The sequence below is a fragment of the Paenibacillus dendritiformis genome (assembly GCF_015845845.1).
In the GTDB taxonomy this organism is placed as follows: Bacteria; Bacillota; Bacilli; order Paenibacillales; family Paenibacillaceae; genus Paenibacillus_B; species Paenibacillus_B dendritiformis_C.
The window spans coordinates 114,061-154,632 of the sequence record NZ_LDIG01000274.1 but is presented as its reverse complement, the minus strand read 5'-3'; the positions used below and the strand labels follow the sequence as shown (position 1 = coordinate 154,632).

36 protein-coding genes and 1 riboswitch (1 of these 37 only partly in view) are annotated in these 40,572 nt (G+C 56.2%); of the genes, 12 read left to right on the top strand and 24 right to left on the bottom strand.

The window, feature by feature from the left end; all coding sequences use genetic code 11:
• Window positions 1–665 precede the first annotated feature (665 nt).
• From sdhB to ABD76_RS27430, 3 genes are read right to left on the bottom strand one after another with little or no spacing between them, the layout of a single operon-like run.
• Window positions 666–1,430 (bottom strand): succinate dehydrogenase iron-sulfur subunit, encoded by a 765-nt coding sequence (gene sdhB, locus ABD76_RS27440; protein WP_197260071.1) that lies wholly within the window; start codon window positions 1,428–1,430, stop codon window positions 666–668.
• 2 nt (window positions 1,431–1,432) lie between these two features.
• A complete protein-coding gene (gene sdhA / locus ABD76_RS27435) occupies window positions 1,433–3,199 on the bottom strand; it encodes a succinate dehydrogenase flavoprotein subunit (RefSeq protein WP_197260070.1) in 1,767 nt (588 codons plus the stop codon).
• Between the two features lie 15 nt (window positions 3,200–3,214).
• The gene (locus tag ABD76_RS27430) at window positions 3,215–3,889 is read right to left on the bottom strand and encodes a succinate dehydrogenase cytochrome b558 subunit (protein ID WP_197260069.1); all 675 of its coding nucleotides are present in this window, start codon (window positions 3,887–3,889) and stop codon (window positions 3,215–3,217) included.
• Between the two features lie 331 nt (window positions 3,890–4,220).
• On the opposite strand from ABD76_RS27430, the gene ABD76_RS27425 reads away from it, so the two are divergent.
• Window positions 4,221–5,135, top strand: coding sequence for a LysR substrate-binding domain-containing protein (locus tag ABD76_RS27425; protein ID WP_197260068.1), 915 nt, complete (start codon window positions 4,221–4,223; stop codon window positions 5,133–5,135).
• Window positions 5,136–5,229: 94 nt separating this feature from the next.
• Complete coding sequence (locus ABD76_RS27420) at window positions 5,230–6,021, top strand: hypothetical protein (RefSeq protein WP_197260067.1); 792 nt, start codon at window positions 5,230–5,232, stop codon at window positions 6,019–6,021.
• Between the two features lie 57 nt (window positions 6,022–6,078).
• Here ABD76_RS27420 and ABD76_RS27415 read toward each other — a convergent pair whose 3' ends face one another.
• Both ABD76_RS27415 and ABD76_RS27410 read right to left on the bottom strand, forming a co-directional pair.
• Window positions 6,079–6,747 (bottom strand): potassium channel family protein, encoded by a 669-nt coding sequence (locus ABD76_RS27415; RefSeq protein ID WP_197260066.1) that lies wholly within the window; start codon window positions 6,745–6,747, stop codon window positions 6,079–6,081.
• A gap of 63 nt (window positions 6,748–6,810) precedes the next feature.
• A complete protein-coding gene (locus ABD76_RS27410) occupies window positions 6,811–8,169 on the bottom strand; it encodes a TrkH family potassium uptake protein (RefSeq protein WP_197260065.1) in 1,359 nt (452 codons plus the stop codon).
• Between the two features lie 58 nt (window positions 8,170–8,227).
• A riboswitch (cyclic di-AMP (ydaO/yuaA leader) is annotated at window positions 8,228–8,383 on the bottom strand.
• 244 nt (window positions 8,384–8,627) lie between these two features.
• Between ABD76_RS27410 and ABD76_RS27405 the strand changes: the two genes are divergently transcribed.
• Window positions 8,628–10,268, top strand: coding sequence for a CPBP family intramembrane glutamic endopeptidase (locus ABD76_RS27405; protein ID WP_197260064.1), 1,641 nt, complete (start codon window positions 8,628–8,630; stop codon window positions 10,266–10,268).
• Between the two features lie 63 nt (window positions 10,269–10,331).
• On the opposite strand, the gene ABD76_RS27400 is transcribed toward ABD76_RS27405, so the two are convergent.
• The 5 genes from ABD76_RS27400 to trxA all read right to left on the bottom strand — a co-directional run bounded on the left by ABD76_RS27400 (window position 10,332) and on the right by trxA (window position 16,964).
• Window positions 10,332–11,165, bottom strand: a complete 834-nt coding sequence (locus ABD76_RS27400) for a phosphoenolpyruvate hydrolase family protein (protein ID WP_197260063.1) — start codon at window positions 11,163–11,165, stop codon at window positions 10,332–10,334.
• The gene (locus ABD76_RS27395) at window positions 11,162–12,394 is read right to left on the bottom strand and encodes a Tm-1-like ATP-binding domain-containing protein (RefSeq protein ID WP_197260062.1); all 1,233 of its coding nucleotides are present in this window, start codon (window positions 12,392–12,394) and stop codon (window positions 11,162–11,164) included. The genes ABD76_RS27400 and ABD76_RS27395 overlap by 4 nt, the downstream gene beginning before the upstream one ends.
• Before the next feature lie 108 nt (window positions 12,395–12,502).
• Entirely contained in the window at window positions 12,503–13,702 is a 1,200-nt protein-coding gene (locus ABD76_RS27390; protein WP_197260061.1) for a phosphoenolpyruvate hydrolase family protein, read from the bottom strand.
• Between the two features lie 584 nt (window positions 13,703–14,286).
• Window positions 14,287–16,458: an excinuclease ABC subunit UvrC gene (gene uvrC, locus ABD76_RS27385; RefSeq protein ID WP_197260060.1), complete on the bottom strand. Its 2,172-nt coding sequence runs from the start codon at window positions 16,456–16,458 to the stop codon at window positions 14,287–14,289.
• Window positions 16,459–16,643: 185 nt separating this feature from the next.
• Window positions 16,644–16,964, bottom strand: coding sequence for a thioredoxin (trxA, locus tag ABD76_RS27380; protein ID WP_197260059.1), 321 nt, complete (start codon window positions 16,962–16,964; stop codon window positions 16,644–16,646).
• Window positions 16,965–17,214: 250 nt separating this feature from the next.
• On the opposite strand from trxA, the gene ABD76_RS27375 reads away from it, so the two are divergent.
• A complete protein-coding gene (locus ABD76_RS27375; RefSeq protein ID WP_197260058.1) occupies window positions 17,215–17,364 on the top strand; it encodes a YqzM family protein in 150 nt (49 codons plus the stop codon).
• 210 nt (window positions 17,365–17,574) lie between these two features.
• Here the strand turns inward: ABD76_RS27375 and ABD76_RS27370 are convergent, their stop codons facing one another.
• From ABD76_RS27370 to abc-f, 4 genes are all read right to left on the bottom strand, one after another.
• Entirely contained in the window at window positions 17,575–18,096 is a 522-nt protein-coding gene (locus ABD76_RS27370; protein ID WP_242069844.1) for an MFS transporter, read from the bottom strand.
• 8 nt (window positions 18,097–18,104) lie between these two features.
• Window positions 18,105–19,052, bottom strand: a complete 948-nt coding sequence (gene dnaI, locus ABD76_RS27365; protein ID WP_197260057.1) for a primosomal protein DnaI — start codon at window positions 19,050–19,052, stop codon at window positions 18,105–18,107.
• 68 nt (window positions 19,053–19,120) lie between these two features.
• A complete protein-coding gene (locus tag ABD76_RS27360; RefSeq protein ID WP_197260056.1) occupies window positions 19,121–20,632 on the bottom strand; it encodes a replication initiation and membrane attachment family protein in 1,512 nt (503 codons plus the stop codon).
• Window positions 20,633–20,793: 161 nt separating this feature from the next.
• A complete protein-coding gene (gene abc-f / locus ABD76_RS27355; RefSeq protein WP_197260055.1) occupies window positions 20,794–22,518 on the bottom strand; it encodes a ribosomal protection-like ABC-F family protein in 1,725 nt (574 codons plus the stop codon).
• Between the two features lie 69 nt (window positions 22,519–22,587).
• Here abc-f and ABD76_RS27350 point away from each other — a divergent pair, with 69 nt between their 5' ends.
• Window positions 22,588–22,782 carry a hypothetical protein gene (locus tag ABD76_RS27350; RefSeq protein WP_197260054.1) on the top strand — a complete coding sequence of 65 codons (195 nt, stop codon included), beginning with the start codon at window positions 22,588–22,590 and terminating at the stop codon, window positions 22,780–22,782.
• A gap of 231 nt (window positions 22,783–23,013) precedes the next feature.
• Here the strand turns inward: ABD76_RS27350 and ABD76_RS31125 are convergent, their stop codons facing one another.
• The 3 genes from ABD76_RS31125 to ABD76_RS27330 all read right to left on the bottom strand — a co-directional run bounded on the left by ABD76_RS31125 (window position 23,014) and on the right by ABD76_RS27330 (window position 27,513).
• The gene (locus tag ABD76_RS31125; protein ID WP_420901979.1) at window positions 23,014–25,530 is read right to left on the bottom strand and encodes a chitinase; all 2,517 of its coding nucleotides are present in this window, start codon (window positions 25,528–25,530) and stop codon (window positions 23,014–23,016) included.
• Between the two features lie 44 nt (window positions 25,531–25,574).
• Window positions 25,575–26,150: a carbohydrate-binding protein gene (locus tag ABD76_RS31120; protein WP_197260053.1), complete on the bottom strand. Its 576-nt coding sequence runs from the start codon at window positions 26,148–26,150 to the stop codon at window positions 25,575–25,577.
• Between the two features lie 1,069 nt (window positions 26,151–27,219).
• Window positions 27,220–27,513, bottom strand: a complete 294-nt coding sequence (locus ABD76_RS27330; RefSeq protein WP_197260076.1) for a YuiB family protein — start codon at window positions 27,511–27,513, stop codon at window positions 27,220–27,222.
• Window positions 27,514–27,762: 249 nt separating this feature from the next.
• On the opposite strand from ABD76_RS27330, the gene hemQ reads away from it, so the two are divergent.
• Complete coding sequence (gene hemQ, locus ABD76_RS27325) at window positions 27,763–28,515, top strand: hydrogen peroxide-dependent heme synthase (protein WP_197260052.1); 753 nt, start codon at window positions 27,763–27,765, stop codon at window positions 28,513–28,515.
• 79 nt (window positions 28,516–28,594) lie between these two features.
• Here hemQ and ABD76_RS27320 read toward each other — a convergent pair whose 3' ends face one another.
• Complete coding sequence (locus ABD76_RS27320) at window positions 28,595–29,764, bottom strand: 2-methylaconitate cis-trans isomerase PrpF family protein (protein ID WP_197260051.1); 1,170 nt, start codon at window positions 29,762–29,764, stop codon at window positions 28,595–28,597.
• Between the two features lie 140 nt (window positions 29,765–29,904).
• Here ABD76_RS27320 and ABD76_RS27315 point away from each other — a divergent pair, with 140 nt between their 5' ends.
• On the top strand, window positions 29,905–30,783 hold the full coding sequence (locus ABD76_RS27315; protein ID WP_197260050.1) for a LysR family transcriptional regulator: 879 nt from the start codon (window positions 29,905–29,907) through the stop codon (window positions 30,781–30,783).
• 45 nt (window positions 30,784–30,828) lie between these two features.
• On the opposite strand, the gene ABD76_RS27310 is transcribed toward ABD76_RS27315, so the two are convergent.
• The 3 genes from ABD76_RS27310 to ABD76_RS27300 all read right to left on the bottom strand — a co-directional run bounded on the left by ABD76_RS27310 (window position 30,829) and on the right by ABD76_RS27300 (window position 33,904).
• Window positions 30,829–32,253, bottom strand: a complete 1,425-nt coding sequence (locus ABD76_RS27310; protein ID WP_197260049.1) for an MFS transporter — start codon at window positions 32,251–32,253, stop codon at window positions 30,829–30,831.
• Between the two features lie 205 nt (window positions 32,254–32,458).
• Window positions 32,459–32,704: a hypothetical protein gene (locus tag ABD76_RS27305; protein WP_197260048.1), complete on the bottom strand. Its 246-nt coding sequence runs from the start codon at window positions 32,702–32,704 to the stop codon at window positions 32,459–32,461.
• 3 nt (window positions 32,705–32,707) lie between these two features.
• Window positions 32,708–33,904, bottom strand: coding sequence for an NAD(P)/FAD-dependent oxidoreductase (locus ABD76_RS27300; RefSeq protein WP_197260047.1), 1,197 nt, complete (start codon window positions 33,902–33,904; stop codon window positions 32,708–32,710).
• 520 nt (window positions 33,905–34,424) lie between these two features.
• Between ABD76_RS27300 and ABD76_RS27295 the strand changes: the two genes are divergently transcribed.
• The gene (locus ABD76_RS27295; RefSeq protein WP_168179786.1) at window positions 34,425–35,432 is read left to right on the top strand and encodes an NAD(P)/FAD-dependent oxidoreductase; all 1,008 of its coding nucleotides are present in this window, start codon (window positions 34,425–34,427) and stop codon (window positions 35,430–35,432) included.
• A gap of 399 nt (window positions 35,433–35,831) precedes the next feature.
• Here ABD76_RS27295 and sda read toward each other — a convergent pair whose 3' ends face one another.
• Both sda and ABD76_RS27285 read right to left on the bottom strand, forming a co-directional pair.
• Window positions 35,832–35,981 (bottom strand): sporulation histidine kinase inhibitor Sda, encoded by a 150-nt coding sequence (gene sda, locus ABD76_RS27290; RefSeq protein WP_006676062.1) that lies wholly within the window; start codon window positions 35,979–35,981, stop codon window positions 35,832–35,834.
• 293 nt (window positions 35,982–36,274) lie between these two features.
• Window positions 36,275–36,937 (bottom strand): YheC/YheD family protein, encoded by a 663-nt coding sequence (locus ABD76_RS27285; RefSeq protein WP_197260046.1) that lies wholly within the window; start codon window positions 36,935–36,937, stop codon window positions 36,275–36,277.
• 251 nt (window positions 36,938–37,188) lie between these two features.
• On the opposite strand from ABD76_RS27285, the gene ABD76_RS27280 reads away from it, so the two are divergent.
• From ABD76_RS27280 to ABD76_RS27265, 4 genes are all read left to right on the top strand, one after another.
• Window positions 37,189–37,395: a hypothetical protein gene (locus ABD76_RS27280; protein WP_197260045.1), complete on the top strand. Its 207-nt coding sequence runs from the start codon at window positions 37,189–37,191 to the stop codon at window positions 37,393–37,395.
• Window positions 37,396–37,508: 113 nt separating this feature from the next.
• On the top strand, window positions 37,509–38,189 hold the full coding sequence (locus ABD76_RS27275) for a response regulator transcription factor (RefSeq protein ID WP_197260044.1): 681 nt from the start codon (window positions 37,509–37,511) through the stop codon (window positions 38,187–38,189).
• Window positions 38,186–39,586: a sensor histidine kinase gene (locus ABD76_RS27270; RefSeq protein ID WP_197260043.1), complete on the top strand. Its 1,401-nt coding sequence runs from the start codon at window positions 38,186–38,188 to the stop codon at window positions 39,584–39,586. Before ABD76_RS27275 ends, ABD76_RS27270 begins: the two co-directional genes overlap by 4 nt.
• Window positions 39,587–39,835: 249 nt before the next feature.
• Window positions 39,836–40,240 (top strand): DUF2871 domain-containing protein, encoded by a 405-nt coding sequence (locus ABD76_RS27265; RefSeq protein WP_197260042.1) that lies wholly within the window; start codon window positions 39,836–39,838, stop codon window positions 40,238–40,240.
• 302 nt (window positions 40,241–40,542) lie between these two features.
• Here the strand turns inward: ABD76_RS27265 and ABD76_RS31115 are convergent, their stop codons facing one another.
• On the bottom strand, window positions 40,543–40,572 hold the 3' end of the coding sequence (locus ABD76_RS31115) for a putative holin-like toxin (protein ID WP_197260041.1). It continues 84 nt past the right edge of the window; only the last 30 of its 114 coding nucleotides appear in the window; its start codon lies beyond the right edge, outside the window; its stop codon occupies window positions 40,543–40,545.

Here is a 40,572-nt window from a genome sequence, read left to right as displayed (position 1 = left end):
TAATTAAACTAACATTGGACTGTAATAAGTCGACATGGGATCTCCTTCAGTTGATTCGCATCTATGCGGAAAAACCATGGGAAAATTTGATCGCTGCACTCAACCGCAAGCCGACCCGAACATCTAGGGGACGACCAAAGCGAAATGGGAGACGTCCGAAAAAGGCAACGAAGTCGATGAAACCGAAACTGATTGTGAGGTAATGACAAACGAAAAATGATTTTACATATAATGGATAACGCGCAGGGTCTATTTCCAGCTCGACTTTTTTAGACTTAGCGCGGACATTGCAGATGTAAATATATATCATATATAGATGTTAATTGAAATTAGATTATGAACTAACCGCTCGATGCAACGCTAGTGATCATTTTTACGCTAATAGGCTTGGATTTCAGATGAGACGGGCGGAATGATGTATATTTGCAGGAATTCCATCAAAAACAGCCTCCAAAGAAGTAAAATACTGCAGTTTTGCAGGATTGATCCGTCCACTTCTTATCCGCAGGGGCTTTATAGGGCGACATGGGAGTCTGCATTTCGCATTGGCCCTCTATAACGACCCGCATTTCCGCGTTGGCCGCCTACCATGGCCCGCATACCGAGGCGATGATCAAAAAGAGCGCCCCGCTCCCGGGGCGCTCCGTGGCTTGACGCAGCTATGGTTACATTTTGAACCAACGCTTGAACATCAGTTTGGTCGTGTCTTTATTCATTTCCGCGATGGAGGTCGTCAATGGAATCTCCTTCGGACAGGAGCGGACGCAGTTCTGCGAGTTGCCGCAGCCTTCAATGCCGCCATCGTCCAGGAGGGCCTCCAGCCGCTCTTCCTTGTTCATCTCGCCCGTCGGATGCGCGTTGAACAGACGGACCTGCGAGATCGGCGCCGGTCCGATGAAGCTTGTCTTGTCATTCACGTTCGGGCAAGCTTCGAGACATACGCCGCAGGTCATGCACTTCGACAGCTCATACGCCCACTGCCGCTTCGTCTCCGCCATGCGCGGTCCCGGCCCCAGATCATATGTCCCGTCAATCGGAATCCAGGCTTTGACGCGCTTGAGCGCATTGAACATCCGCTCCCGATTGATGACCAGGTCGCGCACGACCGGGAATGTCTTCATCGGAGCGAGGCGAATCGGCTGCTCCAGCTTGTCGATCAGGGCCGAGCAGGCTTGGCGCGGCTTGCCGTTGATGACCATCGAGCAGGCGCCGCATACTTCTTCCAGGCAGTTCGACTCCCAGCAGACCGGAGCCGTCGCTTTGCCCGATGCGTTGACCGGATTTCGCTGGATCTCCATCAGGGCGCTGATGACGTTCATGTTCGGGCGATACGGAATTTCGAACTCTTCGGTATAAGGAGCCGCATCAGGCGAATCCTGACGCGTCACAATGAACTTGATCTTCTTGGATGATGCCACTGCTTCCGCCATCGTTATTCTCCTTTCTTTTTACTTTTCTTATCCGTCGTATAATCGCGCTTCCGCGGCGCAATCAGCGATACGTCTACCTCTTCGTAGCTGATCTCCGGTCCTTCCGGCGTCCAGGCGGCAATCGTCGTCTTGAGGAAATCCTGGTCGTTCCGCTCCGGAAATTCCGGCTTGTAGTGCGCGCCGCGGCTTTCGTTGCGAAGCAAGGCGCTCTTCGTCATCGCTTCGGCCAGCTCGAGCATGTTCCACAGTTGGCGCGTAAAGCTGGCGGCCTGATTGTTCCAGCGTGCCGTATCCGACATATTGATGTTCGCATAACGCTGCTTCAGCTCTTTGATCTTCACAATGGTGTCTTCCAGCTTCGAATTGTAGCGGACGACCGTCATATTGTTCGTCATCCATTCGCCCAGCTCTTTATGGAGAACATAGGCATTCTCGCTGCCGTCCATCTTGAGCAGATTATCGTAGCGCTCCGCTCTCAGCTTGACTTCACGGTCGAATATGCTGGAGGAAACATCCTCGACGGTCTTATCCAGTCCGCGAATATATTCCACGGCCTTCGGCCCTGCAACCATGCCGCCGAAAATGGCCGACAGGAGGGAATTGGCGCCGAGACGGTTCGCCCCGTGATACTGGTATTCGCATTCCCCTGCGGCGAACAGGCCCTTGATATTCGTCATCTGATTGTAGTCGACCCACATGCCGCCCATCGAATAGTGGACAGCCGGGAAGATCTTCATCGGAATTTTGCGCGGGTCGTCGCCCATGAACTTCTCGTAAATCTCGATAATGCCGCCGAGCTTGACGTCAAGTTCCTTCGGATCCTTGTGCGACAGATCGAGATAGACCATGTTCTCGCCGTTGATGCCGAGCTTCAAATCGACGCAGACATGGAAAATTTCCCGAGTCGCGATGTCACGCGGCACGAGGTTCCCGTAGGCCGGATACTTCTCTTCGAGGAAGTACCATGGCTTCCCGTCCTTATAGGTCCAGATCCGTCCGCCTTCGCCGCGCGCCGACTCGGACATGAGGCGCAGCTTGTCGTCTCCCGGAATGGCGGTCGGGTGAATCTGGATGAATTCCCCGTTCGCATAGCGGACGCCCTGCTGATAGACGGCGCTGGCTGCCGTTCCGGTATTGATGACCGAGTTCGTCGTCTTGCCGAAAATAATGCCGGGACCGCCCGTCGCGAGGATGACCGCATCGGCTGCAAATGACTTGATCTCCATGGAGCGGAGATCCTGCGCCGTGATGCCGCGGCACACTTGATCCTCGTCGATAACGGCAGAGAGGAATTCCCAATGCTCATATTTGGTGACGAGGCCGGCGGTTTCCCAACGGCGCACCTGCTCATCAAGCGCATACAGCAGCTGTTGGCCGGTGGTCGCTCCGGCGAATGCCGTCCGGTGATACTGCGTGCCGCCGAAGCGGCGGAAATCAAGCAGGCCTTCCGGCGTGCGGCTGAACATAACGCCCATCCGGTCCATCAAATGGATGATGCCGGGCGCCGCTTCGCACATTGCCTTGACCGGAGGCTGGTTCGCGAGGAAGTCCCCGCCGTATACCGTGTCGTCAAAATGCTCCCATGGCGAGTCGCCTTCCCCCTTCGTGTTGACCGCCCCGTTGATTCCGCCCTGGGCGCATACGGAGTGGGACCGCTTGACGGGAACCAGAGAGAACAGGTCCACGTGCACGCCTGCCTCCGCCGCTTTTACGACAGCCATCAGACCGGCGAGACCGCCGCCGACGACGATGATTTTCTGTTTAGCCATTATGCGTCCTCCCCCTTAACCAATAACCGATTTCACTGTATCCATCATAACGGAAGCCGCCTGGAACTCTTCGCTGCGGAAGCCGATCAGCGACAATACGAACAAGACGGACATGATAACGAACAAGCCCATGCAAACCTTGGCCGACACCCGCTGAGCGCGCGGGCCGATCGTGATGCCCCAGCTGACGAGGAAAGCCCACAGACCGTTCGTGAAATGGTACGACGCGGCGATGACCCCGATGATATAGACGGCGAACATGAGCGGCTGGGACACGATGCCGTTCATATGGGTGCCCAGTTCTTCATGGGTTACATTGCCGAGCGTAATCTGGAAGCGCGTCTCGAACACATGCCATGTGACGAAAATAAACGTGATGACTCCCGTAATCCGCTGCCATAAAAATGCCACGTTGCGTCCGTAGTTGAAGTTCCCTACGTTGTTCTTCGCCGTATAGGCGATATAGAGTCCATACACTCCGTGATACAGAAGCGGAAGCCAGATGCCGAACAGCTCGAGAAAGAATATGAGCGGCAGATCATTCAACATCTTGACGCTGCTCTGAAACGCTTCCTTCCCGCCGTCAAATGCCGAGAAGTTGGTCAGCATATGCTCCACAAGAAAGAAGCCGAGCGGGATAATCCCGAGAAGCGAATGCAACTTCCGCGAGTAAAAATAACCTCGTTTCATAAGCGTGCCGTTTCCCCTTTCCATGTACGTACCAGTAGATTTTGGTAATTGAAACAACCCTCATTTTACCCGTGCCTGTCGAAAGCGTCAACATTTTGTCATTTTTGCGAAATCAGAGGCGATCCACATTATGCCATGACGACGGATCTCTTGGGTCATGCCGATGTAACCGCTCTCCATACTTGTGACTAAGTTGTGACACTTCTCATGTTACCTCTTTTTCTCTTATAATGGTATTGCAATGTTTTTATAATTTTAATAACTTTTATGCATATCAATTCATTTATCTGAAATCCTATCTTTTTATTCCGTGACATGAGGAGGAATCGCGGTGCTCGATTTGCTGGAATCATTCGCTACCGTCGTTGAATTGTCCACCTTGAATCAGGCGTCCAAGCGTCTCAATCTGTCCCAGCCGGCGCTCTCCCGCCAGATCGCGAAGCTGGAAAGCGAGCTCGGCGTCGATCTGTTCATCCGGAACGGCAAGCGGCTGGAGCTGACCCGGGTCGGTCAGATTACGTATGAGTTCGCGCTCGACATCCGCAACCGTCAGCTCGACTTCTTGAAGTCAATCGCGGATTACAAGATCGAAGGCCATGCCTCCGTGACGATCGGAGCGAGCCTGACGACGCTCCAGACGACGCTGCCGCTGTTTGTTTCTTTATTTGTAGAAAAATATCCGGAAGCGCAATTGAAAACCGTAACCGGCAAGACGCACGAGATCATTTCCTTTATCCGCGATCAAAAGGTCGATGTCGGATTGGTCGCCGACGCGATCCGCGACCCGAGCCTCGTCTGCCTTCCTCTGTTCTCCGACCATTTGGAGCTGGTCGTGCCGCGGGAGCATGAGCTGGCCTCCGGCAACCCAGGCTCGATCACTTGGCTGAACGGGCTTCCGATGCTGCTGTTCTCCAAAGGGACCTGGTACCGCAAGCTGATCGACGATCTGTTCCGGCGCCACCGCATCGTGCCGGACATCCGGATGGAGATCGACTCCTTCGAGGCGATCGTCCGCCTGCTGTCCCCCTGCCATGCCGCGGCGCTGCTCCCCCAATCCTACTTGCGCTCGGAATGGCTGGACGACAACGGGCTTGTCGCCATTCATCTGAAAGAGCTGGTGCAGACCGAGCGGATCACGTCGCTTGTCTATGCGAAGCAGGCCGCCCTCAGTCTGACCGCTAGGCGGTTCATTGAGGAGACGGCCCGGGCCGCCTCTGGATGGAATGTGCAATCGAAGCAGGAATAGGAGTGGATGTGTCGAATCTAATTTTGTTACAAAAAGAGAGAATAGAGACCCGATATGTTCATGCATGATGGGGGAAATCTAGGAGGTAGATAAGATGAAAGTATGCAATCGATGCGGCGAACCGCTGCAGGAGCACGAGGTACATACGTGCCGGGTTCATGACGGGCGGCCGGCAGATGAAGGCCTGGCATCCTCGCCGGATCGGCGGGAGACCGCCGCCGCGGCGGAGCAGACGATGTCCGCCCGCCACGCGCAGGAGCCTGTCCAGCCGCCGGCTCCGGGTTATGGCTCGCCGAAGACGTCCGCGCCGAATATCGATATGGGGCGCGTCCTCCGTCTCATGAAGGAGCCGCAAGCCGCAAGCTATATGACGACGGGAGCCGATTATTGGTACGGCGTGATCGGGGCTTTCGGGTCTGCGGTCGGATTTGCGCTCTTCGGCTATCTGTTCCTCAGCCAATTTGCGAGGTATTTGTTCGGCTCCCTGCCGCTCGGGCTTGGCAGCACCGTTCCGCCGTTTTCGTATTTTCTGCAGTTGATGCTGCTTCATCTCGTTGCCTTGGCCGCCCTCTTCGGCTCGCTCTACGTCGTGAACCGCTGGAAAGGCGGGCGGGAGCTTGACGCCAAGACCTTTTTCGTACAGTTAGCCGCGATGCAGATGCCTTACGGGCCTATCTATGCAGCAGCCGGAATCATCACCCTGCTGACATTCTATTCCTTGGCGCTCTCCATCGCCGGCCTGGCCTGGCTCGTATCGGTCATGATGACCCTCTATGAATCGCTGGAACAAGCCCAAGTGTCGCGGAACAACCGCTTCGTCTATGTGCTGGCCGGCCTCAGCGGCTACTTCCTGCTGTTATTGATTATGACCAAAATTCTGTTCTAATCCCGTCCCGCATGCATCAAAGCCCTCCTGCCGGAATGGCACGAGGGCTTTGTTGATCTACTTGCGCTTCCCGATCTGATCCTCGAATTGATCAATCTGGGCATTCGTCCCGATGACGACCATGACGTCCTCGTCCTGGAGGACATCCTCGGCCGATGGAGCAATAATGACGCCGTTCGGCTTATGCAGAGCCACGATGCTGCAGCCGTACCGGGCTCTCGGGTTGACATCCTTGAGCGTTTTGCCGCATAAGCTGCCGGGAACGCTCAGCTCCGCAATCGTGTAGTCCTTGGACAGCTCGATATAATCCAGAAGGTTCGGCGACACCAGCTGGTGGGCGACCCGGATCCCCATATCCCGTTCCGGGTAGATGACCCGATCGACGCCGATTCGTTCCAGCACGCGCCCGTGCAGCTCTGAGACGGCTTTGGCCACCACTTTTTTCACGCCAAGCTCCTTCATTTGGATGCTGACGAGAATGCTCGTCTGCAGATCATTCCCGATCGCGACAATCGCGCAATCGAAATTACGGATCCCGAGCGAACGAAGCACATCCTCATCCGACGCATCGGCAACGACGGCGTGCGTCAAGACATTGTTCATCTCCGACACAACCTCTTCATCCTTGTCGATCCCCAGCACCTGATGGCCAAGCTCGACCAGCTCCTGCGCCAGACTCGACCCGAATCTGCCCATCCCCACGACCGCAAATTGCTGTAACTCCATGTTCGTATTGCTCCTTCGCCCATTACTCTTCTTTTACATAGATAACCCCGGATTGAAGACCGATTATCCAATCGTAATTTTGCCTTCCGGGTGCTTGTATAGCTCACGTTCGCTCTTCGGGCCTAAAGCATAGGCCAGCGTAATCGGACCGAGACGCCCCGCGAACATCATCAGACAAATCAATAATTTGCCGATCACGGTCAAATCGGTCGTCAACCCCGCCGTCAAACCGACGGTGCCAAAGGCCGAGGTAGTCTCGAACAATATCATCAAAAAGGGATGATCCTCGGTCGTGGACAAGACCATCGTTACTCCGATCACCATGAACAATGCCATCAATGTGATCGTGACCGCCTTAAAGATCCGGTCTTTGCCCAGCCGATGACGGAAGATGACGATGTCCTCCTTCCCCCGAATCATCGTGATGACGGCGCCGATCAAAATAGCGAACGTGGTCGTCTTGATTCCGCCCCCCGTCGACCCGGGAGACGCCCCGATGAACATCAGCACGACGAGGAAGAACTGCGTCGCCTGCCGCATCGCCCCGATATCGACCGTATTCGCCCCGGCGGTCCGCGGACTCACCGATTGGAAAAAGGCCGCCCACATCTTCTGCCAGCCATTCAGACTGCCCAGCGTCGCCGGGTTCGTGAACTCGAAGACGAAAATGACGATGGCGCCCAATGCGATGAGCAAGCCCGTCATCGTCAGCACGACCTTGGAATGCAGCGCCAGCCTGCGGGTGCGCCGGTACTCCGTCACATCGGACAGGACGATGAAGCCGAGTCCGCCCAGAACGATCAGCAGCATCGCGACAATATTGACGATCGGGTCGCCCACATACAGGGTCAGGCTGGTGAACGGTCCCGATACGGAGCCGAACAGATCGAACCCGGCGTTATTGAACAGCGATACCGCGTGAAAAATGCCGAAGTACAACGCCTTGCCGAACGGCAGGTCCAAGGCCCAGCGCAGCGTGAACAGAACCGCCGCCGCCCCTTCGATGCTGAAGGCGTACAGCAGCACCTTGCGAATCAGGCGAACGATGCCCTCCATGCTGCCTTGATTCAGCGCTTCCTGCAAAATGAGCCGTTCCTTCAACGAAATACGCTTGCGGAAGGCAAGGGCGAACAGCGTCGCCATCGTCATGAAGCCGAGTCCGCCGACCTGAATCAGCGTAATAATGACGATTTGCCCGAACATGGTGAAGTGCGTGCCCGTATCCACCACGACAAGCCCCGTCACGCAAGTGGCCGACGTGGCTGTGAACAGCGCATCGATGAAGGGAAGTGGCTGGCCGTCCGCATTGGCTATCGGAAGCATCAGCAGCAGCGCCCCGATAAGAATAATCATCCCGAACCCCATCACCAGAATTCGTGGCGGGGTAAGCTGCCACCGGGATGCTTTTTTAATGGATTTCATCGAATTCACCTCATTTTCAGCACGAAAAAAAGCACTGGAGATCCAATGCTAACGCTGGTATCCTGACGTTCAATGCCTACGAGGTTAGCTGACGGATTCGGGCGCGTTCAGGCCGCCCTATTTGCGTTCGATCCATGACGCGGATCGGCGCAAAATTCACCCCAATGATCGGGTCCCCCGCTTTCGTCTTCACGAAATTCGGCCGTATTGAATTCATAACGAGATTATATACGTTTCATGACAGGGGCACAAAGTCCATGCAGGCACAAAATGAACAAAAAATACAGGAAAAAGTCTTCAAATAGCGCTTACATCCTATCCCAATCTCCCACTGCGTCTTTCGCGCTTGCTATTTCAGCGTGTAGCTGATTTCTTCCACAATTTGCATGCCTGGACTTTCCGGCAAGAGAGTGGATACAATAATGAAAAGCACCGGAATTGTGAACGGAGGTCGCGCTATGCCTGTGTCCCATCACGTAACGAAACGACTATTGCTGGCTTCGATCATTGGATTTATAGTGTTTGTGCTCCTGCAGGTTGTTATTCCTTCGCTTCAGGAAGCGAGCCGGACCGGGCCAGAGCAAGAACGAGCGCTTCTGACGAAGCGCCAGGCTGCCGAGCGGGCGCTAGAATATGTGAAGGGCGAGCCGTGGAGAAGCCGGATCGTCCTGTCGGAACAAGAGCCTACCGTCGTCTACAAGACCGACAGACTCGCCTCCGGCTATATCAACCGGGAAAGGCTGGCGGACAGCTATGCTCCTTGGGACAGCCAGGCCCCGATAGACATTTATCAAGTCCTGATGGAAGTCGCGACCCCGGACGGGAACGACATTTTGAAGGTTGACGTACATATGACGAGCGGCAGCGTGGTGGGATATGAATTGGCCGCCGTACCGGGAAGTCTGCAGCCGGAGGCTCCGGCGCTCGACGAAAAGACGGCGCGGCCGCTTGCCGTTCGCGAGCTGAACGCGCTTGGCTGGGACGCATCCAAGCTGGTGCCGCAGAGCGTCGACCCCTCTCGGCCGGATGAGCTTCGATATACCGTCAAGGAGGGCGAGATCGGCGCGGCCCGGCTCGAGCTGGCCGTTCGCATGCTCGGAGATCGCGTCGTGGCGCTGCATCCCGTCTGGATCGTTCCGGCCGACTATGAGGCCCTTGATCAGGCTCAGACCGAGACAGCCGGCTCGGTGTACCGCTTCGGCTACCGATGGATCTCGTTCTTGTTCAGCATACTCGCCCTCTGGGCCTGCATCTACTACCGGCGGCGGATCCGCTTCCGCTCGGGCACGCTGATTGCGCTGTCGCTCCTGTCGTGCGCCATCTCTGTGCTTCATCTATGGAATATGATGCCCGGACTGGCCGTCCTGCAGTTCGGAGTGCCCCGCACGGAACTGAACCTTACTGCCGCGCTCGTAGTACAAGGGGCCATTATGGTCATTCAAGGACTGTTCCTTTATTTTTCGCTTGTGTCAGGCTCCTATATGTGGAGGCAGGAGAGACGGGACGAGCTGCTGCCCACTTGGCGCGATCGGTCATTCGGCGCCGCCTTGACCGGCTCCTTCCGTCTCGGAACGCTGTATGCGGGCGTACTGCTCGGCGTTCAGAGCGTCATCTTCCTGACGCTGGAGACCGGCTTCGGCGCCTGGGCGGCGACCGATGCCTCCCTATCGCCGCTCAATCTGACCGTGCCGGCCCTCTATCCGCTTCTCGCCTGGATGGCGGCGATCTCAGAGGAGGGCGTTTTCCGCTGGTTCGGGACCAGCCTGCTGAACCGTTGGCTTCGCAACCCGTGGGCAGCCGGCGTCATCCCGACCTTGGTGTGGGCCTTCGGCCATGTGACGTACCCGATTTACCCGTACTATTCACGGCCGGTGGAGCTGCTCATTATCGGCTTCCTGTTCCTCGCGATCATGCTGCGCCATGGCTTCTGGACCTCCATGTTCGCCCATCTCATGCTCGACGACGTGCTGATGAGCATCTCTTACCTGCTGGAGGGAACGGCAGCCGGCCTCGGGCTCGGCGTATTCTATCTGGCGCTGCCGGCGTTGATCGTGTACGGCGTGCGCCATCTCCATCGGTATAGCGCAAGGTTGCAATAAAAAAGACGTGTGCGGCTTGAAACGGCCTTGCGGCGGTTCAACCGTACACGTCTATTTCACACGTTACTTGTTCAATTTTACATTTTTGAACGCTTCGGCTTGCTGGCGGATGCCAACCTCGGCGGCGAACCGCTCGATGCTCGAAGCGCCGAAAAATCCGTCGATGCCGGTCGTATGCTCGAAAATATAGCGGGCATCCTCCGGCTCCGCAATCGGACCGCCGTGGCAAATAACCAAAATATCCGGATTGACCGAACGGCCCGCGTCAGCGATAGCCTGGATTTTCTTGGCGCAATCGTCAAGGGAGAGCGCGGTCTTCGCGCCGATCGTCCCTTTGGTCGTCAAGCCCATATGCGCAACCAATATATCCGCGCCCGCCTTGGCCATCTTGATCGCCTGCTCCTCGTCGAATACATACGGCGTCGTGAGCATATCCAGCTCATGGGCCTTGCGAATCATGTCCACTTCCAGATCGTAGCCCATGCCCGTCTCTTCCAGATTGGCCCGGAAGACGCCGTCGATCAGACCGACGGTCGGGAAGTTCTGCACGCCCGCGAAGCCTTGCTCCTTCAACTGCTTCAGGAACACGTCCATGATGCGGAACGGATCGGTGCCGCATACGCCCGCCAGCACCGGAGCGCGCTTCACGACCGGCAATACTTCCGCCCCCATATCGACAACAATCTGGTTCGCGTCACCGTAAGGCATCAATCCTGCCAGCGAGCCCCGGCCGGCCATCCGATATCTTCCCGAGTTGTAAATGATAATCAAATCGACGCCGCCCGCTTCGCCGCTCTTGGCGGAGATCCCGGTTCCCGCTCCGGCGCCCAAGATCATGTCGCCTTTGACGACTTGCGCTTTCAGTTGGCTGATGATTTCCTGACGAGTTCGTTTCATTTTGTATCCTCCTCTTGTGTGTGCTTCCGCATCAGTTCGACCAGCTTCCGGGCTGCGGACAGCGCAAAGCTCTTGTCATTGATGTCCGCATCCACTTCGATGAGCTCGACGGCATTGCGGTCAATCTCCTGTCTCAGCGTATCGAACAACGCCCGATCCTCTTCCGGTCCGTAGAATGGCTGCCCTTCCATATCCAGACCGGATACGCCCTTCAATGGCAGCATGAGCGCGGTCGGGGCGGTCGCCTTATTCAACTTCCCGGCGATAATCTTGCCCAGCTCTTTATTTTCCTCCACGGTCGTTCTCATCAACGTCACGGTCGGGTTATGCTTGTAGAACTTCCGATTCGCGAACTTCTCCGGCACCGTCTCGAACGGGCCAAAGTTCACCATGTCCAATGCTCCTGTCGAGACCACCTGGGGCACGCGCGCCCGCGCGGCCGCTTCAAGCCGGTGCGGTCCCGCATTGAGCACGCCGCCGACCAGCTCGTCGCACCACTCCGTAGTGGTGATATCGAGAACGCCATCGAAGAATCCGGATTCGATCAACCGTTCCATCGTCTTGCCGCCTGCGCCGGTCGCATGGAACACGACCACTTCATAGCCTTGTTGCTCCAGATACTCGCGGGCTTGATTGACGCAAGGCGTCGTCAGCCCGAACATCGTCGCGGCGATGAGCGGTTTTTTCTCCACGGCATGCTCCACCTCGAACTTCAGCATGCCGGCTATCGCCAAGGCCGCGTTCGTAAATATTTTGGTCGAAATCGAGTTCAGGCCCGACACGTCGACGATAGATGGATACATCATAATATCGCTTGTTCCGACATATTGCGACACATTCCCGGACGCGACGGTCGACACCATTATCTTCGGCACGCCGATTGGGAGCGCTCTCATTCCGGGCGTGACGATAGATGTGCCGCCGCTGCCGCCAAAGGAGATGATTCCATCGAATTTACCTTCCGCATACAGTCTCGGAATCAGCTTTTCCATGCCCTTCGCAAGTACTTCCGTTGCTAACGAGCGGTCACGTTTGGAGGCGATTTCACGAATATCCGTTCCAGCTTCCCGCGCCACTTCTTCATTCGAGACATCCGGGACGAACATAGGCTCGAACACCCCGCTATGAATCGTAAGCGTATTCAGCCCAAGACCTTGAAGCATATCTCTGACAAAAGAAAACTCGGTTCCTTTCGAATCAAACGTTCCGACTATCGCGACTGTTTTCAATGGCATAACCTCCTCGGAAAAGTGGAAGTGTTTCAAGAATTGCTGAACTTGCTTACACTTCAAGTATAGAGCTTTCAAAGGGGCAATTCATGTGAATTTGTACGGCGTTTATGTGTTTTTGTACTGACGTCGAAATTCTCGCGGGGACAGTCCCGTCAGTTTTTTGAAGGTTTTGCTGAAATGGGCGTAGTCATTGTATCCGGCGAGCGCCGACACCTCGGACAGCTCGATATGGTCCTGCTTTATGAACTCCATGGCCTTGTTGATTCGGAATCTCGTCACGTATTCGGGGAATGTGCACCCGACCTCTTTTTTGAACAAATAGCTTAAATGCGTCCGCGAAATATGGGCTACCAAAGCGAGTTCCGCAAACGAAATCTCATTCATGTAATTCGCGGCCACATACTCCTTCACGAACTGCACATAATCATAATGCTTGGCCACGCCCTCCAGCATATGGCGAAGGAGCTTGTCCTGCTCGGTCAGCCCCGCCTCCTTGAACTCGCTGGCCGTCTGCGTAATCGCCGCTTCGGATGGAATTCGCTCGAAGGACGATCCGCCCAAATAACCCACGGCTCCGGTATTGTCGTACATATACTCCACGTCGGAAGGCGTGTTGACCGGCCCCCCGTAGACCATTTTCATAACGCCGGGATTGACCTCATCGCAAGCCTTAAAAATAGCTCTTGCCAACTCCGCCGCCGCTTTGAGCGACAATACTTTTTTCGCGCCGAGAACGCCGCCCTTCGTGAAGCCCAAATGCGCGCACACGATATCCGCTCCGGCATCGGCCATGCGCCGCGCCTGATCCTCTTCGAACACAAACGCGATCGTAAACAAGCCTTTCCTATGCGCTATCCGAATCGCCTCGATTTCAGCGTCGAAGCTAGTCCCGTCTTCCTTCAAAGCCTCACCAAAAAGACCGCCCATTAATCCGACGGTCGGATAGTTATTTATGCCAGAAAAGCCCTGTTCCCGAATCCATTCGATATATTGCTCCAATTCAATGGTCGGATCCGTCGCGCAAAGTCCAAAGATAACAGGAACCTCTCTGACGATAGGAATAATTTCCCTGGACCCGAATTCCATCACGAGATCGTTACTGTTCGAAAAGGGAAGCAGCCCTCCGAGCGAGCTCAATCCCATCTGCCGGAACCGGCCTGAATTTAGGGCCAAAATGAAATCCGCTCCGCCCTTTACCGCATATTTCGCGGTGATGCCCGCTCCGGCCGCTACGCCTATAATATGCCCGTTCGCTTGAATCTGCGCTTGCAGCTTCGTTCTAATCTTATCGCGGTCGAAAGACACGTCAACACACCCTTTACCGGCTCAATGCTTATTCCTTGACCAACATCATAACATTCCCCGGAAGACCGGTCTATAAACGTGACAGCCCGCGCTGGCCGCTGGAGAGAAGTACCCCCTCTCCGCCTTCCTTACTCTTGCCAGGTTCAGGAGGCATCCTTTGCACTCAGAAGGCTTCGTCCTCCGCATCTCTTTCGGCGGTGATCCCATACCGTCAGGACCGCTTATCGCTTTGCATTTGTACTTCTGCTATGCCATCTAATCAGGAACATGTTCTATAGTGGTTTCTTCAAGTCTCCGTCCAGCGTATTCAGATCGTTGCGGTCAGCTATTCCCCACGGCTGCACTGCGCAATCCGGAACTTATAGTGAGCCGGCCTTCGATTCTGAGCGGAGGGGAGATTGCTTATAAGGAGCTGCCAACCCTGCCCAGAAGGGTCCGGCCCACGATTCTAAGCCCAAGCAAGGGCCGAGCCGCCCCGGCCCACGGTTCTACGCCAAGCGGAAGCAAGTACGCTGTAGCCCGCAAACATCCAAATCAAAAGAAGCTTTGCAGGAACGTGCCTGCAAAGCTTCGCTTGTTTCATTTTATTCATCATTGCCCGCATCGGCAGCCTCTATGTCCGGGGTACCCGGCTCCGCTTCGTGCGGTTCCTTCTCTTGCCGGAGCGAGGCCAATATCGTGTTCGCCAGCTTCTCGCCGATCCCGATTTCCCGGAAATCCTCGACCGAAGCTTCCCGTATTTTCTTCAAGGAGCCGAAGTGCTTCAGCAGCCGTTTCCGCCGCTTCTCGCCAATGCCCGGAATGGAATCGAGCGCCGAAGTGACCATCGACTTGGCCCGCCGCTCCCGGTGGAACGAGATCGCGAAGCGGTGAACCTCCTCCTGGATGCGCTGCAGCAGGTAGAACTCCTGGCTGTCCCGCGCCAGCGGCACGATGGCGGGCGGGAATCCGGCCATCAGCTGCGCCGTCTTATGCTTGTTGTCCTTGACAAGACCGCATACCGGGATATCGAGGCCAAGCTCATTCTCAAGCACATCAAGCGCCGCCGACATCTGACCGCGGCCGCCGTCCACGATAATGAGATCCGGCATGTCGAGTTGCTCCTTAAGCACCCGTTCATAACGTCGGCGGATCACTTCGCGCATCGTCTCGTAATCATCCGGACCGACGACGGTGCGCACTTTGTATTTCCGGTATTCCTTCTTGTCCGGCTTGCCGTCGGTGAAGACGACCATCGCGGAGACCGGGTCGGCCCCCTGGATATTGGAGTTGTCGAAGGCTTCGATCCGGCGAAGGGCGCCGATCCCGAGCGCATCCCCCAGCCGTTGGGCGGCTCGCTGGGTCCGCTCCTCGTTCCGCTCCACCAGTTTGAACTTCTCGTCCAGGGCGACGCGCGCATTTTCCATCGCCATCGAGACCATCTGCTTCTTCAACCCCCGCTTCGGCAAAATCACCTTCACCTTCAGCCATTGCTGCAGCGCTTCCGTCGTCGCCAAGCTTTCTTCGGCATGCGGAACGGTATCCATCCCCTTCGGATTGGCCCCGTTTTCCTCGTCTTCTCCGTCTGCTATGTCCGCCGCTCGGCCCGCATCCGCGCCGCGGGAGGATTCACCGGCATCTCCGTCCGGCTCTTGCCCGGCCTTGGCCGCTGCCGGAGCGACTTCGTCGGCCGCATCGGCCCCCAGGCCAGCCAGCCCGTCCGGATCCGGAAGCAGAATCTCCTTCGGCACCGCCGGATTCTCGCTGTAATATTGCGACACGAAGGACATGAAGTCGGCGTAAGGCTCTCCGTAGAACGGGAATTGAGTCGTATGCCGTTCGATCATTTTTCCTTGACGGATATAAAGAATCTGTACGCACATCCAGCCTTTGTCCACCGCGAACCCGAACACATCCCGATCGACCTGATCGGACGTATTGATGTTCTGCTTCTCCATAATCGCCGCGATCGCCATCAGTTGATCGCGGTATTCCTTGGCCCGCTCGAACTGCAGCTCCTCGGCCGCCTCCTCCATCTTCCGCTGCAGCTCGCGTTTAATTTCTTCATGTCCCCCGCTGAGAAACTTCGTGATCTCCTGCACCATGTTTTCATATTCGGACTCGGTCACCTCGTACTCGCACGGCGCCAAGCATTGGCCGATGTGATAGTACAAGCAGACCCGGTCCGGCATCGTGGAGCATTTGCGCAGCGGGTAGAGGCGATCGAGCAGCTTCTTCGTCTGCTGGGCGGCGAAGCCGTTCGGATAAGGACCGAAATATTTCGCCTTATCCTTCAGCACCCGGCGCGTCACCTCAAGCCGCGGGTGGCGTTCATTCGTTATTTTAATATAAGGGAACGTCTTGTCATCCTTCAGCAGCACGTTGTAACGCGGGTGATGCTTCTTAATAAGATTGCATTCCAAGATGAGGGCTTCCATATTGCTGCCGGTGACGATATATTCGAAATCGCGGATTTCCGCTACGAGTCGTTGGGTTTTGCCGTCATGGCTGCCCGAGAAATAAGAGCGGACACGGTTCTTGAGCACCTTCGCCTTGCCGACGTAAATAATCGTGCCCTCTCTGTTCTTCATCAAATAGCAGCCTGGCGCATCGGGCAGCAAGGCGAGCTTATGGTGAATCTGCTCCAGCGCCTGGGCGCGTTCAGCCAACGCTTCGGCATCCAGCTCGTCTTCCTGTTCCGGGGCATAGCGTTCATTCCAGCGTGCCTTCCACCGCTCTGCGCGCCAGTTCGGGCGGTTCTTGTCCGAGTCGCTCACGCGAGCTCCCTCCTTACGATCATTGTTCCTGCACTGCCCCCTGCACGCGGGCTCGTGGCGTTGCGCAAGGTGCATGACTTCTCTATTTTATCAAAAAAGAGGACGACGCGCTCCTGCCTAACGCAAAGAAGCCTTCCTGATTCAGGAAGGCTTCTCTTCTATCGTATGTTCGCCCGGACGGATGCTTATTGATGCTTGCCAATCAAGCCTTTGAGCGCATCCTTGGAGTTCAGGCCGACCACTTTGTCCACTGGCTGGCCATCCTTGAAGACGACGATCGTTGGAATGCTCATTACGCCGAAGCGGGAAGCGGATTCCGGATTTTCATCGACGTTCACCTTCGCGATCGTAGCTTGACCGCTCACTTCTCCGTCCAATTCTTCGAGAATCGGAGCCAATCTCTTGCAAGGGCCGCACCAAGGCGCCCAAAAATCGACCAAAACGACGCCCTGCTGACCTTCTACCTCGGTCTTGAACGTCTGGTCGGACACATTTACGATAGCCATATTAGAGAACCTCCTTTATCGTGAAAAACAGAATAGCTGAGTCAACAAGTAAAGTATACCACAAGTCACACTTTTATGTGAAATCGGAGGGCGGTGCATTTTGTTAGGAATTTGTCACACGATAAGAAGGCCCGGACTTTACAGTTCCGCCGCCGTTAGATATACTAGAGGCGTAAAAATGGGTTTTACTACCTGTCTATGTTGTGATCTGAATCATTGCAACTTGACGGACAGATGGGAGGACGCGCCAATGGAAGCCAATACGATGGATCCTCGCGAACATGTCAACGAAGAGCCGAGAAACGATTTTTCAGACGTGTTGTTCGGGTTCAACGCCATGTTCGGGTTTATGTTCGTCGTCTTCTTCGGCATGGTGATTGTGAAGTTCATGCTCTCGTAACATCCAATCGCCACACGACGTTCCGCGGGCAGGCCCGGATTGCTTCCGCCTGCCGGGAACCGCGTCAAGCGGAAGCGCCCGAACGTTCAATCGTTCCTGCGCGAGCCATAATGCGGATAAAGCATGCAGCGGTGCATGCTTTTTTTGCTGCCTTCGAAGCCTTGCCGGTACCGGAGCGATGCCGGCGGGCGAGGGCGGTTGAGCCGTCCTTCAACGTTCGACCGCAATGCGGCAGGCGGCGGCCAAGCTGATTACAATGAACAATAACTGGGCTGCCAAGACCAGCGTGATGCCCGCAAAGATGCCCCAGTCAAGCGAATCGCCGATGGCAATAAGCGCCCCGCCAATGCCTGCGCTTAATCCGGGCCCGAACGAATCGACGAATTGGAGCTGGGACGACACCTCGCCTTCCTGGCCGGGCGCTGCATGCTGCAGCGCAATCGCTCCCGTCGTCGGGTTGGCCAGCCCGATGCCGAATCCGGTGCATATTTGGGACAGAATCGCCAAGGCAATGCGGCCAGGCAGCCCGATTACCGCCATGACGCAAATGACTCCGATGACCATCATGGCCACTCCGATCACCAATACAAATCTCCACGAAGCGAGCTCGGCGAAGACTCCTGCCAGATAAGGACCGATTAATGCGGGAAGGATATAGGCTCCGGAAAAGGCCGCAAGTATTTTGGTCCGCAGGGCATCGGGATAGCGGAGCGTAAAAAAAGACACGCTCATCACGTGTCTTACATTCCCCGTTTGTTGCGTCCATTCACATGGACAATGTCCGCAAACGGCTTAATCCGGTCCATGAGGCGCTCGGCCTTATAAATATCTTCCCCGTCGCGCGTGTAGCTGAAATGCTTCAGCAGCGAGTTGGTGTCATAATTCGACGTATAGAAGGTCGGCTTCCGGTTCATTCGGTAGTTCAAGATCGAGCCAAGCACATGATCCCGGACCCAGGCCGACATATTCTCCGCTCCGATATCGTCAAAGACGAGCAGATCGGTCTCCTTCATCAGCTCGATCGTTTCCCGCAGCTTCTGCGGCTCCTGGAACATCGACTTGAGCTCCTCGACGAATTCCGGCATGTAGACGATGACCCCGGTATAACCGGCGCGGGCCAGCTCGTACAGCACATAGCTCATCAGGAAGGTCTTCCCGGTCCCGAACGGTCCGACCAGATATAAGCCGTGCGGGGTCAGCCCGGATTCCTTCGCCTGCATCACATATTCCATCACCTTTTTGACCGCGGGCACCCGCTCCATATCGATCTCCAGCATCTCCCGGGCAGAATATCCCTGCTTGAGGGCCGTCTCATCCACATAAAAGGAACGGACGCGGTTATGGATCGACTGCTGGCGCTCATGCGCAAGCCACTTCTGGCACGGGACCTTGCGGTCATAGATGAACGCCTGGCCGTTGACCGTCTCGGCGCTCAGCCGGGTGTAATGTCCGTGGAAATCGTTCGGGCACTGCTCCAGGCCCGGGCATTGGCTGCAATGTCCCGCCTCCTTCACGTATTGGTACAATTTATTCATATTCATGCGAAGGCTGCGCTCGTCCAGCTCGGGATGAGAGCTGCGGAATTCGGCGACGAGCGGATGGTTCATCAGCTCGGCCATCTTCTGCTCCGCTTGCGCGCGCCGGCTGCCAAGCGGCAGCTGCTTCAACAGTTCGCCTATCGATTCCATGCGGGAGCCCTCCTTATCTTCTGTCTTCGATATTCATCGTGCAAAAGCCTGCAAGCACGCCTGCCGGCCTAGGCTTGTCCGTCCAATCTGCGGGCGAGCGCCCGTGCGGCATCGATCTCCTCCTGGGACAGCGACGATGGCGCTTCCTGCGAGCGGCTAACAATCGGAATCGCCGGCTTCGCCGTTTTCCCGTAGCGGCTGCGCGTCCGCTGCGAAGCGGCCTTCCCGCCTGAACGGGCCGCGCCCGCCTCCTGCATCTGCGCCTGCTGGCGGATATACATTACCGCTTGCTCGTAGGTGCCGACCTGCTTCACCAGCATATTGGACACAATCGCCTCGACGAAGTTGCGGTTCAACCGCTGCTCGGCCCCCTGCGCGAGCATGGTCATCAAATAATGAATGAGTACGTTAATGACTTCATCCGGCAGCTTATAATTAATATCCATCTTGGTGAACATATCCAAAAATGAGTCCGGCACCGCCCCCGGGAAAAACCGCTCCAGCAGTTGGGTGTACGGCGTGTTGCGAAGCATCATGTTGTATTGGTGAATATCGCATTTGCCGCTGAATTGCGGCGGCACGTCGACATAGAACTCCATCTCGACCGCGACTTCCTCTTGGGGGGCCGCGGCTTCCTCCGCGAGATGGCCGATGCGCTGCTGCTCCCGCTCCTGCCATTCCCCGCGGCGCTTGTTCTGCCGGAAATGCAGATGCGCCCGGTGCTGCAGCTCATCGATGACGATGCGGCCGTCTTCCGCAAAAATGCCGTCTTCATCGAGAAGCCGGACCGTCTCCTGCAGCGTGAGCCCGAACTTGCGGACGACATAATTGATGACGCCGAGCCCTTCCCGGTCATAGCGCAGCCGTTCGACAAAGCTGCGGTTCACCGACTGCTTCGGGAAGCGGATAATAATGTCGGCATAGTTCAAGGCCGGCGCCTCCGCTTCCTCGGTGACCGCCGAAGGGCGGACGGACGCACGGCTCGGCGCCACTTCATCCAGCGCCTGCTCCAGCTCGACGTCAATCACCTGCGTATTCAGGCGGAACAGTTCATAGAACGGAATCGAAATATTTTCGCGCTCCGCCTCCTTCACCGTCGCATCGAACGGCTCGCCGGTACTGAATTGTTCCCTCAGATTGAGCACGGCGTACTTGCCGACGAAGTCGCGCAGCAGCAGGGTCAGATGCTGAGTCCGGAAAAATTCATGAGGCGACAGCGGAGGCTGAAGCTCGTACTCGTACATATACTCCTCCATGTCCGGAAGCAGCATCCGCGACGTTTGCAGCAATCCGACCGCCTCGAGCTTCGAGGTCTGTTCGACGAAGTAGGTCCGCCCCTTCTCGCTCGGCTCAAGACCGAGCAGCAGGAACAGGCGGCGCTGCGCATCTACGCCCGAATAGCCGACGCGGTCCGCAGGGGCATGCTGATACAATAAATGATATAACCCAATCGCGAATGCTCCGACCATCGGCTGATAGACGTGGGACAGCATCTTCCGATCCAATTCGCTGAGGCTGAATTCCCGGTAAGTCACATACCGATGGTGCTCTGTAAAATGATGCATGTTGGACATTCGCATGACACTCTCTCCTTTTCATCCGTGCACGTCACGTTCACCTATTGTAACATACTTGGAGACGAGCCGTCCGGGGAAAAATCCGGTGATCGGCTATGGCGAACGCCCCATGCACAAGTCCGGTCCGGCCGCCGAAGCAGCGGCAGCCGGTTCGGATGTCCCTTTCATCGCATCGCCCGGCGCAGCTCGATCAGTTCGGCATATCGCCGCTCCAGCCGCTCCTTCTCCGCCTCGTCAAGGCGAAGCGGCTGGGAGAGCCTGGACAGCAGCTCGGACCATTCCAATTCGACCTTCATCCGCTGCTCTTCCGTCCAGGCCGCTTCCTCCCGGGCAGGGCCATCGGGCTGTGAGTCTTGCGGCGGCGCCTTGTCAGCATGCAGCGCCTCGATCGGCAGCAGCTCCAGCGATTGATTGCTGAAGCGGAGGACATGCGTCGCCGTCCGTTCCAGCAGCATCCGGTCATGGGTCGCGAACAGAAGCGTCCCCGGATAGGCGGCCAGCACCCGCTCCAGTTCCTCCCGCGCCTCGATATCGAGGTAATTCGTCGGCTCATCCAGCAGCAGCACGTTGGCTTCGCTCAGGAACAGCTTGACAAGCTGCGTCTTGACCTTCTCTCCGCCGCTTAGCTGCCAGACCGGCTTCAGCGCCTCGTCCCGGCGCAGCCGCAGCCGGGCCAGCGCCGTGCGAATGGCGGTCTGGTCGTAGGCGCTCGACTTCTGCACGTTCGCCAAGGCGCTTTCCTCCAGGTCAAGCGAGTACAGCTTCTGATCGAAATAGGCGACACGCGCGTTCGGCGCGAACCGGATCACCGCGGAAGAAGCTCCCTCTTCCGGTCCCCCGTCCGGCGCTTCGCTCCTCTGCTTCAGCAGCCGCAGCAGCGTCGTCTTGCCCGATCCGTTCGGCCCGAGCAAGGCCACCTTCATCTGCGGACGGATGCGGAAGCTGCCCTCCGACACCAGTTCCCGCTCCCCGGCGCACAGCCGCAGTTCCTTCACCTCAATCGCGGTCTTGCTTCGGAGCGGCCGGTGGCACTCCGCATCGAAGGCGACAGGCGGAAGCTCGAACGGGCGCTCCACCTGCGGCAGCTTCTCGAGCCGCGTTTCCATCGCCTTGACCCGCTTATCCATTTTCCCTTGCTTGCGGTTGAAATGAGGCCGGGCAGAGCGAATCTCCTTGCTGGTCAATCCTTTGCGCGGCCGCGGGGTACCGACGCTCTGCGCATGGATCCTCGTCTGGACGATCATCTCTTGCAGCCGGTCCCGCTCCGCGATGTACTGGTCATACTCGCGCTGGCGCTCCGTGCGCAGCCGCTCCTTCTTTACGCGGTAATCGTCATAGCCCCCGGGGTAAATATGGAGGGTTCCGTTCTCCATCTCCCATATTTTCGTGCACACCCGGTTCAGGAGCGTACGGTCATGGGAGATGAGCAGCAGCGTGCCGGTCCGGGAGAAATCGAGCAGCCGCTCTTCCATCCGCTTCGTCTGCTCCATATCGAGATGGCTGGTCGGCTCGTCGAGCAGCAGCAGCTCGGCGCCGCCCTGCAGCGCCTGTTCCAGCCGCCGTCTCGTCCGCTCTCCGCCGCTAAGCGTCGCCTCGGCCGAGGCCTCTTCCCGGGTATCGTCGAGTTGGGGCACGAAGGCGCAGGACGCCATCCGCCGGACGCTGCCTTGCGCGGGCTCCAGCAGCCCGGCCAACATCCGGATCAGCGTCGTCTTGCCGGCGCCGTTCGCCCCGATCAATCCGATCCGTTCGCCGGAATAGACGCGCAGCGTCTCCGGAATCGTGAACAGGCGGCGGTCTCCGGCCTCGGCGGCCAGGCCGCTCGCCTCCAATATAAGCTTGCCGGCAGGGGACAATGGCCTTCCTTCCGAATGTCTAATTTGATTCATAAAAAAACCTCCCTGGATTCCAGAGAGGATAGATGATACGGCAACGCTCAAGGATGCCCGACGCCGGTCATGATGCCGGCAAACCGCAAAACGGCGCATGCCCAAAGGCAGCGTCCCTTCGCAAGCGGCCGAAGCCGCCTGCATGTCGCAGCGCCTGCGCCGCTGGACAGCCAGCCCGCCGCGCTGTCCCGCGCAGGGGCTTACTGGGCCGATGCGCGCAGCAGCAATGATATCCTTGAATTTCGGTCAAGACACAGCCGGTGACAATCCGCCAGCAGGCAGATCTATCCTCTCTGAACGTACATTTTGAAATCGATATGGTCAAAATGATTCGCTTCAGTTCGGATTAATTGCTCATCGGCGGTATACCTTGCCCTTTCCTTCGAATGTTGGCCCGCCCGTCTCGCTGCGGCAGACATATTATTATTTTATGCGATGCGGCCGCCTTCTGTCAAAAGTCCCCTCCACCCCGGCCCTTTCCCTGTCGAAGGACGATTATTTCAACGGGTCCAAATAAGCGCGATGCGGATTGGAGAAGCCGAATTGATTAAAGCGGTCCCAATTGATCGACCACGTCATCAAGCCGCGCAGCTCGGGATAACCGGACGGATTTCGCAGTGTATAGCTTCCCCCGAACGAGCGGCCTTTGATGAGATAATCAAGCGCCTTATGCACTTCTGCGGGGGGCGTATAGCCATTGCCCGCCTGGCTGGCGGCCGGCAGGCCGATGACGACCTGGTCCGGGCGCAGCCCCGGGAAGACTCGGTTCGGATCTTTGGCGAGCGGGAAGCCCGTCACCAGCATGTCGGCCATCGCCACATGGAAATCGGCGCTGCCCATCGAATAGAACCGATCGTCGAGACCGGTCACCGGTCCGGAATTGTAATGCTGCACCTGTACCCAAGCGATGATGTCGCGCAAGGCGTGAATGACGGGCAGATACGCCCCGGCGCGCCGATCGCCGCCCCATTGCCCGGCGCCGTAATTCGTATACCCGACCTGGACGAAAAAGGTCTCCGGCGCCATCGTCAGCAGGAACTCCGATCCGAAATGATCATGAATGGTTCGCAGCGCCTCGATCAGATGGACAACCGCCGGTGTCGTCGGGCGATCGAGATCCGTGTCCCCCTGGTTCAAATACAGCGATTGCCCTTCGAAATCAATGTCCAATCCGTCGAAGCCGTACTTCTCGATAATCGAGATCACCGATTGCACGAACCGGTCGCGGGCGGCGGGAGTCGTCAATTCGACGTGGCCGTTCTGGCCGCCGATCGAGAGGGTCACTTTTTTGCCCAGACTCTGCAAGTAAGCAACGTCTTCCTTGAAGTCGGCATCGGCATATTGGTAAGGCGTGAATTCGATCTTGCCGCTGTTGTCCGCCGGTTCGGCAAATGCGACATGGATGCCATCGAAATTGTCCGAAACCTCCCGCAGCGGAAGGAAGCCCGCTCCGTTCACGAAGTTATGCCAGTAGCCGACCAATACTTTGCCGGGCAACGGAGCCGGTCCGCCGGCAGCGGGGGTCTTGACGCTCAAGTCGGCGCTGGGCGGGGATACATTGCCGGCCGCATCCTTCGCCTTTACCGTGAAGGAATACGTCGTCTCCGGCGCCAATCCAATCACGCTCGCGCTTGTGCGGCTCGTCGTCGCGGCCAATGTCCGATCCCGGTACACCTCGTATCCGGTCACCCCGATATTGTCCGACGCCGGGCTCCAGGCGAGCGACACGCTGGTCGCCGTCTTGCCGATCAGCCGCAGATCGGCGGGAGCGCCGGGAGGTTCGTTATCCTCCGGGGCTTCTCCCTCGCTGACGTAGCTCCACAGCGCCGGGACGTTAGGCGGCTCCCAGCCCGCCAACGACGTATGCGGCTGCCGGCAGCGGTATATCTTCCCTTGATGCGAGACGAGATCGTCGGCGGCGTAGCTTACCCCCGGAGCCCATGCGGCTGCCGCGGCAAGGGCTCCGCCAGCAGCCGAAGACGCTTCGGCAACGGCTGACGGCGGTGCATCGGCTGACAGCGCTTCGGCTGGCGGCGCCGAGAGGATGCGGACCGCCTCTTCCGGGCCAGCGGCGATGCCGGAGGCGCTGCTTAATCCGTTGAAGGCCGACCGGACCTGATTGGCAAAGGCGTAGCCGCTCGTCGCGTCCCAATTGACCGACCAGGTCATCACGCCGCGGAAGTTCGGATAGCCCCCGGTTTGCTGCAGCTTATACGCACCGCCGTAGGAGGTCCCCTTCACGATATAGCGGAGCGCCTTCGCGATATCCGCCCCCGAGGTGTAGCCGCCCGACGGCGCGGCGCTAGGCACGGCCGGCAGTCCAATCGCGACCTGATCTTCCCGCAGCGGCTGGAACAGATTGTTCGGGTTGCGCCCGATCGGGAAGCCCCGCAGCAGCATTTCCGCCATGGCTACCTGGAAGTCGGCCGTCCCCTGCGTATAGACGCGGCCGTCCAGCGCCTCGTTGCCGCCGGCGTTATAATGCTGGACATGAATGAAATCCAGCTTGTCGCGCAGCCCGTGAATGACGGGCAGATAAGCGCCCCATGGACCGGCGTAGGCGACGATGCCGCCCTGGACGTAGGCGATCTCCGGCGCCATCGTCAGCATGAAGTCCGGGCCTACGCGATCGCTGAGCTGCCGGACCGCGGCAATGAGGTTGACGATTTTCGGCGTCGTCGGATGGCGGTAATCGGTATCACCCGCGCCCAGCGAGACGGAGCCGCCCTCCAAATCGATGTCCAGTCCGTCAAAGCCATAGGTTCGGATGATGTTTTCCAATGAGTTCACGAAATTTTGGACGTCCTGGTTGCTGTGAAGCTCAACCGAGCCATTCTGCCCGCCGATGGAGATCAGCACCTTCTTCCCCTGGCTGTGCAAATAAGCGACATCCGCACGGAATTCCTCCACCGTGGCGTTGTACGGCGTGAAGCTCAAGGTCGAGCGGTCTCCTCCGGCCGTCTCGGCGAAGGCGACATGAATGACGTCATACTGCGGCGATACGTCGCGCAGCTTCAGAGCGGTCGATCCGTTGTCGAAGTTATGCCAGTAGCCGATCAGCAGCTTGCCGGGAATCGGATTCGGGCCCGGCCCGGCCCGGCCGGCGCGGTCGTGACGGTCACGGCCGCGCTCGGATCGGATGCATTGCCCGCCGCATCCTTCGCCTTCACGGTGAACGAATACGTCGTGTCCGGCGTCAGCCCCTTCACGGTATGGGACGTGAGCGCGGTTGTTCCCGCGAGCGCTCCGTTCCGGTACACCTCGTAGCCGGTGACGCCGACATTATCGCTTGCTGCGTTCCAGCTCAGCGAGACGGACGTGGCCGTGAAGCCCGTGGCGGCCAGATTCGCCGGCGCTGCCGGCGGCTCGGTATCCGGCTCTGGCTCCGGGTCCGGTCCGGTGCCTGCATGCGGCGTCCACAGCGCCGACGCGTTCGGCGGCTCCCATCCGTTCAGCGAAGTGTGCGGCTGGATGCATTTGTAGTCGGCGCCGCCGTAGGTGACGACATCGCCGGCCCGGTAAGCGGTATTCGGCGCCCAGGCCGGGGCCGCAAATACGCTTGCGGGGAAGACGGAACAGAGCAAGGCGATCACGAAGAGACTAACCAGTGCTTTGCGGTTCGCTGCCCTCATTTCATTAGATTCCTCCTTTTTCTTATCAACATGAATTAAGCCTCCGGGAAGGCCACTCTCTCTACCTTCGCCGCATCACCTCCGACTTCGTTCCCTCCTGGCCGCTGCAGCTTCAGTTCCCGCCGAGCAAAATATTCCCAGGAGCTCTATACATTCCAATAAAACACCCTGGCAGGCTGGCTACAAGGATAAATATCTACACACAGGGATACTATTCTATATTCGGGGTAATGGCGCTGGAGAGGAACGATTATTGGGGGAGAAAAACGTTGATGAAATAACTTTAAAAAGATAACAACATGAAAGAATTCGGCATTAGAAATTACTGCATGAGAGATAACTGCTTGAAAGGTTGCCGCTTTAGAGATAACCGTCCTGGAGTTTACTTCAATTGAAATAAGGCGCTTTGGAGTTGGCTGCATTTTAGATTTAGGAGGTAACGGTTTTGAGGATTACAGCTCTGGAGACAGCTAGTTTGGAGATAACCGCTCTGAAGTTTACAGCTTTGGGGACAGCTAGTTTAGAGATAACTGCTCTGAAGTTTACAGCTTTGGGGGACAGCTAGTTTGGAGATAGCCGCTCTGAAGATTGCAGCTTTGGGGGACAGCTAGTTTGGAGATAACCGTTCTGAAGATGGCAGCTTCGAGATAGCTACTTTAAGAGAGAATCCGTACGCTTAGAGAAACGTTCCTGCTTCTTTCGGCGGATTGCGCTTGTTGTTTAGCTGCCTCCCGCGCTGGGAGGGGAAGCTTTCTGTTATTGCGGTACTATGAAAATGCTGCAAATATGCAGGATTCTGATCGAGGCGGATGTTCGAAGCAGAAAATCCTGCAAAGCTGCAGCACTTTTGCAGGAATTTCGTGAAATTTCCCTCTAAACTCCAAAATTCCTGCGCTTTTGCAGGATTGTTAGGATTCGTGACTCATCCGACGGTATCCGTGGCGCTTTGGCAGGATTTCTGCCATTTTAGCCTCAGCCGCCCCCCACGCTTCGGGCCGGAATGGCGTGCTCTGCGCGCTTGGGCGATCCAAAAAGGCGCGGAACCCCGTTCCACGCCCAGCACAGCTTATCAAAACATTTTGTATCCGCTCTTGCGAAGCACGTCGATCGTCTTGCCGCTGACGAAGGCTCCGGCCAGTCCCGCCAATGCCGTCAAATAATCGACAAGGCCGTAGCTTCCGATGTTGCCGATAAAGGACAGCTCGCTCTTCCACAGCATCCAAATGGTCGCCGGCAGCACAATAACGATATAAAATCCGATTGGGAACCAGGTCGTCTTCATCAGCATGTTCAAAATAAACCCGATGCCGAACATCATGACGAAGAACAGCATCATCAAAATGATGACCATTATCCATCCCATCATGTCTTATCATCATCCCCCTGTAACGTATCTCCCCATGGATACTCCGACGGCCTGCCGCATATCCAAAATTCACTAATTTGCCTTGATTAGTATTAGTGTACTGGCACAGAAGCCAAAAATCAACGAACATTCAGTGACATTTATCACCTCCAAGTTGCCCCTGGGCCGGCAGATAAGCTACAATGGCCTTGTGCATGTTCGATGATGAAGACATCTTCATATAATAAAGCATTGGAGGTTCACGACATGAATGAAGCCGCATTAACATTGGAAGGCTGGTATGCGCTCCATGATTTTCGCTTAATCGACTGGACGAAGTGGAACAAGGCGGATGACGAAGAGCGGGCGCATGCGCTGGATGAGCTGCAATCGCTCTGGTCCGATTGGACCCAGGCCGAAGAAGAGAAGCGGGGAAGCACCGCCGTATACAGCATCGTCGGGCAGAAGGCCGATCTCGTCCAATTCCATCTGCGCGAGACCTTGGAAGAATTGAACGCGATGGAGCATGCCTTCAACAAAACCTCCTTCGCACAATATACGATTCCGACGTATTCGTACGTGAGTATTGTCGAGCTCAGCAACTATATGGCTAAGCCGGGGGCGACCGGGAATCCGATGGATAATCCGGAGGTGGCGGCCCGCCTGAAGCCGACGCTGCCGAAGAGCAAGCATATCTGCTTCTATCCGATGAACAAGAAGCGCGATCTCTCCGACAACTGGTACATGCTGTCGATGGACGATCGCCGCGCCATGATGCGAAGCCACGGCATGATCGGCCGCAGCTATGCCGGCAAGGTGAAGCAGATCATTACCGGCTCCGTCGGCCTGGACGACTGGGAATGGGGCGTCACGCTGTTCAGCGACGACGCGCTCCAATTCAAGAAGCTGGTCTACGAGATGCGCTTCGATGAAGTGAGCGCCCGCTTCGGCGAGTTCGGCTCCTTCTACGTCGGCAATCTGCTTACGCCGGAGAAGCTGAACGAGATGCTGAAAGTGTAGCGTGATATGGCCGGGAACGAAAACGCAGACCGGGAAGCCGCAGGGGCTTCCCGGTTTTTTTGCGGTTTCCATGAGCCGCTCAGTTGGCGGATGCCAGCACGGCGGCCGGAATATAGGCGTCGCCGGCCATTAATCTGCGGGCGGTTCGGCCGCATGCCGCCCGCGTGACAAGCCAATCCGAAGAAGCGGTCCGGGCGACGGCGGCTTCCGCATACATCGTGCCTGACGGGTGGCCGATGCGTACGGCCGAACCGGAGGAGGCCGCCAACCGGTTAGGGATCGTCCCCGGGATTTGGCAGGCGGCCGCAAGCGCCAGCGCTCCGCCGACGGCATGCGCCTTATGAAGGCCTCCCATCGAAATATAGCGCGATAAAATATCGATGTCTGCCGCCCGGATCATCTCATGGGCCGACGTCACGTAATCGGCCGGCTCCGCGACGATGACGATCTTGGGGAGGGAGTGAGTTCCCGGCCCGACCGGTTCGTCCGGCCGGATCAGCCCGGCGAGTCTGCCGCCCGCGACGCGAATCTGCTCCAGCGTGTCCAGCAGCGCCGCATTGCCGTTGATGGCCGCCCGAAGCTCCGTGCCCGCAAGCCCGACATCCCGCGCGTCGACAAAGACAATCGTGTTGACGCAGTCGACGATACTAATCTCTATCCGGCGCCCGCCGCTCACCTGCACCGTATCGACGGCATTCCCGGTCGGCAGCGTTTTGCGCGTAAACGTGCCGCCCGCATCGGGGAAATTCAGCATAATCTTGGACGATTCGCCCGGAACGCCGGCGATCGAAAACTGCCCTTCATATTGGATGGCCCCGTTCTCCACCGGAATTTCGGCAATAATCATTTTATCGATATTGGTATTGTATATCTTCACTTCCGTGATCGGTTCGGTCAAGGCGACGTAACCTTCTTCCGCGGCATACAGCCCGACCGCCGCCGTCAGATTGCCGCAAGTGACTTTATAATCGATGATGTTCTTGTCAAGGCTGACTTGGCCGAAGGTGTAATCGATATGCGCCTCCGGAATGGATGGGGGACCGACCAGAGCCAGCTTGCTGGTCAGGCTGCTCCCCCCTCCCAGTCCGTCGATCTGATTGCTGTCCGGACTGCCGAACATGCGCAAAATGATCTGATCCCGCAGCCCGCGATCTGACGGAAGATCGCATGTCCGCAATATGAGCCCTTTGCTTGTCCCTCCCCGCATCAGTACCGCCGGTATGCCGACCACTTGTCCGAAGCCATACATTACCCCTCACTCCTTGTCTGTCGCTGCAGTCGATTCATTGACTTTTTAATTTCAGTGTATTACTGTATTTACAATAAATGAAATATCGAACTTTTATTGTTTTCGATAATTTTTTTCGATACCTGAAGCGAGGGGATAGGATGGAGGATAAAGATTGGATCATTTTAGAGACGCTGCACCATAAGCAAAATATTACCAAGGCCGCGGAGAAGCTCTATATTTCTCAGCCGGCGCTAACGTACCGGATACAGCAGCTCGAAAAGGAATTCGGCGTCAAAATCGTCAACCGGGGAAGAAGAGGCATTCAATTTACGCCTCAGGGAGAGCATCTCGTCAAATACGCCAAAGACATGCGCCTGCAGCTTCGCCAGACGAAAGAATTTCTGCGCAATATGGATAATAAGGTCACGGGAATCCTTCGCTTGGGCGTAGCCAGCAATATTGCGACTTATATTCTCCCCTCAATTCTGAAGCAATTTCTGGAGCAGTACCCGGACGTGGAAGTGAGGGTCATGACGGACTGGAGCTCGAATCTCGTTCATTCCGTCTACAGCCAGCATGTCCATATCGGCATGATTCGGGGCGATTATGACTGGCCGGACGGAAAGCATTTAATGATGGAGGAGAACATTTGCATCGTCTCCAAGCACGAAATTCATCTTCAGGACCTGCCCAGCCTCCCGCGAATCAATTATAAAACGGAGCCTTCCCTCCAAAATACGATCGACCTCTGGTGGAAGGAGCGGTATTCGCTGCCTCCGAACATCGCAATGGAGGTGGACAAGATGGAGACCGGCAAAGAAATGGTGTTGAACGGGCTCGGATATGCCATATTGCCGACCATCGTGCTCGGCGGTCAGGAGGATTTATACAAAATTCATTTGACCTCAAAGCACGGCGAGCCATGGAAGCGGAAATCGTGGATGATTTACCGGAAGGAGTCGCTTAACTTGACGCTTATTAAGGAATTCGTGGATTTTATGAAAAACAGAGACTTGGAAACGCCAAAAAGAAGATAGAGCGAAACCTTCCCGGCCTCTCCCTATCTTCTCTTCGCTTCCTGCTCAATCGTTTTTCGCGATCGCCGTGACCGCCCGGGCCCGCTCGAACGGACTGCTCTCCTCCTCGCCGTTCTCGATTTCATCCAGGCTGCGCCCGTTGGTGGCGGGACCGAAGCTCAACGCAAGCGCCGAACCGATCCAGCATAGCGAGATGAAGGCGAATACGCTGAAGCTTCCGAACTCGAGCAGCAGCAAGCTAATCAGCATCGGCCCGAGCACATTGGAGAATCGCCCCAACCCGTACGTGAGTCCATAGCCCGACCCGCGAATCGATGTCGGATACATTTCAGATGTATACGTGTATAAATTAGAGGAATAGGTTCGCTCGATCAGGTTCACGAGAAAGCCGAACGCGATCAGGAACAGCGGATTGACGGTCAAGCCGTAAAAGAATACGGAAATCGCGATAAAGAGCGATGATGCGACCAAATTCCACTTCCGTTCATAGCGATCGGAGATCATCGCGCCCAGCAAAGCTCCAAGCGGGGCCCCGATCGTAATCAATGTGCTGTAGAGCAGCGATTTATCGAGCATAATCCCGTTCTGAACGAGCAGCGTCGGAACCCAGGAGCCGAATCCGTAGAAACCGAGCGTCTGGAAAATCCAGGCCATCGCAAGAATGAGCGTCCGGCTGCGGTATTTTCCCTTGAACAATTCGCGGTAGCCGTTGGCTGCCCCAGGAGCTTGCGGCCGGCAGGCAGGCGCGGGAACCGGAGGAAGCTCTCCTTTCTCGCGTCGCACCTCCTCTTCCACCTGCCGGACGATCGCCTCCGCTTTTGCCGTGTCTCCCCGGGCGGCATGCCAGCGCGGAATCTCATGAAGCCGGCGCAGAAACCAGACGCCGACGATACCCATCCCGCCCCAGATGAAGACGAATTTCCAGCCGAAGGGTCCCAACCCGATAAGCAGGGTTGACACCCAGCCGGTAACCGGTATGCCCAGCAACCCGACGACGAGTGCGATACCCTGAAATTTGCCCCGGGAAGCCGAAGGGAAAAACTCGCTTATATACGTGCTCGAATTGATCAGGGCCGCGGCCACTCCCATCCCGGTCAAGAAGCGAAAGATTCCCAGGATGACCGGGTTCCAGGCCACAGCCGTCAGCATAGAGAAGACGGAAAAAAATAAGGTCATCATCATAATGGCCCGCTTTCTTCCGCATCGATCCGCGAACCATCCGCCAAATACCGAACCGATGAACATCCCGAGAAAAGAGCTGGATGTAATCCAGCCAATCTCGGTGACCGACATCCCCCACTCCTTTTTCAATACCGGGGCAACGAAAGAAAACGTATTCAAATCCGCATATTCAAAAAAATAAATGATGGCCAGCGTCACTAACGTCTTGCGATGAATCGAGCTGACAGGCAGCCGATCCAGACGGCCCGCCAAGCTATTGGCACCGCTTTCATTTGATGTGATACGCAAACCGCTTCCACCTCCGAATTGGATTTCCGCCTCATGGAACAGATAAGGATGAGCTCATGGGCATCAGCTGATTGGTTACACTATAGCACGGACCATTGACATCAAAAAAATAGTTGTTTTGTATCAGTATCAATCAAAAATATTTATGTCTGGTCAAAAAAAACGCCGCCGCATCGAGCTGCGGCGACGGTGTGCCCATCTTGAATCAATCTTCTTCTTCATCCTGCAAAGAAGCCAAATATTCCGCCGTCATGCGATCCCGCATGCGGCCTTTTTCCTTCAAGCGTTCGATCGCCGGTTGAATGAGCAGATCGACTTCTTTTTGAACCGTATAGGCCAGATCGTGGCGGTTCTGCTGTTCCAGATACGACCCAACCTCCATCAAGGCGTTGTAGCGATCCAATTCGGGACGGGTCAGCAGCCCGCGCACCTGCACGCTGCAATGACGCATGGCTTAGAAGAACTTCCCTTTGCGAAGCGCCAAAGAAATGCCGCCGATGATGAACAGCCAGCGAATGTCGATCACCTTTTTCAGCTGCGCCGCCCAGAAGCCTTTCAGCTTCTTCGAGCCGACGACGCCGATCGCTTCGCCTTTGCCCAGGGATGCGACCGTCCCTTTATTATGGAACTCGAATTTCTTAAGCGGTTGATTGCGAATGGAAGCGACGATATTGCTTGAGCATACCGGGCCTTGCTGCATCGCCATTTGCGCTGTCGGCGGGTATGGACGATCGTTGGCCGGATTAATAAGCAAGGAGTTGTCACCGATAATAAAGATGTTGTCATGGCCAGGCGCCCGCAAATATTCATCGACTTTCACACGTCCGCGCATCGCTTCGAAGCCGGCTTGCTCGATAAGACGGTTGCCGCGGATACCCCCGGTCCATACGACGGTCGACGCCTTGATCTCTTCGCCGGTCGCGAGCACGACGCCTTCCGGCGTGCATTCCTTGATGGCGGTCGCAAGCTTGAAGGTGACGCCCTTCTTCTTCAGCACGTCCATCGCATATTCGACCAGCTCCGGATCGAAGCCCGGGAGCGCTGTCGGCGCCGCTTCAATATTATAAATATTGACGAGCTGCGGATCGACATCGAACTGCTTGCACAGCTGCGGAACGCGATCGGACAATTCGCCTACGAACTCGATGCCGGTGAAGCCCGCTCCGCCGACGATGAAGTTCAGGCGCTCCTTCTTGCTCTCGTCCTGCTTGAACAGAGCGAATTGATGCTCAATATGCTCGCGGATAACGCGGACCGAGTTGATGCTGCGAATGCTGAACGCATACTCGCCCAGACCCGGAATGCCAAATGTCTCCGGCTCGCCGCCCAGGCCGATGACCAAGTAATCAAAGGACAGCGTTCCGTCTTCCAAAATGACCTTCTTGTCTTGCACGCGGATTTCTTTGACGGTCGATTTGACAAAATCGATCTTGAACTCGTCGATCAGCTTCGAAATCGATACGCGCGCATTTTCATAGGAGTCTGTACCGGCAGCAGGCATATGCAAATGAGTCGTGAAGTAATGGTAGTCATGTTTGTTGACCAGCGTTACATCCGCTTCATTGTAATTCAGTTCTTTTTGCAGCCGCTGAGCTGCCATGATGCCACCGTAACCCGCGCCTAAAATGACGATTTTAGGTATGTTGCTCATCGTAATTTGCTCCTTCCAGTCGGGTAAATCAACTTGAGCCGACTCTATGGACCCGCAGGAAAAGAATCGGCTGTGCTTCGACGCCCATTTATAATAAGTCGTTGTGGAAATGTGAAAATCCCCACAAAAAAAAACAAACCAGTGCCTGCGCAATGTTGTAAAAAAGAAGCGCCGCTATGAATTGCATCATCGACAATTTATCGAACTTTGTATACAATCCACATGCAATGATATCGAGTTTCCAGCTAAAATACAAGCATCATTTTTACCGAATTCAAAATGTAAGCGCTTTACATGTTTGTTTTTTTAAACTGTAAATTTATGGGCCGATATTTTGGTCTTCTTCCTTCTTTCCTATATTGTACCACATTTTATTTGTGAAAACCGCTGCCATGACTTGAAACATTTTCAAATGCATTGTTTCCTTCTCTCCGCACTAGGTTTATAATGGATAATGTGCCGGATTGCACAATGACCATGATCACGTGGTCTGACATCGTCATTTTGGAGGTGCTCTGCCTTGGATTCACAGCCAGCTTCACAACAAGATATTGTAGATATTCTTATTATTGGTGGCGGTCCTGCCGGAATGTTCGCCGCCTTCTACGGCGGCATGCGTCAAGCATCCGTGCGGCTGCTTGAGAGCATGCCTCAATTAGGAGGACAACTGGCGGCCCTGTACCCGGAGAAATACATTTACGACGTAGCCGGATTCCCGAAGGTTACGGCCCAGGAACTGGTCAATCAGCTCAAGCAGCAGATGGATCATTTCCACCCTGATGTGCGTTTGGAAGAGAAGGTGCTTAAGGTCGAGAAGCTCGATGAGCGCCTCTTCGCGGTTACGACCGATAAGCAGGTTCATCACGCCAAGGCCGTGATCATCACCGCGGGCGTGGGCGCCTTCGAACCGCGCCGGCTCGAACTGCCGGAAGCCGCGCAGTACGAGAAGTCGAATCTGCACTATTTCGTCAGCGATCTGCAGCAGTTCAAAGGCCAGCGCGTCCTGATCAGCGGCGGCGGCGATTCCGCGGTAGACTGGGCCTTGATGCTGGAGCCGATCGCGGAGCAGGTGACGTTGATTCACCGCCGCGACAAATTCCGCGCCCATGAGCACAGCGTCGAGCAATTGATGAACTCGAAGGTGCAGGTGCTGACGCCGAAGGAGATTACCGCCCTCCACGGAGACGCGGGACGAGTGGAACGGGTGACCATCGCAGATACGAAGAGCAAGGGCTCGATGGATATCGATGTCGATGCGGTCATCGTTAACTTTGGATTCGTATCCTCGTTGGGGCCGATTGCCGAATGGGGATTGAACATTGAAGGCGGATCGATTGTCGTCGACACCCGGATGGAGACCAACATTCCGGGCATATTTGCGGCAGGCGATATTACGACATATCCCGGCAAGCTAAAACTGATTGCGGTCGGATTCGGCGAAGCGCCGACAGCGGTGAACAACGCGAAGGTGTATATCGATCCGACGGCCAAGCTGTCCCCGGGCCACAGCAGCAACATGAAGATGTAAGCGGCCCGCCTGGCGGCGCAGAATGGCGCAGATCGCGCAATATTAACGGCTTGTCATGAGAAAAGGAAAGAAAGGGTATCCTACTCCTAATCTGTATCTAACGGAGGAGGATACCCTTGTTTCATGTTTGTCCACTATGCAACGGCATAACCAGTCACATGCTTTTTCCATGTCCGAACTGTTTGAACCCAGCCGTCGACAGCGGCAAACTGGAAGATTATTATGGACCTTACTCTCCTTATTTCCAAGCGGAGGACGACCATGAGACGCTCCCGATCCATATCAAGGATCGTTCTAGCAGACGGCTGTGCGTGCATATCTTATATTGTGAGCACTGTAATACGTCCTCAACCGTCAATGGCCTGTCTTGGGAGTAAGGATCACGAATAACCGGCTATTCTATCTGCGCACCGGTTTGTGGAAGAGGGTCGGATGCAGGCGGCGTTTCTGAATTTCGGCAAGCAGCAGCGCGATGAAGTCATCATCTAGTCCCAGCTTGATTGCCTGCTCATAGGAATCCATAAGCAATTCATCGGAGAGCAAAGCCATCCTAATCACAACCTTTCCTAAAAGTTTCCTTAATGCCCCATCATCATATCATGGTTGTTTTCTCAGGAACAAGCGTTCCGTTATCCACAGCCAATTGTGGAAGATTTGTGTTTAACTTGTTGATAACCGTCGAAAAAGGACTTGAATCACTGGGGATGATGTGGATAGCTTTATTCACATCTATTTTTGTTGAATTTTGGATAAAAATCTTTAATCATAATCCTGTTCATCCCAAATGAAATCTATCACTCTTTTAGGCAAACGCGGAAGCCCGCCCGCATCGCGAATGATCGCTATTGCGGGCGCGTATTCACTTCAAAGATCCAGATATGTCCGGATTTGTCGATCCCGTAATCATAGCCGAGCTGGCTAATGCCAGGATATTTCCCCTCCAATATGCGGGTGCACAGCCGCGAAAGGTGCAGCATCTCTCTTCTTTTCGCTCTGACCAGCCGGCCGGACAAGGAGCGGCGAATCCCTTCCGCCCCGCCGAGCTGCGTCCCGCCCCGGCACAGATTCGTCACGAAGAGGCCGTGCCGCGCCAATCTGCCGACAACGCCCCGGCAAATCCATCTCCCCCTCGTTTTCACGAATTTGACCCGGTAATCGATCGGCCGTCCGCCAATCGTGGCGAGCCGGATGCCGCGCTGAATAATATAGCTGCGCTTCTTCTTCACCGTGGAGAGCGAGCGGACCATCGCATCGAACTCGGTAAAGGAGCGCGTCTTTTCCATATAGGTGTACGCATAATTGCCGCCTTCCGCGGTGACTTTGATGACGCCGGTTCCGCCGCCTCCCACGATCGGCTTGATGACGACAAATCCGTACTGGTTCAGCATTTGATGCAAATTGGAAGTGTTGTATATCCGCGTTGCCGGGATATGATCCGCAACCTGCGAATTTCCAAGCAAGGCTTCCGTCTTCAGCCATTTGCTGGCTAACTGTCGTCCTTCCATGCGTCTATCCCCTTTCGTCTACGAGCTTCTAGTTTATACATACTCAATGACGCCCGCTGATTCTTGGATGATTGTCACGGCACGCGCCTTATTTTGGGGACATGCCTTCCCCGCTTCCGCCTCACAATTCCGGAGCGCTGCAATTCGACATATTTCACCGTCCTCGTCGTCTTGTCATTGTATAGGCGGGATGGTATCGTATGGATAAGGTTGAAGAGGGATTGCAATATTGAAGATGGGAGCGACTTTCCATGACGACGGCCGCCGTATTTGAAGTGCTGTATTGGATTGCCATTGTCGGCATGTCCGTGGTGCTGGTTCTGGCCAATGCCGGAATATTGGCACTCGGCTTTCAATTTTGGAAAAAGCAACATCGTTTGCTTGGGGTAGGATGCTGGCTATTTTCCTTATTTTGCTTTTATTTGATTGCGATAATGATCGACAAAACGTTTCTGTAGCGAACAACGAGATCCTTGGAAGCCGCCATCCGCGGTTCCAAGGATTCGCTATAGGGAGAGCCGTCGTTTCCGGTTTATGTGAAAATTATTACATTCAAGGTAGGTGCATACGGATGCGCATTCGAGTGCTTGTCGCGGACGACGATCCGCATATTCGGACCCTGCTGCGCTTGATTCTCGAACGGGAGCAATATGAGGTGATCGAGGCGGCTGACGGCACGGCTGCTTCTCTTCTGTTGGAAAAAGAAACGGTTCATATCGCCGTTGTCGATGTGATGATGCCCGGCGTGGACGGCTGGACGCTCTGCGCCGATATCCGCCGGCATTATGATATTCCCGTCATTCTGCTCACGGCCCGCGGCGAGCTGGAGGATAAGGCTGCAGGCTATGAAGCCGGCACCGACGATTATCTGGTCAAGCCGTTCGAGCCGAAGGAGCTTCTGTTCCGGATGAAGGCGCTCCTGCGGCGCTATCAGCTCGTCTCGGCCTCAACGATTCGCTTCCACGACACGATCATCGACAGGGCAAGCTATATCGTGACGACCGGCGGGCAGGAATGGACCTTGCCCCGCAAGGAGTTCGAGCTGCTGACGCAGTTGGCCGCCCATCCCGGAAGATTGTTCACCCGCGACCAGCTTCTCGATCAGATCTGGGGCGCCGACTTCACCGGCGACAGCCGAACGATCGATGTCCATATTAAGCGTCTCCGGGAGCGGCTGCATGAGGCGACGGACGACTTCCGCATCGTCACCATCCGGGGACTCGGCTACAAGCTGGAGGTTCGCGGCGCATGAGATCATTATATGCGACGATTGTGACCAGTTCCGTCGTCATCGTGCTGCTCAGCTTTGCGGTCGGCCTCCTCACGGCCAATCTGGCATACGGCCATACCCTCAATCTGCATTATGAGGAGAAGATGCAGGATATCGGGCGCTCCATCGCCTTTTTCGCCGCGGAATCGTCCCCGGACAAGCTCGCATCCTATATGGAGCATCTCTCCGGGATGGGGTACCAGCTCTATTTGTTCGATGAGGACGGGCAAGCCGCCGCGTTCGGCCGCGCCTTCAAGGAGGCGACTTTGCCGGAGGGAGCGGTGCGGCGCGTGCTTGAAGGCGAAGTTTACAAAGGCCTGCTGGAGAACAAGCAGCGGTGGCTCATCCCGAACATTTTCGAGAACAAGCTGGAGTTCAGTTATGGACTCCCGCTGGAGGCGCAGGACGGCCGGTACGCGCTGTTCATCCGCCCGGATATGGTGCAGCAGACGGAGGAAATCCGCCTGCTGCTGGCCGTGCTGCTGGCCGTCACCTTCGGCTTCAGCCTCGTGCTTATCGCCATCAAGTCCCGGTATATCGTTCGTCCGGTCAACCGGCTGGCGAAGGCAACCACCGAGCTGGAGCGCGGACAATATGAGGTGCGGCTTGACGTCCACCGCCAGGACGAGATCGGGGAGCTGGCCCGCCGCTTCACGCGCATGGCCCAATCCATCGAGCAGGCCGACACGATGCGGAAGCAGTTCGTCGCCAACGTCTCCCATGAGATCCAGTCCCCGCTTACATCGATTCACGGGCTCGCCGCCCAATTGCTTGAGCACCCGCTCCCCCCGGAAGAGGAGCGCAAATATCTCCATATTATCGCGGTGGAGAGCGAACGTTTGTCCGGGCTAAGCCGGCAGCTGCTGACGCTCGCGTCGCTCGACCGCGGCCAGGAGGCGCTCAAGCGGGTGCGGTTCCGGCTCGATGAGCAGCTGCGGGAACTGTTGATTACGCTGGAGCCTCAATGGTCGGAGAAGAAGCTGAAGCTCCATCTCGAACTCGAGAAGACGGAAATGTCCGGCGATGCCGGCTTGCTTCATCAAGTGTGGATGAACCTGCTCGCCAATGCGATCAAGTTTACAGATACGGGCGGAAGCCTTTATGTACAATGTGGAATAAATGGGAATGGCAGTGCCGAGGTGGTTATTCGCGATACCGGCAGGGGAATCCCGGCGGAGGATCTTCCCTATATTTTCGACCGCTTCTATAAATCAAGCTCTCCGGAACGAGGCTCGCAAAGCGGAACCGGCCTCGGACTCTCCATCGCCGAGCGCATTGTCCGCTTGCACGGCGGATCGATTCGCGCCGCGAGCGCTGTCGGAGAGGGGACGGCGTTCACCGTGCTGCTGCCGGCCAAGCCTTCCGGCGTTTCCGCTTAGCGCATGCCTGGCCCGTCCGTTCCCTTGAAGGAAGGCAGCAATCCATGCGGCGGGGCGGCTCCGATCCTCAGAATTTGTTACCTTCCGTTCATATTCCGTTCATATGAGGCAGGTATACTGTCTCGTAGAGACGAGAACATACAAACTGGGGAAAAAGCCTGAAGCCCTCCCGCCACAACGGCGCGGACGCAGAGGCGATGAGAGTTCCGGCAGCAGTTCCCCAAAATGATATGGAGAGAGGGAATCACCATGAAAAAGCTGTATGTGACATCATTTATTTATGCTGTGCTCGGGCTGGCAGCCGGTGTTTTTTTCAGAGAGTTCACGAAGCACAACGGGTTTACGGATTATACCATGCTGAAGCCGCTGCATACCCATCTGCTCGTGCTCGGCTTTCTCTTCTTCCTCGTGCTCCTCATCCTGGCGCGCCAGTTCCGCGTCCACGAGGTCCGCTCATTCACGGCGTGGTTCTATGTATATAATGCGGGCATGCTGATTACAATCGGCACGATGACGGCACGCGGCATCCTGCAGGTGCTTGGCAGGGACATGAACGGCCTGAACCATATGGCCGGACTCGGGCATGCGATTGTAGGGGCCGCCATCATCTGGCTTATGGTCCTGCTCGGCAAGACGATCAAGGAGCCGGCGTAGCCATAGCGCCGTCCTTCCGCCAGCTCGCCGCCCCGGCGGGAAGAACCTCCAGCCTTCTTCACGGGGGGCTGGAGGTTTTTTGCTTCATCTGAACAAAAAACCTCGCGAGCGCGCTGCCCCCTCGGGAGGCGACGTGGATATGCACAGGCGCCAAATAAAGTAGAAGTTTAAAAACCGCTATGTTATCATATTAATAGAAAAGGAGCCGTGCGGTAACACGACTCCAGTGCAATAGCCGCTTCAAAGGCGGTGGCTGCGGAAACTTTACAGAAATAGACCGTTAACCTTTTCCGGAGGGCGGTCTATTTCTTTGTGTGCAGGTATAGAAGCAG

What these genes read in the sequence shown, in the direction of transcription:
- ABD76_RS27375 (WP_197260058.1), top strand. Translation starts at nt 17,215, where the DNA reads ATGGAAGCCAATACGATGGATCCTCGCGAACATGTCAACGAAGAGCCG.
- ABD76_RS27415 (WP_197260066.1), bottom strand. Translation starts at nt 6,747, where the DNA reads ATGGAGTTACAGCAATTTGCGGTCGTGGGGATGGGCAGATTCGGGTCG.
- sdhA (WP_197260070.1), bottom strand. Translation starts at nt 3,199, where the DNA reads ATGGCTAAACAGAAAATCATCGTCGTCGGCGGCGGTCTCGCCGGTCTG.
- ABD76_RS27285 (WP_197260046.1), bottom strand. Translation starts at nt 36,937, where the DNA reads ATGGAAGGACGACAGTTAGCCAGCAAATGGCTGAAGACGGAAGCCTTG.
- hemQ (WP_197260052.1), top strand. Translation starts at nt 27,763, where the DNA reads ATGAATGAAGCCGCATTAACATTGGAAGGCTGGTATGCGCTCCATGAT.
- ABD76_RS27360 (WP_197260056.1), bottom strand. Translation starts at nt 20,632, where the DNA reads ATGCGAATGTCCAACATGCATCATTTTACAGAGCACCATCGGTATGTG.
- ABD76_RS27330 (WP_197260076.1), bottom strand. Translation starts at nt 27,513, where the DNA reads ATGGGATGGATAATGGTCATCATTTTGATGATGCTGTTCTTCGTCATG.
- ABD76_RS27270 (WP_197260043.1), top strand. Translation starts at nt 38,186, where the DNA reads ATGAGATCATTATATGCGACGATTGTGACCAGTTCCGTCGTCATCGTG.
- ABD76_RS27300 (WP_197260047.1), bottom strand. Translation starts at nt 33,904, where the DNA reads ATGAGCAACATACCTAAAATCGTCATTTTAGGCGCGGGTTACGGTGGC.
- ABD76_RS27370 (WP_242069844.1), bottom strand. Translation starts at nt 18,096, where the DNA reads ATGAGCGTGTCTTTTTTTACGCTCCGCTATCCCGATGCCCTGCGGACC.
- trxA (WP_197260059.1), bottom strand. Translation starts at nt 16,964, where the DNA reads ATGGCTATCGTAAATGTGTCCGACCAGACGTTCAAGACCGAGGTAGAA.
- ABD76_RS27315 (WP_197260050.1), top strand. Translation starts at nt 29,905, where the DNA reads ATGGAGGATAAAGATTGGATCATTTTAGAGACGCTGCACCATAAGCAA.
- ABD76_RS27265 (WP_197260042.1), top strand. Translation starts at nt 39,836, where the DNA reads ATGAAAAAGCTGTATGTGACATCATTTATTTATGCTGTGCTCGGGCTG.
- ABD76_RS31120 (WP_197260053.1), bottom strand. Translation starts at nt 26,150, where the DNA reads ATGAGGGCAGCGAACCGCAAAGCACTGGTTAGTCTCTTCGTGATCGCC.
- ABD76_RS27280 (WP_197260045.1), top strand. Translation starts at nt 37,189, where the DNA reads ATGACGACGGCCGCCGTATTTGAAGTGCTGTATTGGATTGCCATTGTC.
- ABD76_RS27400 (WP_197260063.1), bottom strand. Translation starts at nt 11,165, where the DNA reads ATGAAACGAACTCGTCAGGAAATCATCAGCCAACTGAAAGCGCAAGTC.
- ABD76_RS27275 (WP_197260044.1), top strand. Translation starts at nt 37,509, where the DNA reads ATGCGCATTCGAGTGCTTGTCGCGGACGACGATCCGCATATTCGGACC.
- ABD76_RS27305 (WP_197260048.1), bottom strand. Translation starts at nt 32,704, where the DNA reads ATGCGTCATTGCAGCGTGCAGGTGCGCGGGCTGCTGACCCGTCCCGAA.
- ABD76_RS27430 (WP_197260069.1), bottom strand. Translation starts at nt 3,889, where the DNA reads ATGAAACGAGGTTATTTTTACTCGCGGAAGTTGCATTCGCTTCTCGGG.
- ABD76_RS27420 (WP_197260067.1), top strand. Translation starts at nt 5,230, where the DNA reads ATGAAAGTATGCAATCGATGCGGCGAACCGCTGCAGGAGCACGAGGTA.
- ABD76_RS27410 (WP_197260065.1), bottom strand. Translation starts at nt 8,169, where the DNA reads ATGAAATCCATTAAAAAAGCATCCCGGTGGCAGCTTACCCCGCCACGA.
- ABD76_RS27320 (WP_197260051.1), bottom strand. Translation starts at nt 29,764, where the DNA reads ATGTATGGCTTCGGACAAGTGGTCGGCATACCGGCGGTACTGATGCGG.
- sda (WP_006676062.1), bottom strand. Translation starts at nt 35,981, where the DNA reads ATGGCTTTGCTCTCCGATGAATTGCTTATGGATTCCTATGAGCAGGCA.
- abc-f (WP_197260055.1), bottom strand. Translation starts at nt 22,518, where the DNA reads ATGAATCAAATTAGACATTCGGAAGGAAGGCCATTGTCCCCTGCCGGC.
- sdhB (WP_197260071.1), bottom strand. Translation starts at nt 1,430, where the DNA reads ATGGCGGAAGCAGTGGCATCATCCAAGAAGATCAAGTTCATTGTGACG.
- ABD76_RS27405 (WP_197260064.1), top strand. Translation starts at nt 8,628, where the DNA reads ATGCCTGTGTCCCATCACGTAACGAAACGACTATTGCTGGCTTCGATC.
- dnaI (WP_197260057.1), bottom strand. Translation starts at nt 19,052, where the DNA reads ATGGAATCGATAGGCGAACTGTTGAAGCAGCTGCCGCTTGGCAGCCGG.
- ABD76_RS27350 (WP_197260054.1), top strand. Translation starts at nt 22,588, where the DNA reads ATGATGCCGGCAAACCGCAAAACGGCGCATGCCCAAAGGCAGCGTCCC.